Origin of the sequence: Pseudogemmobacter humi, assembly GCF_900609055.1 — a bacterium.
GTDB lineage: Bacteria > Pseudomonadota > Alphaproteobacteria > Rhodobacterales > Rhodobacteraceae > Pseudogemmobacter > Pseudogemmobacter humi.
The window spans coordinates 111,155-166,349 of the sequence record NZ_UXAW01000051.1 but is presented as its reverse complement, the minus strand read 5'-3'; the positions used below and the strand labels follow the sequence as shown (position 1 = coordinate 166,349).

Here is a 55,195-nt window from a genome sequence, read left to right as displayed (position 1 = left end):
CTGAAGCCGCTGTGCAAACTGGGCGACCGGCACAACATCATCCGCAAGGGCGAATGCGTCTGGACCGGAGATTCCGAAGGGCTGGCACAGCCCGAGGGCGAAGCGATGCGGCTGCTCGGCGTCTAGGGGCCGGGCCGCAGCCGGCCGGGCGGAACCCCCGGACGGCACAAAAAGAACCACCGATACGAACCACAACAGGGATAACTGAAATGCGCAAAACACTCACATCGCTCGGGCTTCTGGCCGCGATGTCGGCAGGCTCCGCCATGGCCGACGAGACGGTGGATGTCGGGCTGATCTTCTCGCTCTCGGGCTCGGGCGCGGTGCTCGGGACCGAGATGCAGAAGGGCGCCGATCTGGCGCTGGAAATCTCGGGCGGCAAGCTGGGTGGCCTCGACGCCCGTTTCGTCTACGAGGACGATCAGCGCAAACCCGATGTCGGCAAGACCGCCGCCGAAAAGCTGACCCGTTCCGAGAAGGTCGATTTCATCATCGGCCCCAGCTATTCCAACGTGATGATGGCGGTGCATACGCCGGTGGTGCGCTCGGGCACGATCCTGATCTCGCCGAACCCCGCCCCCGCCGATCTGGCCGGCAAAAGCTGCAACGAGAACTACTTCGCGGTGCCGTTCCAGAACGACCAGCCGTCCGAGGCGCTCGGCCTCTATCTGAACGACAAGGGCATCTCGAAGGTCTTCGTCGTGGTGCCGAACTACCAGGCCGGCAAGGATGTGGTCGACGGATTCAAGCGCACCTTCAAGGGCGAGATCGTGTCCGAGATCTACACCTCGCTGGAGCAGAACGACTTCTCGGCCGAGATGACCGAGATCAAGTCGCGCGCGCCCGAGGCGGTGCTGGCCTTCATGCCCGGCGGTCTGGGCGTGCAGTTCGTCAAGCAATACGACCAGGCCGGGCTGAAATCCCAGGCCGATCTGTATACCATCTTCACCGTGTTCAACGGCGTGTCGCTCGATGCGATCGGCGCGGCGGCGGACGGGGTCTATTCGGTCGATCAGTGGACCTATGACCTCGACAATGCGGCGAACCAGGAATTCGTCACGGCTTACCGCGCGAAATACGGCACCCTGCCGTCGAACTTCGCCGCCATGGCCTATGACGCGGTGCGGCTGGTCGACGGCGCGGTGACCGCCGCCGGCGGGATCGAAGACAAGGACGCGCTGCGCAAGGCGATCAAAGCCGCCAGCTTCCAGTCGGTGCGCGGCGATTTCGCTTTCAACAACAACCAGCATCCGATCCATTCGATGTATCTCGCAAAGGTCTCGCAAGACGACGAGGCCGGCGCGCTGGCGGTGAAGCGCGAGGCGCTGATCGTCGAGAAGATGGTGGATTCCTTCGCGGGCGACTGCGGTCTGGAATGATCCCGACGACCCGTGGCCGGGGGGATATCCCCGGCCACGGGGCTGGATTACCCGGAACAGAGGGACTAGGACTTGCCGGAGGGGCACAAGAAGGAACGGCCGGATATGGGACTTTCCGAACAGGGTGACGGCACGCGCTCGAAGCGGGGCAGGCCGAAGGGCCAGGCCACGCAGGCCGTCTACAGCACCCTGCGCGGCGAGATCCTGACCCTTGCGCTGAAACCCGGCCAGTATCTTGAGGAAACCCTGCTGGAGAAACGCTTCGGCGTCTCGCGCACCCCGATCCGCGAGGCGCTGATCCGGCTTCAGGCCGACCGGCTGGTGAAATTCTCGCCCAATCGCGGCCATTACGTCGAAACGGTCAGCTTCGACGACGTGCCGCTGATCTTCGAGGCGCTCGACCTGCAACAGGCGGCGGTGCTGCAACTCGCCGCCGCGCGGCACAGCCCCGAGGATATCGCCGGGCTGGAAGAGATCAACGAAGCCTATCGCCGCGCGGGCGAGCAGAACGACCACAAGACCATGGCCGAGCTGAACCACGATTTCCACCTGGCCATCGCGCGCGCCGCCCGCAATTCCTTCCTGTCGGAATTCTACGAGACGATGCTGAATTTCAGCATCCGGCTGAGCTATCTGATGTTCCAGAGCGCCAGCCGCAACCGCGAGGATTTCGAGGGCTATTACATGCAGGTCTATAACGAACACGTCGAGATGATCGACCTGATCCACCGCGGCGAAGGCGGCAAGCTGCACGAACTCAGCCGCCGCCATATCAAACTGTTCTCGGACCGGACCGTGCGCTTCCTGACCCAGCGGGCCGAGCTGGAGGCCTTCGTGCAAAACTTCGGCGCGGCCGGGGCGGATCCGGTGTCATGACCGGCATCGCGGGCGAGACCGTCATCGGCCTTGAGGAATACCTGGAAGGCGGGCCGCGCCGCCGGGTGATCGACGCCGCCGCCGCGCTGTTTCGCAAACGCGGCTTCAACGCCGTCTCGATGACCGAGGTCGCCCAGGCCGTGGGCCTGTCGAAACCCGGCCTCTATCACCACTGGCCCGGCAAAGAGGCGCTGCTTCTCGCCATCGTCGGCATCACCAGCGAACTGCTGCTGCGCCAGCTTGAGGACAGCCGCCGCGCCCCGGGCGATCCGGCCGCGCGGATGCGGGCCTTCATGCGCAGCCGGCTTGAGGTGGTGGCGCAGTATCAGGATCTGTTCACCGTCACCTGGCAGGAACGCGCGATCCTCAGTTCGGCAGGCTTCGCCCGCCTCGCCTCGGCGGCCGAGCGTTACCGCGAAGGCGTGCGGCAACTGATCGACGAGGCCAAATCCGCCGGTCTGATCCGTGCCGATATCGACACCCATCTGCTGATGCTCGCGCTGGACGGCATGACCGGCTGGGCCTATTTCTGGTATCGCGAGGAAGGCGCTTTGCGCCCCGGCCAGATCGGCGATGCCTTCTGGGACATGCTGGTCCAGGGCGTGGGCGGCGCGCCCGCCTGAACCATCGCCTCCGGGCCGGGCCCTTTTCGCAAGACGGCAAGAGACGGGCGTCAACCCATCCCGTGCCGGCCCCCCGTCGCCGGACCAGCCGCCGGTGTTCTGCGCGGCGGGGGACATGCCGCATCCCCGCAACATCTCCACGGATCGGCGGAGTCCGGTGACACTGGCACAGACCGACGGGTGACCGGATCAGCGAGCGCCGGATGACGCTGGCCGGAAGACAAGCGCCGAACGCGGCAGGTGCCGGACAGCTACTCGCGGGCAACGGCCGTAAAGCCGGGCGCTGTTATCCGATGCCTCGTTGTCCTTTCCATCTCCCGGGGCATAATGATCGCACGTGACAGGCCCGGCCAGGACAATCCTGCGCCGGGGAGTGACGAAACGCGGATACCCACCGCATTGCAGACGGACAGAGCCATGCCGATGCCCGGGCCTTCTCTCGGGGCCATACTGCTCGCAGCCGGTGCAGCACGCCGGATGGCCCCGAGCGGATACCATAAACTGCTGGCCGAGTTTGATGGCACCCCTCTGGTGCGGCGGGCCGCGCAAACCCTGCTGTCGGCGGATGTCTCGCCGGTTCTGGCCGTAACCGGACACCGGCACCAGGAGATCGGGGCCGCGCTCGGAGGACTGGATATCCGGCTGGTCTTCAATCCCGGCTATGCCTCGGGCATAGGGAGCTCCCTTGCCTGCGGGTTCTCAGATCCCGGCCTCTCGCAGCAGGATGGCGTGCTGGTGATGCTTGCCGATATGCCGGGCATCACCCCGGACCATGTGAAGCAGATGGCAGAGATGTTCCGCCGCCATGACCGCGCCGCTGTGCTGCGTGCCAGCCATGACGGCCAGCCGGGCAATCCCGTCATCATCCCAAGGGCACTCTGCGAAGGAATGCGGCGGCTGACCGGCGACAACGGCGCGCGGGATCTTATCCGGCGCTCGGACCTGCCGGTCCTGGATGTGGAGATCGGCCCGGCGGCGCTTCTCGATGTCGACACGGCGGAGGCCGTGACCCGGGCCGGGGGCGTTCTGAAAGGCTGAGCCCCGAAAGCGGCCCGCCGGGGCAACCGGCCCCAGGACCGTGACGAAGCGGCGCAAGCGCGAGACGCCCGGGGATCCGGGGACCAGGACAGAGGAGACGATGATCTTCGCCCTCCGGCGTCACACGCTGCCTCCGGAGGGCGGCCGTAGCGCCCCGTAACCCCGATCCCGCATCTGACCTGCATCGGCGCCTGCGACGGCACCTGCGGGTTCGCCTTCAACCGGCTGGTCGAAAAGGCCGGGAAAACGGCTGCCGCCCGCATCCGACCGGCTTCAACGCAGCCTGAAACTTTGCCCGCAGACCCGAGACGCCGAATAGCCTCACCCCTTGAGAATATATCTGCAAGCTCTGCACGTCAGAGCCAGACAGATCGTGCTCAATCAGAGGCCGGAAAAACAGCCGCTTTCGATACACCTGGAGACCGGATCCGCATTCGGCCCCTGCCCCGGCAGGCCGGGCCATGCCTTTCCCACGGGCAATTCCTAAGGCATCCGCATCGCGGTCGGTGGTGTCGACCGGAACGGGGCCGCGCGCGAGCGATATCCGAATGCGCGGCATGCAGGCTGGCGCCTTCGCCATTCCGGCGGCCCGCATATGCCGGGAACCGGACCGGCGGACGGGCGGGCGGAACCCGGCAACGCTCTGCCATCGCATCCCGTGCATCCGGCCCCGCCACCCCTGCCCCTCTGCCGCCTGGGCACAAAGATATACTGCCGTGAGATATCACCCGCCGCCGGGGCACCCCGCGCGGCCACGGGTGATCTGCGGCCCGGCCTCTCCGGGTTTGCGCGCGGCGCTTTGCGGCAAAGTGGTGGGGCTGGCGCCGGTCATGCGGCGAAACATCGCGATGAAAGCCGAGGCATCGCCATAGCCCAGCGACCGCGCCACGCTCTGCACTTTCTCGCCCGCGTCGAGCAGGGAAAGCGCGCGCACCAGCTTCAGCCGCAGGCGCCACTCGTTGAACGAAATGCCGAAGGCGCTTTGCCAGCGGCGTGACAGTGTCCGCTCCGTCACCCCCGTGCGGCGCGCCCATTCCGCCAGCGACAGCCGGTTGCCCGGATCGGCCGACAGGCTGTCGACGATCCCCGCCAGCAGCCGGTCGGCGGTGAAGGGCAGATAGCTGTCGAACTGCGGCGCCAGCGCGATCTGATCGACCAGCACCCGCGCCAGCCGCCGGTCGGGCGCGGTTTGCGGCACGGTGATGCCGCGCCCGGCGAAATCCGCCAGAACCGCCTTCAGAAGCGGGCTGAGCGCCAGCGTGCGCACCGAGCGCGGCAGGCTTTCGCACAGTTCGGCCGAGACATAGGTGGTGACATAGAGCATGTCCTCGCGGCTCCAGGCCTCATGCGCGGTGCCGGGCGGGATCCAGATCCCGTAGGACGGCGGCGAGAGGAAGCGCCGCCCCTCGACCTCGATCTCGCAGACCCCGGACAGGGCGTAGAGCAATTCGCCCCAGGGCTGGATCTTGCGCGGAAAGGCGGTGCCGCCGCGATAGACCTCGGTGCGGAACGACAGCGGACGAGGCTCGTCGCCGTCGATTCTGCCCTCGGGCGGGGGGTCGGGCGTCTGTCCTGCCATGTTTCACAACCGATTGTCCGGTTCTCACTATATACGAGTGATCGGACATGGCGATAGGCTGAATCCATCATATCCCTTTTCCGACGGTTCCCCCCGACCCGCGGCACGCCCCCCGTGCCCGCGCAAGCAAGCCTCATATCCATGGAGTCAGCCAGATGCTCGATATGCTTCGCCCCTACTGGTATCCCGTCGCGCCCCTTGGCGCCCTTGGCGACGGGCCGACGCGCCTGAAACTGCTGGGCGAGCAACTCGTCCTGTGGAAAGGCCCCGAGGGCCGGCCGGTCGCGATGAAGGATCTCTGCATCCATCGCGGCGCGGCGCTGTCGGGCGGCACCATCGAGAACGGCGAGATCAAATGCCCCTATCACGGCTGGAAATATTCCGCCTCGGGCGCCTGCACCCATATCCCCGCTTTGCCGCCGGGCGCGCCGATCCCGGCGAAGGCCCGCGCCATCACCTATCCCACCCGCGCGGCTTACGGGATGGTCTGGATCTGCCTCGGCGACGGCAGCACGCCCTTCCCCGATTTCCTCTCGGATTACGAGGACGAGGCGATCTGGCGCCAGGTCTATGTCGATCACTACGACTGGAAGACCTCGGCCGGGCGCGTGGTGGAGAATGCGATGGACTTCTCGCATTTCAACTTCGTCCATATGGGCTACACCGAACTGGCCGACGGGCCGATCATCAAACCCTACGAGGTCGAGCGCAACGAGCGAGGCTTCACCTATGCCTATGACGACGGGCATCTGCTGCGCGAATATGTGGTGGAGTTTCCCTTCATCGTGCACGACCGCAAGCGGGTGACCAATCCCGCAGGCGGGAAAACCTGGTCGGATTCCGGCGAGGGCAGCTCGGGCGACGTGACGCTTTTGTCCTTCTTCGCCACTCCGGTGGACGAGAACGAGACCCGCATCCATGTGATGGTCACCCGCAACCATTCGCTCGACCGCGCCGATTCCGAATTCACCGGCGGATTCGGGGTGGTGATGGGGCAGGATCAGGTCATCGTCGAGACGCAGCGCCCCGAGCAGATCCCGATGGATGTCTCGGAAGAGCTGCACATCCGCCTGCCCGATCAGCATGCGATCCTTTACCGGCGGATGCTGCGCGAGCTGAACCTGCCCGCGGCCTACATGCCGTAAGGGAGCGCGGGAATGGCAGAGCTTCTTTCGCTGACCCTCGCCGCCGTCACCCCGGCGGCGGAAGGGATAAGCCTCTTCGAGTTCCGCGCGGGCCCCGGTCAGGGCCCGCTGCCGCCGTTTGAACCCGGGGCGCATCTGTCGCTCATGCTGCCCTCGGGGATCGAGCGGCAGTATTCGCTCTGCAATAATCCCGACGAGCACGGCCGCTATGTCGTGGCGGTGAAGCGCGAGGCCGAAGGGCGCGGCGGCTCGCGCGAGATGCACGGGCTGGTGCCTGGCCAGGTGCTGCGCTCGCGCCCGCCCGCGAACCATTTCCCGCTGGCCCCCGCGCCCGCGCCGGTGCTGCTGATCGCCGGGGGCATCGGGGTAACGCCGATCGTCGCCATGGCCCACCGGCTGGCCCGGGACCGGCGGCCGTTCCGGCTGGTGTTCCTTGCCCGCAGCCGCAAAGAGGCCGCCTTCCTCGACACCTTGCGCGATCTGGCCGGAGCGGGCCTGGTCCTGCATTTCGACGATGAGGCGGCGGGCTTTTACGATCTGGCCGGGCTCTTGTCCGGGGCCGATCCCGCGGCGCATATCCATTGCTGCGGCCCCGCGCCGCTGATGGAGGCGGTGCGCCGCGCCGCCGCCTCATGGCCCGAAAACCAGTTGCATTTCGAGTTTTTCGCCAATGCGGCCGAAGCCCATGCCGAGGGCGACCAGCCCTTTACCCTGATCCTCGCCCGCAGCCGGCGCGAGGTCGCGGTCGGCGCCGCCGAAACCCCGCTCGAAGCTCTGCTGCGCCAGGGGGTCGATGTCGATTACAGCTGCACCGAAGGCACCTGCGGCACCTGCATCACCCGGGTGATCGAGGGCGAGGTTGATCATCGCGACGCGGTGCTGATGCCGGGCGAGAAGGCATCGAACATCGTGCTGTGCTGCTCGCGCGCCAAAGGAGAGCGGCTGACCGTCGATCTGTGACGCCTCGCGGCCGCGGCGCTCAGGTTGCCGCGGCCTCGGCCAGAACCTCTGCCAGCACCGAAATCGCCAGCATCCGCGGATCGCGGGTCGAGGGGATCAGCCCCATCGGCCCGCGCAGCCGCGCGAGCCCGGCCTCGTCCACCCCCATGGCCCGCAGCCGCCCGAGCCGCTGCGCGGCGGTGCGGCGGCTGCCCTGGGCGCCGATGTAGAACGCCTCGCTTGCCAGCGCGCCCAGCAGGATCCCGGGTTCGTGGTCGTGATCGTGGAAGAACAGCGTCACCGCGGTATGGCGGTCGGCGGGCAGCGCCGCCGGCCCGGCCCCGAAGGGAAACGGCAGCGGCCGGATCCCCTCCTCTCCGGCCAGGGCGAGGGTCTCGTCATCGGGCGAGGACAGGAAGGTCTCATAGCCCGCGCCTGCGGTCATCCGGCTGAAGGCCACCGCTTCGGGCCCCTTGCCGAAGACGATGAAGCGGATGTCAGGCAGGATGCGCAGGCGGAAATCGGCGCCCGGAAAGGGGTCGGTGCCGATCCTCCCGGCCGAGATCCAGAGATCGGCAGGCATGCGCGCCGCGATCCGCTCGCGCAGCGCGGCGACCGGCGCGCGCGCCACCGGCATAATCCGCACATCCAGCCCGCCGCCGCAGGGCAGCACCAGATCGGGAAACGGCGATCCGGCGCCATAGCGCAGCTCACGCGCGGCGCCGCCCCCGATCACCTCGCGCGCATGCAGCGCGATGTCCGCGTCGATACAGCCCGAGGACAGATGCCCCGCCACGCCGCCGTCGCGCCCGAACACCATCGCGGCGCCGACCGGGCGGTAGGACGGCCCCTCGGTCCGGCGGATCAGCGCGATGGCGGCGGGATCGGCGATCTGCGCCAGCGGCAGGTCCGAGGCCCGCAGCACCGCATGGTCGATCCGTTCCGCCATCCCGCGCCTTTCCGTCTGAACCCGGGTCGTCTGCGTCATTCCGGCCTCCGTCGCGCCAGGGAATGAGCCAGCCTCGCCCCTGACGCCAGACAAGGGAAGCGTTTCCTTCAGCGCCTCACGTCGAGGCACAGCTTCGCATGCGGAGACGCCGCCTGACGTTCCCAGGCCGCGGCCACGGCGGAAAGCGGCATGACCTCGGCCGCCTGGCGCAGATCGCCCGCCAGCGCATGGGCGCAAAGCGCGCTGTAGGCGGCGGCGCGGGTGTCGGGCGCGGCGATGGAAGAGGAATAGCCGAGGATCGCCGCCGCGGTGCCGCGCATGAAGGCGGGCGCCAGCGGCACCGAAAGCCCGGCGGAATGGCCAAGCTGCACCAGCCGCCCGCCCCGCGTCGCCGCCATCAGCGCCGCCAGCGCCGGCGTGCCCCAGACCGGATCGACGATCACGTCGAGCCTGCCCTGGCTCGCCTCGCGGAACCGCGCGGCAAGGGTCTGCGGCGTGTCGTCCGCCTGGATCTGCACCGTGGCGTCGGCGCCCTGCGCCTCCAGTTCGGCCAGCCGTCCGGCCGAGCGGGCGGCGGCAACCACCCGCCCCGCGCCCATCAGCCGCGCAAGCTGCACCGCCAGCGCGCCGACCACGCCGCTGGCGCCCAGCACCAGCACCGTCTCGCCTTTTTGCAGTTTCGCGCTGTCGGAAAGCGACAGATACGCCGTCAGCCCGCCGATCCCCAGCGTCACCGCCATCTCGTCCGCCACACCGTCGGGCACCGGATAAAGCCGGTCCGCCTGGGCCAGCGCCTGTTCCGCCATCGAACCGTAGCGCCCGGGCGCCGCGGCAAAGTAATGCCGTGCGCCACTGACCGTCCCCACCCCCTCGGCGCCCGGAACGCGCGGGAAACCGGCGCCGGGCTGGGTGGCAAGGAACAGGTCGATCGGATTGACCCCGGCCAGGCTGACCGCGACCGGCACCCCGGGCTGATCCGCGCCGGGGCGCTCGGTTTCGCCAAAGACCGGCACACCGGCGGCGTTCAGAAGGGCGGCTTTCATCCCGGCGCTCATGCGGCGATCCTTTCGGGCAGGGGGCTGTCGAGTTGCCCGGCGCTGAGAAACAGCGCGAGCAGCGGGTAATAGCCCGCGATGGTGGTGATCTCGGTCGCGGCCTCGCGGCCCAGAGCAGCGACCAGACCGGCCAGCAGATCCTGATCGGCGCGGCGCTCCAGCACGGCGGCGCGGATATAGCGCACGCAAAGCGCCTCGGCCGGCGCAAGGCCGCGGGCGCTGCCGTCGAGCACGGCGCCGCGCTCGTCCGGGGTCATGCCCAGCCTGGCGGCGATGGCGTCGTGATAGGCCCATTCGTAGCCCGAGCCCCAGGCGGCGGCGGCGGCCAGGATGGCGATCTCGCGCAGCCGGTCGTCCAGCACGCCGTGGTAGCGGATCGCCTCGCCCACGCCCTGGATCGCCGCCGCGAACTGCGGCGCGTCGAGCATGGCGAGGAAGGGAAACGGCACCCCGCCGCGCGGCCCCGAGGCGATCTGGTCGTAAGCCGCCCGTTGCGCGGGCCGCATCTTTTCGGGATCGGTTTCGCCGATCAGCATGTCTCGTCCTTTCCTGTCACGCGGGCCGGACCTGCCCGGCCCGCGCAAGATCCGTCAGCGGCGCTCGAAGATCGCTTTCGCGACATTGCCGACCGCCTCGACCTTCTCCTCGATGTCCTCCATCAGGAGGATGCGGCAGGGGCTGGCCTCCAGCCCGTCGTAGCGCCAAGGGTAGGCGCCGATCACGCCGCGCTTGTTCAGGCAAAGCTCGATATCGCCGCCGATGTTCTCGGCATGGATCAGGCCGCGGTCGAACGCATAGCTGTGGAACGGGAAGATGTTCTCCACCACCTCGCGGCCCGATTTGGAATGGGTGAAACTGTAGTCGCCGAAGAACTCGTCGCAGCTCATGCCGATCTTCTCTTCGAACCGTTTCGCCAGATCGGGACGCATGTGGCGGATCGAGGTGTTCATCGCATGGTCGCCCGAGCCGGCGTCGATGCCGAACCATTTGATCTTCTTGTCGAGCATCCATTCCAGGAGTTCGATCTTACCGCCGGGGTGCATACAGAAATAGCGCACCAGATCCTGCTCGGGCTTGCCTTCCCAGTAGCGGTGCCAGCCGGTGTGCAGGATCAGGATGTCGCCGTCTTTCACCTCGACCGGGGCGGATTCGATCATCTCGGGGGTGATCACCGCCCAGTCATGCATATGCTGCGAGATATCGACCACCGCCCCCGGGCCAACGAGGAAATCCATCGCATAAGACGCCATGTCGCCCATGCCGTCGGTGCCGTGCATCGCGCCGTCGATATGAGTGCCCATATGCAGCGCCACGTCGATGCGCTGCGCCACGATCTGCTTGGTTTGCAGATTCTGCGCGTAATACATCTTGTTGCCCGCATAGCCGACCCAGCCCGGCGTATGGGCGTTCATCAGATGGGTCATGTCGGTGATCTTCATCGCTGGTTCCTTCGCTTGGGCCGGATCGGCAGGTCTTTTACTGTAGTTGATGCTTATATTTAATAATATGCAAATTATTTTTCTGTTACGGAAAGATTTTTTACTATGACTGCATCGACTGACGTAAATTCATCGCCTTACCTGACCCTCTCTGCCCAAAATTTTTGTTCTTATGAAAACCCTACACCCCAAGGAAAAGTTCGCGGAAATTCTCGGCGCGCAGCATTTCGGCAGCGGGCTGTTGCAGACGGATGGTGCCGGTCGCCATCACCGCCACCGTGTCCGACAGGCCGATGATCTGCTGCGGGTTCTCCTCCACCACCCAGAGCACGGTCACACCGCTGCGGTTGATCTCGGCGATGCCCTTCGCCACCTCGTCGGTCATGCCCGGCGACAGGCCCGAGACCGGCTCGTCCAGGATCAGCAGCCGCGGCTTCGCCATCAGCGCCGAAGAGATCGCCAGCATCTGCCGCTCGCCTCCCGACAGCGCGCTGGCATGCTGGCGGCGCCGTTCGGTCAGGCGGGGAAACCGGGCGTAAGCCTCCGCGATCGCCGCGGCCTGGCCGGCGTGCGGCAGAAGCGAGGCGCTCATCTCCAGGTTCTCCTGCACCGTCAGCGAGCGGAAGACGTTGCGCATCTGCGGCACATAGCCGATGCCGAGCGCCGCCACCCGATGGGTGGGCATGGCGGTGATGTTCTGGCCCGCAAAGGTGATCCGGCCCGACATCACCGCGCATTGCCGCATGATCGCCCGCGTCAGCGAGGTCTTGCCCGCCCCGTTGGGACCGATCAGCGAGAGCATCTCGCCCTCGCGGATGTCCAGCGAAATCCCGTGCAGCACGGCGAGCTTGCCGTAACCGGCGGTCAGATTTTCGATCTTCAGAAGGGGGGCCATCCTGGTCTCCGCTGTAGGGCGCACGCAAGGCCCCGCCCCCGGAACGGGGGGCGGGGCCCGGGGCTCAGTTCGCCGGGAAGTTCGACGAGTCGATGACCTTGATGGTCTGCCAGCTGCCGTCTTCGGTGATTTGCAGCATCCTGGTGGCCGGGATGGTCACATTGCCGAATTCGTCGAAGTCGAGCGAGCCCGAGGCGCCCTCGTAGTCGATGTCCTCGCCCGCCTTCAGCGCCTCGCGGCCTTCCTCGAAGGAGATGACCTTCTTGCCGTCCGGCCCCGAGACTTTGGTCAGATTGGCATCGACCGCCTCGCCGCTGGCGTCGCCCGCCGCCTCGATCGCCAGGGCGACGGCGATGAAGGCGTCATAGGTCTCGGCCTGGTAGAAGCCGGGTTCGGGCTTCTCGCCGAACCGCGCCTCATAGGCCGCCGAGAACCGCTCCCAGCTTTCGGCATTCTCGACCTGGCTCGATACCGGATTGATCGTGCCCTGGACGATCTCGACCCCGGCGGCATTGACGAAATCGGGGGATTGCAGCTCGGCCGTCACCCAGTATTTCCAGTCGTAGCCGCGCTGATAGGCCTGTTTGACGAAATTCACCCCGGCGGTCTGCCCGACCGCCAGAAAGACCATGTCCGGGTCGGTGTCGGCCACCGCGCGGACCTCGGCCTGATAGCTGGACTGACCGGGCGCCAGCACCACTTCTTTGACGATCTTGCCGCCAAGCCGTTCGTAGGCCTTCCTGAAAGTGTTCGCACCCGACATCGTGCCTTCGAGGTTCTCGACCACGAGGGCGATCTCCTTCTGCCCCATCTCGTCGAGCAGAAGTTTGGCATGGACCACGCCGAGGAAGCTGTCCGAGGCATTGGTGCGGTAGATATAGGTGCCGGTGCCGCCGGCCTTGTCCAGCGCCTCGGTCCCGGCCGAGGTCGAGATCACCGGCACCTTGTTGTCCTTGGCGAAGCTGCGCAGCGCGACGATCGGATCGCTTTCCGGGCCGATGATGGCCGAGACCGCATCGACGCTGACCAGCTTGGTCGCGCCGCGCACCGCGCCGGCCACGGCGGAATTGTTGTCCTCGGTGACCAGTTGCACCTTGCGGCCCAGAATGCCCCCGGCGGCGTTGATCTCTTCCACCGCCAGGATGGCGGCATTGTTCAGGGCCGGTGCCCAGGGCCCCATGTCGCCGGTCAGGCCGATCAGCAGGCCGAGTTTGATGTCGCCCTCCTGCGCGAAGGACGCGGGGGGTGCCGCGCTGCCGAGAGCCAGAGCGGTGGCGCCGCCAAGCAGGGCGCGACGGGAAATCGTTGCGAAACGATTGATCATGGTCTGTTTCCTCTGTTGGACGTCTTGTTTTGTTATTGGTCTTGCAAGGCCCCCGCGCGCGCCACTCGCCGGGCGCGCGCGGGGAAAGAGGTCAGGCCGCCTCCTCCCCGGCGCCGCCGCCGAGATAGAGCCGGATCACATCGGGATTGTTCAGCACATCGCCGGTCGGACCGCTGGCGATCAGCCGCCCGTCGGCCATCGCATAGGCGCGGTCGCAGATGTCGCGGATGAAGCGCAGGTTGTGATCGACCACCAGGAAGGTGACGCCCCGCCGCCGCAGCGCGCCGATATGTTCGATCAGATTGCCCTGGAGCGCCGGATTGACCCCGGCCGCGGGCTCGTCGAGCAAGAGCATTTTGGGGTGCGCCATCATCGCCCGGGCGAATTCCAGCATCTTCAGCTCGGGCGCGGCCAGGTCCTGCACCCAGTCCCCGGCGCGGGCGGCGAGGCCGAAGATGGCAAGGAACTCCATCGCCTCCTCCAGCACCGCGCGGGCGGGCGACGCACCGCGGAAGATCGAGGGCCGGGCCGCCGCATCGGCGCGCGAGAACACCAGCATGTTCTCCATCACCGTCATCTTCGGAAAGCCGACCGGGGTCTGGAAGGTGCGCAGCATCCCCGCCTGCGCGATCCGGGGGCCGCTGTAGCCGGTCACGTCGCGGCCCAGAAAGCGCACGGTGCCGGAACTGGCGCGGGCAAAGCCGGTGATCACGTTGAAGAGCGAGGTCTTGCCCGCCCCGTTGGTGCCGATCAGGCCGACGATCTCGCCCTCGGCCACCTCAAGGCTCATGTCGTTCACCGCGCAGATGCCGCCGTAATACAATGAGACGTTGCGAACTTCGAGCATCAGGCCAGCCCTTTCCGCTTTGCGCCCTCGGCCGCTTTCGCGCGGTCGGGCAGTTTGAAGACGACCCGGGTCTCGGGGAAGATTCCGTTCGGGCGGAAGCGCAGGATCAGGATCAGCAAGAGCCCGATCAGCGCCGTGCGCAGCGAGGTCAGCGTCACCGCCGTCTCGCCCGAAACCTGAAGGAAGCGCAGCGAGTCGTGCAGCAGGATGAAGATGAAGGCGCCGAACAGCGCGCCGCGGCTGGAGCCCACGCCGCCGATGATCAGCGCGGTCCAGACGAAGAAGGTCAGATCCGAGCTGAACTGCCCCGGCACCACCAGGGTGTTATACCAGACGTAGAACACCCCGGCGACGGCGGTGAACGCCCCCGCCAGCACGTAAAGCACCATCGAGGTGCGGCGCGGATCGATCCCGGCGGTGATCGCCAGCGCCTCGTTCTCGCGCAGGGCCTTGCAGGCGCGGCCAAAGGCCGAAAGCGAGATCATCCGCGTCAGGGCCCAGACCGCCAGCAGCCCGCAGATCGCCAGCGCGAACAGCACGTAAGTGTATTGCCGGGCCTCCACCAGGCCGCGCAGCGGCTGTTCCAGCCCGTAGATCCCGGCGACGCCGTTCGTCAGCCAGTCTTCGTTGATGTAAAGCTGGCGCAGCACCTCGGCGAAGGCCAGGGTGACGATCAGGAAATATTCCTTGCGCAGCCTGAGCGAGGGCAGGCCGATGAACCAGGCCGCCACCGCCCCGGCAAGGGCCGCGCCGATCACCCCCAGCCACATCGGCAGACCGAAGCCGTAAAGATAGTGCTGATGCCCTTCGGCGGGGGCGGCGGTCAGGATCACATAGGCATAGGCGCCGATCCCGAAGAACGAGACGATCCCCAGATCCCACAACGGGCCGGTGCCGGTCTCAAGATTCAGCGCCAGCGTCACCATGCCGTAGATCGCGGCGAGGGTTCCGATGCTGATGGCGAAAAGCAGGATGCCTTCCATGGTGCGGGCTCCTTTTAATGGGTGCGCAGCTTGCCCGCGCCCCAGAGGGACTGAAGCCCCTGCGGCCGCACGAACAGGACGACGATGATGATCAGGAAGGCGATGCCCGAGCGATAGGACGGCTCGGCGAACAGAAGGCCGATCTCGATGCCGAAGGCCAGCACGAAGGCCGCCAGCATCACGCCGTAGATGCTGCCGATCCCGCCCAGCACGGTGGTGGCGAGGATGATGATGATCTGCTGCCAGCCCATCCCCAGATGCAGCGAGCCCATGATCCCCATCAGCACCCCCGCCAGCCCGCCAAGCGCCGAGGCGACGAACCACACCAGATAGGACGAGCGCACCGGGTCGATCCCGCGCACCCGCGCCAGATCCTCGTTGTCCGAGACCGCGCGGATCTCTTTGCCCGCCCGGGTGTGGGTCATGAACAGATGCACCGCCAGCGCCAGCACCAGCGCGAGGATCACGGTGGTCAGCTCGTAGCGGGTCATGAAGGGCTCGCCGAAGATGCGGATCGCCCGGGTCGGCGGCAGATCGTAAGCCAGCATCCTCTTGCCCGCGATGGCGCCGACGACGCCGTGGATCACATAGGCCGCGCCGACCGAGGTGAACAGCAGGACCAGCAGCCCCTGCGATTTCACCGGCCGGAACAGCAGGCCATAGCACAACATGCCGATCACCCCGGTCGCGATACTGGCCAGCAGCATCGTCACCGCCAGCGGCAGGCCGTAGCCCGAGAAGAACAGCCCGAGATAGGCGCCCAGCAGCAGCATCTGCCCGTGAGCGATGTTCAGAAAGCCCTCGACTTTCACGATCATCGCGAAGCCGACCGATGAGAGCAGGATGATACTCCCCGAGATCAGGCCGAAAATCAGGATATCCATCGTGTTCCCCTGGTCATCAGGCCGCCGTCCGGTGCGAACGGGTCGCGCCGGCCTTCGGGCCCCTGTTTATTGTTCGTGGCCGCCATGGCGGCTGCGGTTTCAGGCGGTTCTTCGGAAGAGTTTCGAGATCATGTTCTTCAGCGTCAGCCAAAGGATGCGGGTGCCGCTGACCGGCCGGGGTGCGGCGGCGGCGGATGCGGGCGCAGCCGCCGCGCCGGTGGCCGGAGCCGCGGCATCGGGCAGCGCCGCCTCGACGTTGCGCACGAAATCCGCGATCAGCACGCCGGCGATTTCCTGGATGATGCCGGTGCGGCCGAACTGGGCGATGGCGCCCGAAAGCTGCACATCGGCATCGACCGCGACCCTGGTGCTGCCGCCCTCGTCCGAGATCAGGCAGTCCATCACCATCTTGCCGCGCGAGGCGCCCTTCTTGTCGACGCCCTTGCCGGACATGCTGACCTTATGCGCGGCGGCATCGTACAGCACCTCGGCCTCGCCCTCGAAACTGGCCTGGAAGGGGCCGACCTTCATCGACATCCGGCCGGTATGGCTGTTGTCGCCCGAGGGGCCGGTATATTCCGCGCCCGGCAGGCAGCGCGCCACCGCGGGCACGTCGCCGAAAAAGGCCCAGACCCGCTCCCGGGGTCTTGCAAGCACGAATTCCTGTTGGAGCTTCATTTCTTCTTATCCACTTCTCTGGTGGTCAGGTCAGTAGCTGCGTCCGTTCACGCCAAGACTGTATACATCCACCCGGCGGTCCTCGCGGGGCCGGATCCGGTCCGAACGCCGTCGGGCGGCGCGGATCTGATCCAGGTCCAGCACCGCCCGGACGGCGCCCGCTTCATCTTCGCCCATCGGGCCGGCAAGGCAGGCCCCATAAGCATCGGCGATCAGCGACGAGCCGAGGAAACGGATAGCCTGCCCGGTGCCGGATTGCGAAGCACAAACCATCGGCAGCTGGTTGAGATTGGCCTGGACGACGGCGCCGCGCGCCTGGCCGATGAAGCCGCCCTCGTCGCGCGGGGCGCGGTCGAAGCCGCCGGTCCAGGCGGTGGGCACCGCCAGCAGATCGGCCCCCATCAGCGCCAGCCCCCGCGCCACCTCGACAAAGCGCAGATCGTAGCAGACGCAGATCCCCACGGTGCCGACCGGCGTTTCCGCCAGCACGAGGCCGCGGTCGCCGGGGGTGAAAACCTCTTTCTCGCCGTCGAACAGATGCAGCTTGCGGTAAAGCACCTGCTGCCCTTGCGGCGTGACGAGCAGGGCGGAATTGTAAAGCCGCCCGCCCTCGTCTTCGCAAAAGCCGCAGACAATGGTCGCCTCGTGGCGCGCGGCCAGGGCCGCCAGCAGCTCTGCCGTCTCGCCTGCGGCCGGTTCGGCGGTGGCGCGCAACAGAGCCTCATCGAGATGATAGCCGCTGACCGCGAGTTCGGGCAGCACGATCAGCTTCGCACCGGCTTCGGCCTCGGCACGCACGGCCCCGGCGATCAGCCGGCGGTTGGCCGCGGCATCGCCGGGCACCGCGCCGAACTGAACCGCCGAGACCCCGAAGCCGCTCATTCCGGCACCTCGACGCAGAAATTCCCAGGCACCGGCACATCGGGCGGCAGCGCCCCGGCCTTGCGCAGCAAGGGCACATCCGCCGGGGCGGGGCCGCCCACGCTGACGATCCCCTCGCCCAGATCGGCATGGACCGCGTGTTTCACCCCCACCGGCACATGCACGAGGCAGCCGGCATGGAACGGCAGCGACAGGTTGTTGGTGTAATCGACCGCCGTGCCGCGCCCCTTGAGGATATAGATCGTATCCTCGGAAATCTGGTGGACATGCGGCACATTGGCCTCGCCCGGCTCCAGCACGACATAGTTCATGTTGGCGTTCCAGGCCTCGGTCCCGGGCCAGACCACGAACCGCGCATCCTTCGAGATCAGCGGCAGGCGCAGGGACGGATTGTCACGATGAAAAACGCGGATCGCCATGCCTTACCCCAGATAATCTTCGTAGAATTTCGGATCCACCGGCACCGTGCCGCCAATCGCGGTCAGCCCGGATTCGCCGGCCTCGATCCGGTAGCCGTCGCCCGGGCCGATATGCAGCATCGCCCCTTCGGCAAGCTCCTGCGCCTCGTCGGTGGCGAGATCGCGGATCAGCCCCGAGCCGCCCTGGATATACCAGGCGCATTCCTTTTCGTGACGCAGATCAACCGTCTGACCGAGGGCGTCCAGTTCGACCAGATTAAAACTGCGGAACCGGGCGCCATTGCCGGGCCAGAGCACCGCATGGGCCGCTCCGCCCCGGCGGACGATCGACAGAGGCGCCCGATTCAGCGTGGTATCTATCACGCGCACCGTGTTCGGCGATTCTTCGGTCATTCCCGTTTCCTGTTCTGCACCTGCTTTCTTTAGCCTAGTTAAAATTTAATTTTACACAAGTAGTTTTATCAATACTGAAGTCCAAAATCGCTTCGCTCTGGGCTTCCGGCAGATGAACGCATGTTTTTTGAGCATTTGCAGCGCCCATCCGCGGCCGCAGACCGATGCGGACCGCCAGACTCAGGGCCGGATCGAAAATCCTCCTGCGACGAACTAGTTTAATGACATCAACTCTTACGCATGTTAAACGGGAACACCAAAGGATTACGGAACAAAAGATGAGAAAAAACAACAAACTTACGATTGAAGGTGCTGAATTTGAGCAGTTCTGAACAAATGCTCCAGGATGTGCCCGCCAACGCCGCCACGGAAAAGACCCTCGCCATCATCGGCCAGCGGATCCGCGAGCTGCGCAAAGGCCGGGGCATGACCCTCCAGGCGCTGGCCGAGGCGACCGGGCTCAGCTCGTCGATGCTCAGCCTCGTCGAGCGCGGCCTCGCCTCGCCCTCGATCGGCTCGCTGGTGGTGATCAGCGAGGCGCTCGGCAAAAGCATGTCGGCGCTGATCGTCGAGGGCGAAGGCCCGCAGGACAATCTGGTCGTGCGCGCGGCCGAGGCGCGGGTGCTGGAGACCGGCACCGGCGCGGTGCGGCGGGTGATGAAGGAAGATACCCTCAACGGCGTGACGGTGGCGATCAACGAATATCCCGCCCATACCGGATCGAGCGAACAGCCGCTGAGCCATTACGGTTACGAATACGGCTTCCTGCTTGAGGGCTCGCTGATCGTCGAAGTGGATGGCGCGAACCATGTGCTGAAGGCGGGCGATCTGGTGTCCTATTCCTCGCAGCGCCCGCACCGGATCTGGAACCCGGGGCCTGGCACGGCGCGCACATTGTGGTTCAACACCAGCCGGAAATGAGGGGGCGCCGCAGGCGTCCCGCTCAGCCGCGCAGCCAGCCGGCCACCCGTTCGGGGGTAAGGGGCAGACGGTCCACCACCCCGGGCCGGCCAATCGCGTCTTCGACAGCCGAGGCGATGGCGGCGCCGGCGGCGGTGATGCCGCCCTCGCCCGCGCCCTTGACGCCCAGCGGATTGAGCGGGCTGGGCGCATCCTCGCGGATCAGCGTCTCGATCGGCGGAATCTCCATCGCGGTCGGCATCAGGTAATCGGCGAAAGAGGTCACCAGCGGCTGGCCCGCCGCGTCATAGACGAATTCCTCGTAAAGCGCGCCGCCGATTCCCTGCGCCACCGCGCCGGTGATCTGGCCCTCGACCAGCATCGGATTGATCGCGCGGCCCACGTCGAAGGCGACCATGTAACGCTCGATCTGTACCCCGCCGGTGCCGGGATCCAGCTTCACCTGGGCGAAATGGATGCCATAGGGATAGGTCATGTGGTCCGAGCGGAAGATGCCTTCGGCCACCAGCCCGTCCTCGCCGCCGTATTCCGCGGCCAGTTCGCACAGCGTCACGCTGGCGCCGCCCTCGTGCCAGATCCGCCCGGCACGGTAGCGCAATTCTTCGCGCGGCAGACCGAACCTGCCCGCCGCCAGATCCAGCGCCTGATCCAAGAGCGCCTCGGAGGCCAGTTTCACCGCCGAGCCGGTCATCACCGTGACCCTTGTGGCAAAGGCGCCGCGCCCCTCGTCGATCAGCCGGGTCTGGCCGTGCAGGATCGAGATCCCCGCCATCGGCAGGCCGAGCGTGCCGCCGCAGATCTGCGCCATCGCGGTTTCCACCCCCTGGCCGATGTTGGCGACGCCGGTGACGATGCAGATCAGCCCGTCGGGGTAGAAATGCAGCCGCACCTTGTCATCGGGGCCGAGGCCGCTTTTCTCGACGAAATAGCCGATCCCGAGGCCGATCCGCTCGCCTTCGGCCCGCCGCGCGGCGACCCGGGCGGACAGCGCATCCCAGTCCAGCGCCGCGCGCAGCCGCGCCAGCAGGTCGTGATATTTGCCGGAATCGTAGACCACATGGGTTCCGAGCGCGTCGATGCCGCGGTCGAACGGAATCCGGTCCTCGGGGATCAGGTTGCGGGCACGGATCTCGAACGGATCGAGGCCCTTCCTGGCCGCGATGGCGTCGATCAGCCGCTCGCGGGCGAAGCTGCTCTCGTAGCGGCCGGGGGCGCGGTAGGTGCCGCAGGGGGTCTTGTTGGTCAGCCGGATATGGCCCGCGACGCGGTAGGCCGGGATCAGATAGGGGCCGGGCAGCAGCGCCGCCGCCAGATCCGAGACGGTGGCGCCGTGGGTGCGGACATAGGCGCCCTGGTCGGTGAAGAATTCCGCGTCCAGCGCCTGGATCACGCCCCGCTCGTCGATGGCCGCCTTCAGCCGGTAATGCTGGTCGCGCGAGTGGTTGGTGGAAAGGAAATGCTCGCGCCGGTCCTCGATCCATTTCACCGGGCGGCCAAGGCGGCGGCAAGCGTAGCAGACCAACACGTCCTCGGGGTAAAGCTCGCCGCGCGGGCCGAAGCCGCCGCCGACATGGCCCTCGGACAGATGCACCCGCTCCACCGGCAGGCGCAGCATATCGGCGATGGCGCCGCGGTTGTAATGCGGCACCTTGGCGGCGCCATACATGGTGATCGTGTCGCTGTCCCGGTCATAAACGCCAAGCGCGCCGCGCGTCTCCAGGGGGATGCCGCTGTGGCGGCCGACCGAGAGTTCCAGCTCCACCACCTCGGCCGCATGGGCGAAAACCGCCTCCACATCGCCCGAGCCCTTGCGCAGCACCGCCGGTTCCGACAGCACCCCCGGCATGGTTTCGGGCATGTAAGGCGAGGGATCATCCAGCGGATCGAGCTGCGGATCGAGTTCCCCGATCTCGGGAAAGATCAGATCGCAGGCATCCTCGGCGAGGAAGGCGGTCTCGGCGAAGACCACCGCAATCGGATCGCCCACGTAACGGACGTAATCGCGCGCGAGACACCATTGCCGGTAGGGCCCGAGGCCCTGCACCTTCGTCATGCGAAAGTCGATCTGCGGCAGATCGGCGATGTCTTCCGCCGTCCAGACCGCGATCACCCCGGGCAGCGCGCGGGCCTCGGCGGTGTCGATCCCCCCGAGCCGCCCGAAGGCCACCGGAGAGCGCAGGACCCGCATATGGATCTGGCCCGCGCGGTTGAAATCGGCGGCGAAAGTGCCTTTGCCGGTCAGAAGCTCGGGGTCCTCGATACGCGCGACACTCTGACCGATCAGGTTCGGCGCGTTCTCGGTCATCCCTGCGCCCCCTCGGCGCGCATGACATCGGCGGCGGCGCGCACCGCCCTGAGGATGTTCTGATAGCCGGTGCAGCGGCAGAGGTTCGACGACATGACCTCGCGGATCTCCTCGTCGTCCATATCGGGGTTCTCGCGCAGGGCGCCGGCGGCCAGCATCAGCATCCCCGGGGTGCAGAAGCCGCATTGCAGCCCGTGCAACTCCCAGAATTTCTGTTGCAGGGGATGCAGCCGGTCGCCGTCGGCAAGGCCCTCGACCGTCTCGATGGCGGCCCCCTCGGCCTGGCAGGCGAAGGTCAGGCAGGACCGCACCGGCCGGCCGTCCATCAGCACGGTGCAGGCGCCGCAGACGCCGTGTTCGCAACCGACATGGGTGCCGGTCAGCCCCAGATCGTCGCGCAAGGCATCGGCCAGGTTGCGGCGCGGCTCGACGCCAAGCGCATGGCTCCTGCCGTTCACCGTCAGCGTGATGTCGAGCTTTTCGTTCATCGGGCAGGCCCTTTCGCTTCGCGCAGCGCCGCCCGGATGCGGTCGGGCGTGGCGGGGATGGTGTTGATCTCGACGCCGAAGGGCGCAAGCGCGTCCATGATCGCCGAGACGACCGCGGCGGGCGCGCCGATGGTGCCGCCCTCGCCCACGCCCTTGGCGCCGGTGACGGTCTCGGGCGAGAGGGTCTCCATATGGTGGATCTCTATCGGCGGGATCTCGGCGCAGGTCGGCGGCAGGTAATCGGCCAGCGAACTGGTCAGCAGCGTGCCGTATTCGTCGTAGATCAGTTCCTCATACAGCGCATTGGCGATGCCCTGGGCCACGCCGCCCGCGATCTGGCCATCGACGATCATCGGATTGATCAGGAGGCCCGCATCCTCGACCACGAGGAAGCGGTCGATCCTGACGCCGCCGGTCTGGGTATCGACCTCGACCTCGCAGATATGCGCGGCGTTCGAGAAGGTGCCGGGCGGGTCGTAGAAGCCCTGGGTCCTGATCCCGGGCTCCATCTCCGGGAAACGGTGGCTCTGGCTGTGGATCGCGCGCGCAAGATCGCCGATCGGCAGGCTGCGGTTGGTGCCCGCGGCCATGGCGAGGCCGTCGCCAAGGGTGATGGTCTCGGGCGGCACCTCCATGAGCTGCCCGGCGATCCGGCGCAGTTTGTCGGCCACCTTGTCGGCGGCGAACTGGCTGGCGCCGCCCGCGATCACCATCGAGCGGCTGGCGAAGCTGCCCCAGCCGTAGGGGGTGGCATCGGTGTCGCCTGCGATCACCCTGATCTGGTCGGGCGCGATGCCGATCCGGTCGGCCACCAGCTGCGCCAGCGCGGTTTTCAGCCCCTGGCCATGCGGCGAGGCGCCGATCCTCAGCGTGACCTGCCCCGACGGCCCCATCTCGCAATCGACGCTTTCATAGCCCGGCACGATGGCCATCTTGCGCGCGGCAAAGGCAGGCGTGCCATAGCCGGTGCGTTCCGAGAACACCGCGAGCCCGATCCCCAGATAACGCCCCCCCGCCCGCGCCTCGGCCTGGCGGGCGCGGAAGGCGGGGTAGTCGGCGATCTTCACCGCCGCCTCCATCGCCTCCAGATAGGACGCCTCGTCGAAGACAAGGCCGGTGGGCGAGGTATGCGGGAATTTCGTCACCAGATTGCGCCGCCGCATCTCCACCGGGTCGATGCCCAGCTTCGCCCCGGCGCGGTCCATCAGCTGCTCCATGGTCAGGGTCAGCATCGGCCGCGCCACGCCGCGATAGGGCGCCATCATCGCGGTGTTCGAGGTGATCCCGCGCGAGCGCACGCCGTAATGGGCGAAATCGTAAGGCCCCGGCAGTTCGGCGAAGGCCATCAGCGGCTCGACCCCGCAGGTGACGGGATAGCAGGAATAGGCCCCCACGTTCGAGCGCAGATCGCCGTCGATGGCCAGGAGCCGCCCCTCGGCCGAGAAGGCGCCCTTCACGCTGAAGATCTGGTCGCGCGAATGCGACCCCGCAAGGAAATTCTCGCGCCGGTCCTCGATCCAGGCCAGCTTGCGCTTCAGCCGGAAACACGCCCAGACCAGCGCGACATATTCCGGGAACAGCGCCATTTTCGAGCCGAACCCGCCGCCCACATCGGGGGCGACCACCCGCAACAGCCCCTCGTCGATCGCCAGCGCATCGGCAAGCCCGGTGCGCAGCATATGCGGCATCTGCACCGAGGCATAAAGCGTCACCCGGCCGCTGGCCGCATCGTAATCGGCCACGCCGCCGCGCCCCTCCATCGGCATCGCGGTCTGGCGCTGCGAGCGCAGGTTCAGTTCCACCACGCAGGCGGCGTCAGTGAAAGCCTGATCGACGCCCGGGGTGCGCATCGCGCCCTCGACCATGACATTGCCGGGGGTTTCCGGGTGAACCGGCCGCGCGTCTTCGGCCAGCGCATCCCCGATGCTGATGACGGGGTCTTCGGGCTCGATATCGACGAAGACCTGCTCGGCCAGATCCTCGGCCAGCGCCTCGGTTTCGGCCACCACCATCGCCACCGCCTGGCCGGTGAACACCACCCGCGCGCCCGCCAGTGCCGGATGCGGCACCCGGCGGTAATCGGGGCGGTCGAGCACCGCCTGAACCGGCCGCACGCCGCCGGCCTCCAGATCGCGGGCGAGGAAGATATGGCCGCGGATGTCCTCGGGATCGGGCAGGTCGATCCCGGTGATCACCCCCGCCGCCATCGGGCTGCGCACGAATTTCACCGCCTGGGCGCCCCGGGCCAGATCGGCGAAATAGCGCCCGAGACCGCGCAAGAGCGCCGGATCCTCCAGCCGCGGCAGGGTGCGTCCGATCCAGCTCATGCCGCATCCTCCGCCGCCCGGGTCAGCGCCCGCGCGATCACCGTGGCCGCAAGCTCGCGCCGGTATTCGGCCGAGCCGTGAATGTCGCCCGAAGGCGTGACCATGGTCTGCGCGCGCGCACCGATGGCCGCGAAGGTCTGGGGCGTGGCGGGCTGGCCGGTCAGTTCGGCCTCCAGCGCCTCCAGCCGCTGCGGATGGGCGCCGACGGCGCCAAGGCCCAGCCGCGCAGCCCGGATCGTGCCGCCCTCGACCTTCAGCGCCGCCAGCGCCATCGCGAGGGCGAAATCCCCCTTGCGGCGGGAAAATTCGTAAAATCCGGTGCCCCAGCCCTCGGGCAGTTTCGGCAGCCGGATCCGCGCCAGCAACTCGTCGCGCCCGACGGCGGTGGTGAAGGTGCCGCGGAAGAACTGCGCCGCGGGCACCCTGCGCGCGCCGGCGGGGCCGTGGATCTCCATCTCGGCGCCCATGGTGACGGCGACGAGGCACCATTCCGAGGCCGGATCGGCATGGGAAAGCGAGCCGCCGAAGGTGCCGCGCTGGCGGATCGGGTAATGGGCGATATTGGCGACCACCTTCGTCAGCATCCGCCCCAGCGGACAGGGGCTGACCGGGTGGTGAAAGGTGGCGTGGCGGGTCACCGCGCCGATCTCAAGATGATCGCCCTGGTCGCTTACGCCCTGGATTTCCGCGATATGGTTGATGTCGATCAGCGTCTCGGGCCGGGCGAGGCGGAAGTTCATCGACGGCACCAGACTCTGGCCGCCCGCGATGATCTTCCCCTCTTCGCCGAACTGCGCCAGAAGCGCGAGCGCCGCCGAAACCGATCCGGGCTTGTGATAGCTGAAGGAGGCTGGCTTCATTTCAACCCTGTCAAATTTTTAAGGACGATAGCATCGGCTTTGAGCGGATGTCCAATCTATTATGCACCCTGCGTCACAGTTTTTTCCGGCGCGCCAGAGGTGCCACCCCACCCTCGGAAACCCATCAATACATTGCAAAACAAAGATAATATCTCTTTTCGGGAATCTGACCCCGGATGACCCCCCGCTCCGGCCGGCCCGGAAAGGGCCTCTTTTCCGCAAGCGCATAAAATATAACTATGTTCAAAAATTGATCATGTAACCCAGGGTCGAAGGCATATCCGGCGGACCATCACCCCGCCCCGCAGGCCACAAGATCATGCCCGTCGCCGCCGCGGTGGCGCCTGGCCGGTCACGGGCGACTATGACGCGAAAGCCCGTGTCAGCGGCCGGGAAAGGCGCAATCCGCCCCTTGCCCGGCACTGCCCGCCCTTCTGCCTCCATTCTGAAAGCCCCGACAGCAGCGGGCAGCGGCGATTCGGCGCCAGACTTCAACCGGCGAACTTCGCTGTTCGGCACAGAGGGGCGGGCCTGTTCATCCACCCGGGCCAGGCCCCCCGAACATGGAGCCGCGATCCGAGGGGACAGCGGGATAAGGCAGGCCCCATAAGCTGCACTCTCCACGAACGAAGGCGATGGATCGCCAGACCGCTCACGGGTGACGACGGCCATGGTCCTGCCGTGCGATCCCACGGGCGCAGGGGCGCATCCGGCGCTGGCCTGTTCGCCCGGGCAGGTGGTATGGAAAGCTGCACCCGTGAGCGCCCTGAGGCCCCCCCGGGTGCCGCCGCGCTTAAGCCGATCTGACCCCGACGACAGGAGAGCCTTTCCCGCGAACGACTCTGCCGGGCCCTTCCGTTTCCTTCCCCAGCCATTGCCGTGATGCCGCGGCACAGCCAGGATATGACATTGTCTTTCGATCTTTCCGCCGACCGCCTGATGACGGTGCTGACCGGCGTGACGCTGGCGGGCATGGCGCTTGCAGCCTTTGACGCCTTGCTGGTCTCCGGCCCCTGGGGGGCGTTCGGCCTTGTGCTGGTCTGTCTTGCCGGCGGCCTGCCGACGGCGCGGCGCGCGCTCGCGGTGCTCTGGCACGAACGGCGCCCCGACATCGACCTGCTGATGATCATTGCCGCCCTTGCCGCCGCCGCGGTCGGCGCCGCCCTTGAGGGGGCGGTGCTGCTGACGCTCTTCAGTCTTTCGACCACCCTGGAACATCGTGCCATGGCACGGGCGCGGCGCGCGGTCGCGGCGCTGATGGCGCTGCGGCCCGATACCGCGCTGCGGCGCGGCGCCGACGGCAGGGTGACGGAGGTGGCGGCCGCAGATCTTGCCCCCGGCGATGTCGTGGTGCTGCGCCCCGGGGCGCGGGTGCCCGCCGACGGCGTGGTGACCGAGGGCGAGGGCGCGCTGGACGAGGCGACGATCACCGGCGAATCGATGCCGGTGGGCAAGCATCCCGGCGCCAGGGTCTTCGAGGCGACCGTGAACCTCAACGCCGTGCTGGCGGTCAGGATCGACCGTTCGGTCGCCGACAGCACGGTGGCGCGGATGATCGCGCTCGTGACCGAGGCGCAGGCGGCGCGCGCACCCTCGGAACGGTTCAGCGCCTGGTTCGGCCAGCGGTATACGGTGGCGGTTCTGGCCGGTTCGGCACTGGCCCTCGCGGTGTTCCTCTGGCTGGGCTGGCCGATGCGGGACGCGCTTTATCGCGCGGCGACGCTGCTGGTCGCCGCCAGCCCTTGCGCCATCGTGATCTCGGTTCCCGCGGCGATCCTGTCGGCACTGGCGGCGGCGGCGCGTGGCGGCGTGCTGTTCAAGGGCGGCGCGGCTCTGGAAACGCTGGCGGACGCCGGGATCTTCGCCTTTGACAAGACCGGCACCCTGACCACCGGCAAGGCCGGGGTGACACAGGTGATCGCGCCGGAAGGCGAGGATGCGTTCCTGTCGCTGATCGCGGGACTTGAGGCGCAGTCGGAACATCCGATCGCCGATGCGATCCGCCGCCATGCCGAAAGCCGGGGCGTCGGGCGCGCGCAGGTTCATGATGTCGAGACCGTCCCCAGCGAAGGGATTATCGGCCGGGATTCGACAGGCCCGGTCTGGGCCGGCAACCCCCGTATGGCGAGGCGGATGGGGGCCGGTCTCCGGCAGCCGGAATTCGCCGCGCTGGCCGGGACGGCACAGACGGTGGTGTGGCTGGGGCGCGGCGACCGGGTGCTCGGCGCGGTGAGCCTGGCCGACCGCCCGCGCGCGACCTCGGCCGCCGGGCTGGCCGCCTTGCGGGCGGAAGGGGTCGGCACGATCACCATGATGACCGGAGACCACCGTGCCGTGGGTCTGCGGATCGGCGCGGAACTGGGCATCGCCCCGCAGGACGTTCACGCGGATCTGCTGCCCGAAGACAAGGTGCGGCTGGTGGGCGAACTGGCCGGGCGGGGCCGGGTGGCCTTCGTCGGCGACGGGGTGAACGATGCGGCGGCGCTGGCCCGGGCAGATGTCGGCATCGCCATGGGGGCGGCGGGCAGCGAGGTGGCGCTCCAGGCCGCCGACGTGGCGCTGCTGTCGGACGACATGGGCCGTCTGGCCGCGGCGCATCGGCTGGCGCGACGCACGCGCCGGGTGATCCGCCAGAATCTGGCCTTTGCCATCGGAATGATGGTCCTGCTGGTGATCTCGACGCTGCTGATCGCCCTGCCGTTGCCGCTGGCGGTGCTGGGACATGAAGGGGGCACGCTGCTGGTCGTGCTGAACGGGCTCAGGCTGCTCGCCGATCCGATACGAAGCGACAGAACCGGAGCCGGCCGCTGAATATGGGCGATGCCCGCCCAGGCAGGCCAGGGCCAAAGCGCGGGCAGGACCGCCCCCCCACCGCCGAGGAATGCGCCGCGCCTGGCGAGGCGCTGTTCCGGGCGAAAGGCATATTCGGGCCACCGGGCTTTTCGGCGCGCACCGAAAGGCTTCATGATGGAACTGCCCCCTGGCGGAGCCGCCGCGGGCATCCGTGCACCGGGCCGCGGGACCTGACTCAAATCAAGGCGCCGGCGGATCCCTCGGGTGTTTATACGGGCGGAGGAACACGATGGACCTGACCTTTCTTCTCGACCGCTTTTCGGAACCTGCCCTGGCGGCCCTTTTCGGTTTGCTGGTCGGCGCCGTGTTCGGCTTCGCGGCGGAACGCTCGTCCTTCTGCCTGCGCGCGGCGACGGTGGAATTCGCCCGCGGCAGTCTGGGGCCGAAGGTCTCGGTCTGGCTGCTGACCTTTTCCACCGCGATGATCTGGGTGCAGGGGGCGCAAATGACCGGCCTGTTCCGGGCGGACGAGGCGAGGATGATGGCGGTGACCGGCAGCTGGTCGGGCGCGGTGGCCGGCGGGCTGATGTTCGGCGCGGGGATGGTGCTGGCCCGCGGCTGTTCCGGGCGGCTGCTGGTGCTGGCCGCGACGGGGAACCTGCGCTCGCTGGTGTCGGGGCTGATCTTCGCCGTGGTGGCGCAGATGGCACTGCACGGCTGGCTGTCGCCCGCGCGCGAGACGCTGGCGGGGTTATGGACCACTCCGGGCGGGCGGAATCTGAGCCTGCTCTCCGCGCTGTCGCTGCCCGATGCCAGCGGAATCGTCACCGGCCTCGGCTTCGCCGCGCTGGCGCTGTGGCTGGCGCGGCGCAACGGGATCGGCGCGGCGACGCTGGTTTTCGCCTCGGGCGTGGGATTCGCGGTGGCGCTTGGCTGGGTGCTGACCTTCTCGCTGGCGCAGCAGGCGTTCGATCCGGTCAGCGTGACCTCGGCCACCTTCTCGGGGCCTTCCGCCGATACGCTGATGTTCTTCCTGACGGCAAATCCGGTGCTGGATTTCAACATCGGGCTGGTGCCGGGGGTCTTCGCCGGAGCCTTCGTCTCGGCCACGCTGAAACGGCGGCTGCGCTTCCAGGGATTCGAGGGCGAGGGGCAGATGCGCCGCTCGATGCTGGGCGCGGCGCTGATGGGCTTCGGCGCCATGCTGGCCGGAGGCTGCGCCATCGGCGCGGGCGTGACCGGCGGGTCGATCTTCGTCGCCACCGCCTGGCTTGCGCTTCTGTGCATGTGGATCGGCGCGGGGATCACCGACCTGCTGGTGGATCAGGCGGGGGAACGGGCCACCGCCTGAACGCGCATTGCCGCTGCTCCCCGGTCCACCCTCCAGGGCTCCGCATCCGGCGGCGCCCGGTCAGACCCCCGCCGGGTTTTCGATGTCGAGCCCCATCTCCTTCAGATCGGAATAGCGATCCCCGATCCGCGGATGCGGGCGGCCGCGCGTGGCAGCGCCGAACGCGACGACCAGTTCGTCATGCCCCGGCCCATCGGGGATCGAGAACTGCACCGTCAGATAATGCGACCGCCTCCCACTGTCGTGTTTGTCCATCAGCGGGATCTGGATCTGGCTGCCGGCGGGGCCGCGGCCGTTGGTGAAGCCGAGATAAGTCTTCGCCTTCACCGCCTCGCGGTAGAAATTGCCGAACCGCAGCGTGTGGATCAGCGCCGAACCGTGTTCCAGCTCGCAGGCGGTTCCCGCGAGTGAGGCCTTGCCATAGGCCTCGATCGCATCGCCGGACCCCGCCAGCGCGATCAGCCGGTCGGTCAGCAGCCTGCCCAGAACCGGGGCCATGCGGCGGATGTCGGGTTGCAGATCCTCGACGAAGCCCCGCCCCGCCCAGGGGTTCGCCACCACCGCGGCGACACCGATCATCCGCAGGGGCGGCGTGCAGGCGCGGCCTCCGTCGCTGAGGATCTCCTCGTCATAGGTCACGATCTTGCGCAGTTCAGGCAGGGACATGGTTCTCTCCGGTCTTGTTCGTGTTCAGGGGGCCGACCGGGACGTAAGCGCCACGAAAGAACCCCAGCGGATTGCCCGCGGTTTCCGAGAAGGCTTCGACCCGGCCGATCAGGATCAGATGGTCGCCCGCATCGACCAGCCGGTGACGGGCGCAGACGAACCCGGCCAGCGCGCCGTCGATCAGCGGCATCCCGGCATGGCCGGGCCGCCAGTCGCAGCGCGGGAACTTGTCGGGCGCCCGCGAGGCGAAAAGCTCTGCGACGGGCTCTTGCCCTTCTGCCAGGACATTGACGGCGAAATGCGGCGCGGCGGCAAAGGTCGCGCAGGAATGCGCGCTTTTGGCGAGGCAGATCATCACCAGCGGCGGATCGAGCGAGACCGAGGCGAAGCTGTTCGCGGTGAAGCCCCGCGGCGTGCCGTCGGCCTGGCGGGTGGTCAGCACGGTCACGCCGGTCGCAAAGGCACCGAAGGCGCGGCGCAGGGCCTGAGGCGCCAGAGGCTGGGGCGGCCCGGCCGCCGCCGCCAGCGCCTGATGCTCGCCAAGGCGCGGCGGCGGGCGGGGCCCGGGCGCGGGCGCATCCGCGAAGCGCAGCGGATTGGCCGCGACCCGCCAGGGCCGTTTGCCGGGCTCGGGGTGGGCGATGGTCGCGATCATGCCGCGCGCCGCCACATGCGGATCGGCGAAGATCGCCGCGATGTCGTTCACCGGACCGAAGGGGATCAGCCCGCCCAGCTTTTGCGCAAGCTCGTCCCGGGTCAGCCCGGCGGTCCAGGCCGAGACCATCGCATTGATCGCACCCGCATTGGCGCGCCGGGCCGCGCGGGTGGCATGGGCCGGATCAAACGCCAGACCGGGCCGGTCCATCGCCCGGGCGAGGCTTTGCCAGAAGGCGTCGTCGACCACGCCGATCGCCACCATTCCGTCGCGCGCCGGATACAGCCCGAAGGGCGCCAGCAGCGGATGGCCGTTGCCCTCGGGCACGGGGACGATGCCTTCAAAGTCGTGCTGATAGACCAGCCGCTCGCAAAGGCTGAGCATCGCATCATACATGGCGACATCGAGGAACTGGCCCCGCCCGGTTGCCTCGGCGCTGCGCAGCGCCGCCAGAATGCCGAACGCCGCGATCATCCCGGCAAAGACATCGCCGATGCCCGGCCCAACCTTCGTGGGATGCGCGCCATCGGCGCCGGTGACCGAGATCAGCCCGCCCATGGCCTGGGCCACCACATCATAGGCCGGCCAGCCGGCATAGGGGCTCGCCCCGCTGCGCGGATCGCCGAAGCCGCGGATCGCGGCATAGACCAGACGGGGGTTGATCGTGCTGAGGCTTTCATAGGACAGGCCAAGGCGCTCCATCACCCCGGGGCGGAAATTCTCGATCAGGACATCGGCCGAGCGCACCATCCCGCGCAGCGCGGCTTTCCCGGCCTCGGATTTCAGATCCAGCCGCACGCTTTTCTTGGAGCGGTTGAGGCTGACGAAATAGCCCGCCCAGTCCTGATCGGGGTCGTCCTCGCGGAAGGGGCCGTTCTTGCGGCTGGTGTCGCCGCCGGCGTCCTCGATCTTGATCACCTCGGCGCCGTGATCGGCCAGCATCATCGTGGCATAGGGCCCCGACAGCATCCGGCTGAGATCCAGAACCCGCAGGCCCGAAAGGATGCCCCCGCTCATGCCGGCACCCCAGCGAGAAAGTCGAGAAGCGGTCCGCTTACCGCCGCGGGGCGTTCGGCCAGCGCCATATGGCGCAATCCGGGCAGGATCACGAGGCGCGCGCCGGGGATCTCGGCGGCGATGGCGGCGGACATTTCCGGGCCGTTGCCGTGATCCTGATCGGCGGTCAGCACCAGCGCAGGGCAGGCGATGGGGGGCTGCGGCGCCACGATCTCGTCGATGCCCTCGGCCAGGATGCGGTAGAGACCGGGATAAAGCGCCGGATCGTTCGCCAGCACCTGACGGCGCACCTGCGCGGCCAGCGCGGGCGGCGCGGCATCGGTGAACCAGCGCCGCAGCGCGGCCTCGACCGTATCGGCGGGGCCGCCGCGTTCGGCCTGGGCGACCCGGGCGAGGATCGCGGCCTGGGCCTCGGGCGTGCGGCGGTGCGGCGAATGCAGGATCGCCAGCGCCGTGACCCGGGACGGATGATCCTGGGCAAAGCGCCGCGCCACCATGCCGCCCAGCGAAAACCCCGCAAGAGCGGCGCGCCCGATGCCGAGATGATCCAGCAGGCGGGCAAGCTGTTCCGACAGATCGCGCAGCACAGGTTTCGCCGGGGGCGGGGCCGAGTCGCCATGGCCGGACAGATCATAGGCGATCACCCGGAACCGGGCGGCAAGCTGCGGCAGCAGATCCTGCCAGATCTGCCGGGTCAGCCCCAGCCCGTGGATCAGCACCAATACGGGGGCGCCCTCGGGGCCGCTCAGGCTGTAGCTGGTTCCGTCGGGTGTGCGGGTCATCGGCCGGTCTCCTCGGGCTTCCAGGCGATCACTTCGATCTCGATCCGCACATCGACCAGAAAGTCGCTGACCAGGGCCGAGCGCGCGGGCGGCGCCTTGGGGAAATAGTCGCCGTACACCGCATTGAACCCGGGGAAATCGGCGCGGTCCTTCAGCCAGACCATGGTCTTGACCACATCCTCGCGCCCGCAACCGGCCAGGGCCAGGGTGGCGGTGATCGCCTCCAGCACGGCGGCGGTCTGGTCCTCGATGCTGCCCCAGGTCATGACCCGGCCGCCCTGCATCGGCACCTGGCCGGTCAGATAGACCGTCTCTCCGGCCCGCACCGCCCGCGACAGCGACAGCCTGCGGCCGTCGATCACCAGCGGATCCCCAATCACCTGTTTCGCCACGCCAAGCCTCCCTGTCCGGTGACAGGCAGACGGTTGCACCGGCAGGGCGCTGCGGGTTCCGTTTTTTCGCCGGTCGATGGCGAAAAGTCGCATGCCACGCCGCTTTGTCCGTTCAAGAATGGGCGGCCAGCAGGGAGAAAGCCATGAACGACATACGCAACTGCCAGATGCTGATCGACGGCGACTGGACCGATGCTTCGGACGGCGGAACCTTCGACAGCGTGTCGCCGGTCACCGGGCGGGTCTGGGCACGCATCCCCGAGGCCACGGCGGAAGATGTGGACCGCGCCGTACGCGCCGCCGACCGGGCGTTTTCCTCGGGGCCATGGGCGGCGATGACGCCCTCTGATCGCGGCCGGTGCCTCAGACGGCTGGCCGATCTGCTGGCAGAGCGATCCGAGGACCTGGGCCGCTCCGAAACCATCGACACCGGCAAGCTGCTGAAGGAAACCCGCTGGCAGGCCCGATATATCGCCGATTTCTTCCATTTCTACGCCGGCGCCGCCGACAAGATCGCGGGCGAGACGCTGCCGATCGACAAGCCCGACCTCTTTGTCTTCACTCAGCGCGAGCCTCTGGGCGTGGTGGCGGCCATCGTGCCGTGGAACTCGCAGCTTTTCCTGGTGGCGGTGAAGATCGGCCCGGCGCTGGCTGCCGGGAATACGGTGGTGCTGAAGGCGTCGGAACATGCGTCGGTGGCGATGCTGGATTTCGGCAGGCTGATCGCCGAGGCGGGTTTTCCGCCCGGCGTGGTCAATATCGTCACCGGCCACAGCGACCCCTGCGGGCGGGTGCTGACCAGCCATCCGCTGGTTTCGCGTATCTCTTTCACCGGCGGGCCGGTGGCCGCGCGGCATATCGTGCACAATTCCTCCGACAATTTCGCCGAAGTGTCGCTGGAACTGGGCGGCAAATCCCCCTTCATCGTCTTTGACGATGCTGATCTGGACAGCGCGGTGAACGGTTCGGTCGCCGGGATCTTCGGCGCGACCGGGCAGAGCTGCGTCGCGGGCTCGCGGCTTTTGCTGCACGAGAGCATCGCCGATGCCTTCCTGGAGCGGATGGTGGCGCTGGCCCGTTCGATCCGCATCGGCGATCCGCTGGCGGAAGAAACCCAGATGGGGCCGCTTTGCACCCCGGGCCAGCTTGCGCATATCCGCCGACAGGTGGCGCTGGCGCAGAAGGAGGGCGGGCGGCTGCTGACCGGCGGAGACCAGCCGCCGGGGCTGGGCGGCACCTATTACCAGCCGACGATCATCGACTGCCCGCGCCCGGATCTGACCATCGTCGATACGGAATTGTTCGGCCCGGTTCTGTCGGTCCTGCGGTTCCGCACCGAGGCCGAGGCGCTCGCCCTCGCCAATGCCAGCGCGCATGGCCTTGCCGCCGGGATCTTCACCCGCGACGGCGCGCGCCAGATGCGGATGGCGCGGGCGGTGCGGGCGGGGATCGTCTGGGTGAACACCTATCGCGCCGTCTCGCCCATCGCGGCCTTCGGCGGGGTCAAGGCCTCGGGCTATGGGCGCGAAAGCGGCTTTCAGGCGATGTGGGATTACACGCGGCCCAAAACCGTCTGGGTCAATACCTCCACCGAACCTATGGCCAATCCCTTCGTCATGCGCTGAACGCGCGCGCCGTTCTCCGGCGATCCGGGCGGCCCTTCGGGGCCGCCTTTTCATTTCGCCGGGTCCCGCCCGGAAATCACCGCCTTCCGTCGAAATTGCGCAATGAGTGACGAAAATACGACGGCTTCCCGCCCGATTGCCACCAACATCCGGGGCTTGGGAACAACCGGGAGAGACGAGGATGAAGTTCCAGCTGGCAATCAACCTGGAGCGGATGGACCCATCGCTCGACATGCGCGAGGTGGCCCGCCATACCCTTGAGATGGTGCAGATGGCCGAAGAGGGCGGATTTTCGATCGCCTGGGCGGCGGAACATCATGCGCTGGAAATGACCATCGCGCCCAACCCGTTCCAGATCCTGACCTGGTGGGCGGAACATACCTCGACGATCCGGCTGGGAACCGCCTGCGTGGTGGCGCCCTACTGGCATCCGGTCAAAGTGGCGGGCGAGGCGGCCTTCCTCGATCTGATCTCGGGCGGACGGCTGGAGTTCGGCATCGGCTCGGGCGCCTATCAGCGCGAATTCGACCGGATGGCCCCGGGCCTGAAACAGTCCGAGGGCTGGCAATACATGCAGGAGATGCTGCCGGTCGTCCGGGCGCTGTGGAAAGGCGATCACGCGCATGACGGGCAGTTCTGGTCGTTTCCCACCTCGACCTCCTGCCCGAAGCCCCTCCAGCCCGAGGTGCCGGTCTGGGTCGCCGCACGGGCGCCCGTCACCTATGATTATGCGGTGCGCGAAGGCTGCAACATCATGTCCTGGCCGCTGACGCGCGGCATGGACGAGGCGCAGACCTATGTGCAGCGGCTGGAGGACGCGCTGGCGGCCCATCCGGGCAAGAAGCGCCCCACCATGGCGATGATGCGCCACACCGCCGTTTACGACCGCAAGGACGAATGGATGGCGCCGGTGCGGGCGGCGCAGCGGCAGCTCTCGCAGTTCGAGAACCTGTTCAAGAACCTCGGCGACGTGACCGACGGCTTCCCGCGCGAGATCCCGCTCGAATCGGTGGCGAACCGGGCGGAATACGATCCGCAGATGCTGTCGGCCAATCTGATGTTCGGCACCCCCGACGAGGTGATCGCCAAGCTGAAACCCTACCAGGCGCTCGGGGTGGATGCCTTCATCTATTACGCCTCGATGGGCTACGGCCTTGCCGAACAGAAACGCTCGCTTGAGCTGTTCTGCAAACATGTCATCCCCGCATTTAAGTGAGGCCGCCGATGTCTTTCGTTGAAGTCGCCCGGCGCGGCCGGGTTCTGGAAGTGACGCTCAACCGCCCGAAGGTAAATGCCATCGACCGGGCGATGAGCCAGGACATGGGCCGCGCCTTCGCGCTCCTGCGTGACGACCCGGAGCTGCGCTGCGCGATCCTGACCGGCGCGGGGGAGCGGATCTTCTCGGCCGGCTGGGATCTCAAGGCTCTGAACCAGGGCGACATGGCCCTGACCAACTGGTGGGAAGAGGATTACGGCGAGGGCGGCTTCGCCGGCCTGACCGAGAACTGGCGGCTGAACAAGCCGGTGATCTGCGCGCTGAACGGCCTGGCCATCGGCGGCGGTTTCGAGATCGCGATGTCCTGCGATCTGATCCTGGCGGCCGATCATGTGGAATTCGGCCTGCCGGAAATGCCCCTGGGGATCGTGCCCGATGCGGGCGCGCTGCAACGTCTGCCGCGGCTGATCCCGCGCAACATCGCCACCGAGATGTTCCTCATGGGCCGGCGGATGGGCGCGGCCGAGGCGGCGCATTACGGGCTGGTGAACCGCGTGGTCCCGCAAGCGGATCTGATGGATGTGGCGCGGGACTGGGCGGACCGGATCGCGGCCGCGGCGCCGCTTGCGATGCAGAGCGTGAAAGAGGTCGAGCGCGCGATCCAGGGCCTGCCGCTGGAACGCGCCTTCGCCGCGATGCGCAGCGGCGATCTGCCCGTCTATCGCGCCATGCTGTCCTCGGACGACGCGCGCGAGGGCGTGGCGGCCTTCGTCGCGAAACGTCAGCCCGACTTCAGGGGGCGCTGAGATGTATCCCGAACCCGAAAGCGTCACCCGCGTCACCACCCTCGGCGCCGGCCCGATCGGCGGAGGCTGGGCCGCGCATTTCCTGGCGCGCGGCTATGACGTGACCGCCTGGATCCATGACGACAGCGAGCGCGACGCGCTGAACGCCGTGATCGACACCGCCTGGATCAGCCTGACGGCACTCGGCCTTGCGCCCGGCGCCTCGCGCGGCCGGCTGACGGTCACGACCGACCTGGCGGCGGCGGTGCGCGAGGCGCAGTTCATCCAGGAAAGCGCCCCCGAGCGGCTGGAGATCAAGCAGGCGCTTTACGCCAGGCTGTGCCAGCTGGCGCCCCGGGCCTGCGTGATCGCCTCGTCCACCTCGGGGCTGACCATGTCGCAGATCCAGCGCGACTGCATGACCCCGCAGCGCACGGTGATCGGCCATCCGTTCAACCCGCCCTATCTGCTGCCGCTGGTCGAGGTGGTCGGCGGCAAGGGCACCGAAAAGGCTGCGGTGGACTGGGCCGCCGCCTTCTACCGCGTGGCGGGCAAGGTGCCGCTGGTGCTGAAGAAAGAGATCCCCGGCTTCGTCGCCACCCGCCTGCAGGAGGCGCTCTGGCGCGAGGCGCTGCATATGGTCGCCAATGGCGAGGCGACGCCGGACGACATAGACATCGCGCTGATGAACGGCCCGGCGCCGCGGATGGCGGCGCAGGGCCAGTGCATGGCGTTCCACGTCGCCTGCGGCGAGGGAGGGATGGCCACCAATCTCGATCAGTTCGGCCCGGCGCTGAAATGGCCCTGGACCCGGCTGGAGGCGCCGGAACTGACGCAGGAGCTGCGCGACCGCATGGTCGAAGGCTGCAACGCCATTGCGGCGGGGCGGCATTTCACCGATATGGCGGCGCAGCGCGACCGCGAGATCGTTGCGGTTCTGAATGCGATCCGGGCGGCGCGGCAATAGCCGCCGCCATGCCCCGCCCGCCGCCGCCCTTCACCGAACGGGCGGCGGTTCGCGTTTCCAGCGTTTCCAGATATTTCGTCAGCGTGCCCGGCCAGGTCGGGGCGGCGTCTTCCTTGGGCCAGGCCTGCCGGTAGTCCGACGGGCGCCGGCCAAAGCATTTGCGGAAGGCATGGGCGAAATGCGACAGCGTGTTGAACCCCGCCGCCGCAGCGATATCGCGCACCGGCAGCCCGGTCGCCACCAGCAGAACGCGCGCGTGTTGCAGCCGCAAAAGCAGCCCGAACTGCACCACGGTGCAGCCGACCGAGGCCTTGAACTGCCGCTCAAGCTGGCGCTGCGACACCCCCATCTCTTCGGCGATCTGCGGCACGTTCAGCGGTTCCTCGATGTGGTTCTCCATCAGCGTGATCGCATCTCGCACCACGGGGGCCAGATTTTCCAGCCCGTGCCCCATCATCCGCCGCTGCGGCGCGGTCGGCGGCCGCACCGGATGGTAAAGCAACTGATCGGCCACCTCGCTTGCCAGCCCTTCGCCATGCTGATCGGTGATCAGCCGCAGCATCATGTCCACCCCGGCAAAGCCTCCGGCGCAGGTCATGACGTGATCGCCCGGGGTGTAGATCTGATCAACCATATGGGTCTCGGGGAAGCGTTCCTGAAAGCCGGGCGCACAGGACCAGTGGGTCGCGACCTTGCGCCCCTTCAGCAGCCCGGCGCGGGCGACGAGGTAGCAGCCCAGTTCCACCGCGCAGATCCGCGCGCCCTCGCGCGCCTGGCGGCGGATCCAGCTTGTCGCCTCGCGGTTCTCGTAGGTTTCGGCGCCCCAGCTGGCGAAGATGAAGATGATCTCATCGCGGCGGCTGCGCTCTCCCGGCCGGTTCGCGGTGATCGACAGCCCGTTGGAGGCGGTGATTTCCGGCCCGTCGAAGGACAGAATCTCCCATTCGTAAAGCGGGCGGGGCGAGAGATAATTCGCCACCCGCATCGGTTCGATCATGCTTACCATCTCGGCCAGATTGAACCGCGGAACGATCAGGAACGAGACCCGGAAAGGCCCGTCCGAACCGGCGATGCGCCGCTGCGAGGCCGCGCCGGACAAGGAAAGTGAAGTGGTGAGAATTTTCGACATGCGGGCATCATATCAGTCGAAAAAGTGACAGAAAAGCAAATTCCGAACCGCAAGATTGAATGAAACAGGAGAGGACGAACAATGAACTTCGAGGTGGTTCTGACCTGCGCCGTGACCGGCGCGGGCGATACGACGGGCAGATCGAAACATGTTCCCGTGACGCCCGAAGAGATCGCCCGCGATGCGGTCGAGGCGGCCCGCGCCGGCGCCTCGGTGGTGCATCTGCATGTGCGCGATCCGCAGACGGGCAAGGGCTCACGCGATCCCGCGCTGTTTCGCGAAACGGTGGACCGGGTGCGCCAGTCGGGGGTGGATGTGGTCATCAATCTGACGGCCGGGATGGGCGGCGACTGGACGCCCGCGAAGGACGACTGGGCGATGCCCGGGCCGGGCACCGACATGATCGGGCCGGACGAGCGGCTGGCCCATGTCAGGGACTGCCTGCCCGAGATCTGCTCGCTCGATTGCGGCACGCTGAACTTCGGCAATGACGACACGATCTATATCTCGACGCCGCCCATCCTGCGGCGGATGGCGGCGCTGGTGCGGGAATGGGGCGTGAAGCCCGAACTGGAGGTGTTCGACCTCGGCCATATCCGCTTTGCCAAAGCGATGCTGGCCGAGGGGCTCTTGGCCGATCCGCCGATGTTCCAGCTTTGCCTCGGCATTCCCTGGGGCGCGGATCAGACGGTCGAGACCATGGCGGCGATGAAGGCGCAGCTTCCGCCCGGGGCAAGCTGGGCCGGTTTCGGCATCAGCCGGATGCAGATGCCGATGGCCGCCGCCGCCGTCGCGCTTGGCGGAAACGTGCGGGTGGGGCTTGAGGACAACCTGTTCCTCGGCCGCGGGGTCCTGGCAACCAATGCGCAACTGGTGGAACAGGCGCGCGAGATCATCGAGCGGATGGGCGCGCGGGTGCTTTCGCCGCAAGAGGCGCGCAACAGGCTGCATCTGCGCGGGGCCGACGCCTGATGGCCGCGGGCACCGGATCTGGCCCGGGCGGGATTTCGATCCGCGCGCTGGTCAAGCATTACGGCACGTTCGAGGCGGTGGCGGGCATCGACCTCGAAATCCGCCGCGGCGAGTTCCTGACCCTGCTCGGCCCTTCGGGATCGGGCAAGACCACGCTTCTGATGATGATCGCCGGATTCCAGGACGCGACCTCGGGCGACATCCGTCTCGACGACCGCTCGATCGTCGCGATGCCGCCGGAAAAGCGCAATTTCGGCATGGTCTTTCAGGGCTATGCGCTGTTTCCGCATATGACCGTCGCCGACAACATCGGCTATGCGCTGTCGGTCCGTGGCCGGCCCCGGGCGGAGATCGCCGCGCGGGTGGCCGAGATGCTGGAGCTTGCGCAGTTGCAGGGCATGGGCGCGCGGCTGCCGGCGCAGCTTTCGGGCGGCCAGCAGCAGCGCGTGGCGCTGGCCCGCGCGCTGGCCTTCTCGCCGCCGGTGCTGCTTCTGGACGAGCCGCTCGGCGCGCTGGACCGCAAGCTCAGGATCGAGGTGCAGGAGCAGCTCAAGGAGCTGCACCGGCGCCTCGGCACCACCTTCATCTATGTGACCCACGACCAGGAAGAGGCGCTGTCGATGTCGGACCGCATCGTCATCATGCGCGCGGGCCGGGTCGAGCAGGTGGGAACGCCCGAAGAGCTTTACAGCCGCCCGCGCACCGAATTCGCGGCCTCCTTCCTGGGGAAAAGCAATTTCCTGCGCCGCGACGGCAAGGTCTGGGCGCTGCGTCCCGAGAAAATCGACCTGTCGGTGGCGACGGGCCAGGCAACGGGGGGGCGGCTCTCGGGCCGGATCCTGTCGATGGCCTATTTCGGATCGGTCCTGAAATACCAGGTCGAAACCGCGGAACAGGGGCAGATCGAGGTGGATGTCGACGCCTGGCGCGGCGGCGGCGCCCTGCCGGTGGGAACGGCGGTCGGTCTCGACTGGTCCGAACAGGCGGCTGTCCTGCTGGGGTCGTGAATACGGAAAGTCAGGGTCAGCCTGACGGCGAACGGGAGTCACATCCCTCAACAAGGAGGAACAACGATGCACGACAAGCAGTTCATGCGCGAAACCGCCGTCGAGGCCGCTCATGCGTTCCGGGCGGGCAGGCTGGGGCGACGGAGTTTTCTGGCGATCTGCGGGCTGGCGGGGGTGACGCTGCCCTCGGTGCTGGCCGGGCGCGCAGAGGCGGCGGCGGGCGAGATCATCCTGTGGAACTGGGGCGGCCAGTCCGAGGAATGTCACGGCAGCGCGATCGGTGTGCCCTTCACGGCCGAGACCGGGATGCCGCTGAGGTTCGACACGTCGGGCCCCTTGCAGGGCAAGATCAAAGAGATGGTCGACAGCGGCAATGTCACCGCCGATGTCTGCGACGGCGATCTGTTCGACGCGGTGGCACTTGGCGCTTCGGGCCATCTGGAGCCGATCGACTATTCCGTCGTCAGCAAGGAAAAGACGCTGCCGGAATATGCGCTGGAATTCGGCGTCTCGATCATCCTCTACGGCTATGCCTTCATGTATGACACCGAGGCCTGGGGCGAGAACCCGCCGCGAGACTGGGCCGATTTCTTCGATCTGGAGAAATTCCCCGGCCAGCGCTCGCTTTACAAATGGGCGAACGGCGCGCTCGAAGCGGCGCTGATGGCCGATGGCGTGGCGCCCGAGGCGCTCTATCCCCTCGACATCGACCGGGCGCTGACCCGGATCACCGCGATCAGGGACAACACGATCTACTGGGGCTCGGGCTCCGAGGCCCATGACATGATCGTCAACGGCGAGGTCTCGATGGGAATGGTCTGGCAGAACCGCGGCCGCGCCATCGAGGAAAGGACCAACGGCCGTTACAGGATGGTGATGAACCAGGCCATCGCCATGCCCGGAGCCTATATCGTGCCCAAAGGCAATCCGGGCGGACGCGAGGCCGTGATGAAATTCATCGCCGTCTCGCAGTCGGTCGAGGCGCAGCTTGGCCTGTTCTCGTGCCTTGGCATGACGCCGACCAATCCCGAAGCCATCGCGCGGATCACGCCCGGGGATGCGCCCTGGGCGATCACCTCGGCGGAAAACCGGCCGCGGATCGTGCTGAACGATCCGGTCTGGTGGGGCCAGAACGGCGACGCCGCGGTGAACGCTTTCCTCGAAGCGATCAGCTGAGGCCCGATCCCCGCGCGCGGCGGCCGGTTTCCGCCGCGCGCCCCCTCCTACGAACGGATGCGCAGATGGCGGCACTTACGCTCAGGACTTCCGGCTGGCTGCTGGTCCTGCCCCTTCTCGGGCTGGTCGTGGTGATGTTCGCCGGCCCGCTCTTCAACATCTTCTGGCTCAGCTTCACCGACCCCGGGCCCGGCCTGTCGAACTATACCGCCCTTGCCGAACGCGAGAGCCTGAGACGGCTGCTCTGGGTCACATTGCGGATCTGCGCCCTGACGACGCTGTTCTCGGTGGTGCTGGGCTATTGCATCGCTTACGCCATGACCCATGCCGGCGAGGGCGCGCGGCAGAAGATGCTGCTTTTGCTGCTGATTTCGTTCTGGATCTCGGTTCTGGTGCGGACCTTCGCCTGGATCATGATCCTCGGGCGCAACGGGCTTCTGAACAACGGGCTGATGTCGGCCGGGCTGATTTCGGCGCCGCTGCCCTTCGTTCGCAACGAGCTGGGCGTGCTGATCGGCATGGTCCATTACATGATCCCCTATGCGGTGCTGCCGCTTCTTGGCGCGATGCGCGCGATCGACGGCCGGGTGATGGCCGCCTCGCGCAACCTGGGCGCAAGCCCGGCCCAGACCTTCTGGCGCATCTGGCTGCCGCTGACGAAGCCCGGCGTGATTGCCGCCTCGCTTCTGGTCTTCATCCTGAGCCTCGGCTTCTATGTCACGCCTGCGATCCTCGGCGGTGGCAAGGTGCTGATGGTGGCCGAATATATCTCGGTCCAGGTGCTGATCACGCTGAAATGGGGCACGGCAGCGATGCTGGCGGTGCTGATCCTCGTCTCGGTTCTGGCGCTTCTGGCGCTGATGTCGCGCTTCATGAAGCTGTCGGCCGCGCTTGGCGGGAGGGCATGACAATGACCGGGGCAACAAGTCTGGCCGTCCGGGTCAATCGCCGCATCGCCTGGGGGCTGCTGATCTTCCTGGTGGCGCCCGCGCTGGTGGCGGTGCCGGTCTCACTGACCGCGCAGAACTACCTGTCGCTGCCATGGGACGGTCTGTCGCTGCAATATTACCGCAAGATCTTCAGCTCGCCCGAATGGATGTCCTCGTTCCTGCAAAGCGCGGTGATCGGACTGTCCTCGGCCGCCCTTGCGACCACCCTGGGAACGCTGGCCGCGGTCGGGTTGTGGCGTATGTCGGCAGGGGCGGGGCTGCTGCGCGCGTTCCTGCTGCTGCCGCTGGTGGTGCCGCCGATCATCGCCGCGATGGCCTTTTATCGGCTGTTCGTGCCGCTCGGGCTGATCGACACCTATGCGGGGCTGATCCTCGCCCATACGGTGCTGGCCGCGCCCCTGGTGCTGATCACCGTATCGGCCTCACTCGCGGGTTTCGACCGCCGGCTCGAACAGGCCTCGCGCAATCTGGGCGCCAGCCATGCCCAGACCTTCCGGCGGGTGATCCTGCCCGCGATCCGTCCGGGCGTGCTGTCAGGCGCCGTCTTCGCCTTCATCGCCTCATGGGACGAGATCGTCGTGACGCTCTTCCTGTCGAAATTCGCCGTCTACACGCTGCCGCGCCGGATGTGGAACGGTATCCGCGAGAACACCGACCCTTCGGTGGCCGCCGCCGCCGTCGTGCTGCTGAGCGTCACGCTTCTGGCCTTTCTCGTCTGGGTGGTGCTGCAACGGCGCGCCCGCAATCTTTCCTCCAGTCAAAGCGATAACGGATGACCGCCCATTTCGATCCCGACGACGAGACCGGCCTGCTGTTGCAGACCGTCCGCAGCTTCCTGAACGAGGAAGTCTACCCGCATGAAGACCTGGTGGACCGCCAGGGCTTCGTTCCCGAAGAGACCGGCCGCCGGATCGAGGCGCGCGCCAAAGAGATCGGGCTCTATGCTGCGAACCTGCCCGAGCGGGTGGGCGGCGGCGGGCTTTCGATGAAGGCGATGAGCCTGATCGAGCGCGAATACGGCAAGACCAGCCATGCGCTGCATTCCTGGATCGCGCGCCCGACCGAGCTGCTGCTGGCCTGCGAGGGCGATCAGATCGAACGCTATCTCCTGCCCTGCGTGCGCGGCGACAAGCGCGAACTGTTCGCTTTGACCGAACCCGAGGCCGGATCGGACGCCATGGGGATGAAGTCGAACGCGCGGCGCGACGGCGCGGACTGGATCCTGAACGGCTCGAAACATTTCATCTCGGGGCCCTGCATGGCCGATTTCGCCATCGTCTTCGCCGTGACCGGCGTGGACGAGACCCGGCGCGGCCCGCGCAAGCGCGTCACCGCCTTTCTGGTCGATGCCGGAACGCCCGGCTTCGAGCTGCGCGAGGGCAACCGCTCGGTCAGCTACCGGGGCTACAAGACCTTCCAGCTGCATTTCTCGGATGTCCGTCTCGGGCCCGGGCAGATCCTGGGCGAAGAAGGACGCGGGTTCGAACTGGCCGGCCAGTGGCTGACGATGGGCCGGGTCTGGGTGGCGGCCAGTTGCTGCGGCAAGGCCGAGCGGCTTCTTGGGCTGGCCACCGACTGGGCCGCCAGCCGCAAACAGTTCGGCCAGCCGGTCGGCCAGTTCCAGGCGACCGGCTTCAAACTGGCGGATATGGCGGTCGGCCTGCGGGCCGGGGATCTTCTGGTCGCCGATGCGGTGGCGCGGGCCGAGGCAGGGGTGCTGACGGATGCCGATGTGTCGATGGTCAAGCTCTACTGCTCGGAAATGGTGAACCGCGTCGCCGACGATTGCGTGCAGATCTACGGCGGCATGGGGCTGATGGAGGAACTGCCGGTGCAGCGTCTGTGGCGCGATGCGCGGCTGGAACGGATCTGGGACGGCACCTCGGAAATCCAGCGCCACATCATCACCCGCGCGATCCTGAGGCCGCTCGGGGCATGACACCGGCGCAACGCAGCAATCTGGGGCGGCTTCTGAATCCGCGCCACATCGCCTTTGTCGGCGGCCGGGACTGTCTGACCGCCATCGGCGAGGCGCAGCGGCGCGGCTTCCGCGGCGCGATATGGCCGGTCAATCCGGCGCGGTCCGAGATGGCGGGCCATCCCTGTTTCGCCTCGGTCGGGGATCTGCCCGAGCCGCCGGATGCGGTGTTCCTCGCGGTGCCGGCCCCGGCGGCGGTCGGGGTGACAGCCGCCCTCAGCCGGGCCGGCGCGGGCGGCATCGTCTGCTACACCGCGGGGTTCCGCGAGGCCGGGCCGGAAGGCGCGGCGCTTGAGGCCGCGCTGGTCGCTGCGGCGGGGGATCTGGCGCTGATCGGCCCGAATTGCTACGGCGCGATCAGCTACCTGTCGCAGACCGCGCTCTGGCCCTTTGCCCATGGCGGCGACAGCCCCCGGGGCTTCGGCGCCGCCATCGTCACCCAGTCGGGGATGCTGTCTTCCGACATCACCATGACGCGGCGCGGCCTGCCGCTGACGCATATGATCTCTTGCGGCAATCAGTCGGTGCTGTCGCTCGAGGATTTCACCGATTTCCTGATCGACCAGCCCGGGGTGCGCGCGGTCGGGCTGCATATCGAGGGGCTGCGCAGCATCCCCCGCTTTCACGCCGTCGCCCTGCGCGCCGCTGCGAACGGGATCCCCATCGTCGCGCTCAAGACCGGCGCCTCGGCGATCGGCGCGGCGCTGACGGTCAGCCATACCGGCTCGCTTTCCGGCTCGGACGATCTTTACGACGCGCTTTTCGCGCGGACCGGGGTGATCCGGGTCGAAACCCCGCCCGAACTGATCGAGACGCTGAAGTTCCTTGTCGTCGCGGGCGCGCCGAAGGCGAACCGGGTGGCGGGCTTCACCTGTTCGGGCGGCGGGGCGACCATGCTCGCGGACCGGGCCGAGCGGATCGGCCTCTCGTTCCCCGCCGTTCCCGACACGCTGAAACCCGGCCTTGCCGGTTTGCTGCCGCCGATCGCCACGGTGTCGAACCCGCTGGATTACACGACGCCGATCTGGGGCCAGGCCGACAGGACCGGGCCGGTGTTCGACAAGGCGATGGATCTGACCGGCGCGGCGGCGGCGGTTCTGGTGCAGGACTATCCCGCGCCCGGGCTGGATGAAAGCGCGGGTTACTACCACGCCGACGCCGGGGCCTTTCTGCGCGCGGCGCAGGCGCGTGGCCTGCCGGCAGCGGTTCTGGCGACGCTGCATGAAAACATCGACCCCGCCACCCGCGACTGGCTGGCGGCCGAGGGCATCGCGCCGCTTCTCGGCATCGCCGAGGGGCTGGGGGCGATCCGCAACGCGACCCTCTGGGCCGAGCGCCGCGCCGATCTGGCCGCGGCGCCGCCCGCGCCGCTGGCGCCTGCGCGCCCCATGGCCCGTCTGCGCGGCCTTGATGAGGCCGAAAGCAAGGCTCTGCTGGCCGCCGCGGGCCTGCCGGTTCCCGCAGCGCGCCTCTGCGACGGGGCGGGGCTGGCCGCCGCTGCTGCGGGGCTGACCTTTCCGGTGGTGCTCAAGATGATGGGGCCGCGGCTCGCGCATAAATCCGATGCCGGGGCGGTGGCGCTGAACCTGGGTGATTCCGCCGCCGTGCTGGCGGCGGCGCAGGCGATGCCTGCGCGGGTGGCCGCCTATGACCCCGCCGCCGTCACCGACCGTTTCCTGATCGAAGAGATGGCGCCGAAGCCGGTTGCCGAGCTGCTGGTCGGCCTGCGCCGCGATTCCGAGTTCGGGCCGGTGCTGACGCTGGCGGCCGGGGGCGTGCTGGTCGAGATCCTGCAAGACAGCGCAAGCCTGTTGCTGCCCGAGACGCCGGAGCGGATCGGGGCGGCCCTGTCCGCGCTGCGGATCGCGCCGCTGCTCGCGGGCTACCGGGGCGCAACGGCGGCCGACCGGGAGGCGCTGCTCGCGGTGATCTGCCGGTTGCAAAGCCTTTTCCTGTCGCGCCCGGATCTGGCCGAAATCGAGATCAACCCGCTTTTCGCCTGCGCCGACCGGGCGGTGATCGTGGATGCGCTGATCCATGTCCTGGCCTGACAGCGAGCCCAACCCCGATCTCAGCGTCGGGCCCGATCTGCGCCAGGGCTGGAACCGGCCGGAAAACCGCCGCCGCGGGTTTCACAACGCCCATCTGATCTTTCGCCGCACGCTGAGCATCCGCGCCCGGCGCATCCTGCGGCTGGAGGATGCGCCCGACCCGGCGCTGGCCCGGGTGGCGGACGATCTGGGGCTGTCGCGGCTGCCCGGTTTCTCGGCCCTGGTGGTGGCCGAAGAAGGACGGGTGCTTTGCGCCAGAGCCGCCCCGGATTTCAGCCTGACCCGACCCCATTCGATCCAGTCGGTCAGCAAGATGCACATGAATCTGATCGCGGGCCGCCTGATCGCCCGGGGGCTGCTGAACCCGAAGGCCAGCGCCGGAGCCCTGCTGCCCGGCCTCGGCAGCGGTTACCGCGACGCCCTGGTCGGCGACCTGCTGGATATGAACGTCGCCAACGACTTCTCGGAAAACTACGCCGATCCGGCCGCGGATTGCTACCGCGAGGAAGAGGCGCTCGGCTGGCGTCTGCCCGCCGATGGCATGCCCGAGATGACGCTGTCGCAATTCGTGGCGGGGATTTCGGGTGGCGATCCGGTCAACCGCTCGGGCTATGTCGCCTACAAATCGGCCAATACCGATGTGCTGACCCTGATCGCGGCAGGGCTCACCGATCTGCCGGCGGCCCTGGCCGGGATCTGTGACGCTGCGGGGTATGAGGGCGGCTTCCACATCAGCCTCAGCCCCGAGGGCCTGCCCGCCCTTTCCGGCGGCGGGGTGCTTTCGGCGCTCGATCTGGCGCGGTTCGGCCTGTTGTTCGCGCGCGGGGGGCGGGGCATCGGCGGCGAAAATCTGGGCTGCGCCGGGTATATCGGGACCTGCCGGCGCGCGGCAGGTCCGCCCCTGTCGCGGGCGCGGCCCGGCCAGCGCTATGCGGGACATCTGATGACCGACGGCACGCGGATCGGCCATGCGGGCTATGGCGGGCAATATCTGATGATAAACCCCGACAGCGGCCGGGTCGCGGTTTATCTCGGCGTGCTGGAAAATCCGTCAGGTTATGATGAGGCCTTCATGGCAAGGCTGGTGGCAGCACTGACGCGCCTGCTGTCCTGATCGCCCAGAGTATAGCCGGAGCAGTCGTGGCTCGGAACACCGGGGCAGGTTTCCTCATGGCGCGCATCTGTCCCGCTGCCCGCGTCACCATGAATCCGTGAACCGAAGCGGCAGCGCAGCCGGCTCCCACCACTCTCATCGTCAGCACCCTGGCTCGGGAAGGAAACGCGGTTTGGGCGTCAGATCACCCGGGCGTTGTTGCAGAGCACAGGCACCGGCCGGGAAGCCTCTTTCCCTGACGGATCCGGCCCCCGCCGCCCCACATCGGCGGTGCTGAGGGCCTTGGAGTCGTTCAGCGCCCGCCACGGCCGGTCTCTTCTGTGATGCGGTTCGGAAGATTGCCTGAAGATCCCGGCCGCGACCTTCAACGGCACCTCATTTCCCGCATGCTATGGGGCCCGGCTCACCTGCAAAGCGACCCGGACCCCGGCATGACCTACATAACATCAGTAAAGGATGGGGCCGTTCCCGGTGACAACCCCGGGGCAGGCGACCCGCCCTAGCGCCATTGCTTTTCTTCGAGCGTCCATTTCGTGCCCGGCAAAGGTCCGTCCTTGATGAAAGCCTCGACCACATTGGCCAGCACCTTCGCCGCGCTGTTGTCGAACCCGTTCGCGGGCAAAGCCTGGCCGTATCCGATCGCGCCGGTGCAGAACACCGCCCCGTGATTGGGCGCGGTGAAATAGGTCATATCGCCCCGGATCCGGTAATCGAGCGAACCGACCAGCCCGGCATAGGCGTAGAGCAGTTCCTCGGTCACCAGCACGTAATTGTCGGAATGCCCGCCGGTCGCGGCGATGATCTTCGTGTGCGGCGGCGTCCCGAGGCTCAGGTCATAGCGGTCAAGCTCGATCCCCCCGGCGGCGCCATAGGCGAGGCCCTGGTCGCCGATGATCTCGCCCTCGACCCCTTCGGTGATCCAGGACACGGTGCGGTGCCAGGCATCGGGCATCTTACGATAGGGCGAGGCGGTCTCGAAGCCTTCGCCGATGAAGCCCACCCCGGTCAGCTTCTGCGGCGCGCGGCCCCGGTTGCGCCAGAGGCCGCTCTTCTCGCCGGTGGTTTGCAGATAATGCTCGCCCGGTTTCGCGGCCCAGGCCCGCATGCCGGAATCGAGCTTTCTGACCTCCATACAGGCGGGATTGTCGCGCGAGAAACCGACGACCCAGTAATAGCCGTTGCCGCCCATGTAGATCAGCCGCCCGCCGCCCGCGACGAAATCCTCCTGGGCGTCGAGCATCCGCTCGGACACATATTCCGGGTGGGTGCCGGTGATCACGCAGTTATAGGGTTTGATCGCGTCGAGCCCCTCGCGGTCGAGATCCTCGTCGGTGATGAAATCGCAATCATAGCCCTGATGGCGGATCCAGGCCGAGATCGACAGATCCGCCGGGAATTGCCAGGTGATGTTCATGCTCGACATGCGGTATTTCGGCCGCATGTTGATCACCGGACGCAGATAAGAGCTGAAACAGACCCCTGCCCCGTCCTCGAAATGGTCATAGGTCGACAGCCCGTATTCGCGATGCTCATAGGTCTCGACATCCAGTTCGGTCACGACCGGAGGCTGGCCGGTCATCGGCTGGATGATATGGGCATCAAAACTGAGGCTTTCGTTGCCGTAAGCCAGGTAGCTGGCGGTCGGGATCAGATAGCAGAGCTTCGCCGAGGGTTTCGCCGGGCGCACGATGAAGACGATATATTCCTCGGTGATGCCGGTGCCCGGGCCAATGCGCAGCCGCATCGCATAGATGCCGCTTTTCAGATCCTGCGGCACGGTGATGCGCGCGGTTTCCTCCCATCGGCAATCGGTGACGGCATCGGGATGGAATTCGATGCCGCCGTATTGCTCGGGGGCCAGGCGGAAGCAATCGTCGCGCCCGTTCCAGTTGAAGCCGGTCATGGCGCGCACGGGATGGTTCACCCCCTCGGCATCGAGCCCGTGCGGCCCGCTGTCGAACACCGTCTGGCCGACGCCGCGGTCGCTGTAGCCGGCGGTGGTGTCCCACCAGGCCAGGATGGCGGCGGCATTGGGCTTTGCGCCGGTCTTGCAGGCGTCAAGCTCTTCGCGGCTCAGCACCCGGTCGCAGATCGCCGGACGGTCGATCTTGCCGGCGAAGAGGTCGCTGACGAAATCGCCGCGCAGCAGGTGATGGTCGCGCGAGCCGGCGATCAGGAAGGGGGTCGAGGGCGCATTCTTCTGCCGGAAGCGGAAGGTCTGGCGGACATGGCTGGCATAATCATGCGGCACCACCTTGCCCAGAAGCGAGTTGTAGCGGTTCGCCACCCCCTCCTGGTAAAGCGTGGCCTGGCCGGATGCCGGATCGAAGGAGACGCCGACGAAATACCACATCCTGGCCACCAGCGGCAGTTCGGCGGTGACGTAATCCACCTCCTTGCCATCGCCGACCTGGAATTCCAGCCGCCCCTCGGGGTTGATCGCAAGCGCGAAGCCGGTGTTGTTCTTCGTGTCCCAGCGGCCCATCAGGGTCTGGCGTTCGCCCTTTTTCGGGATGGTCGGCCAGATATGGCAGAACATGGTGAAAGCGCCGTCAACCGCAAGCCGGTTGTCGGGATCGGCGACCTGAAGGAAGCTGCCAAGCTGGGTGAACTGCTTCTTCACCTTCCAGGAGCCGTTGGCGGGATGGGCGACCTCTTCCTCCTGAAAGCCGGGACCGGCCTCATGCGCGTCGCCATGGATCAGCCGGACGAGTTGCACCTGCGCCTCGGAGGCGCCGTCGCAGTTGACGTAGAAGGTGATGTCCTCGCCCTGTTTCACCGAGATCCGGTTGGCGTAACCGAAGATTTTCTGCTGAGCCATGTTACTTCCCTGTCAGATCTTTGATGTGGTTGAGAAACGCCGCATGGCGGGCCTCGCGCACGGTCGCGTAGCTTTCGGTGCCGACCGGCGCGGGCGGGACGCGCCGCTTCCCCGACAGCCGGACCACGCGGAAACGCCCGTCCGTCCCGGCCAGAACGGCATATTGCTCGTCCAGCGGGCGGGTCTGGCACCAGTTCAGCAGCCGGGTCAGCGGCTCGCTGTGATGGCCCTCGGGCTTCAGGCGATGCTCTTCGATCAGCGCATCGCTCAGCACCGAAAGCAGATAGGCGCGGGTGAAGCGGTCGAAATTCGCCCGCACATGGATGTCGGCATCTTCGGAGATGATGTCAGGATCGGTCATTTCCGGATCTCTCCTCAGGATTCCATCAGGTCGTGGACCCGGCGCATGAACACGCCGTGATAGCCCTCATCGACGGTGGCGAATTCGCGGTCATCGACCAGGCGGGGCGAGACGCCGCGCGTGCCGGAAAAGGCGATGATCTTGTAAGGCCCTTCTGGCCCTGCGCGGTGGAGGGCGTATTTGTCCTCCATCCTGGCGCGGCGGAAATAGAGCAGCACGCGCTCCAGCGCCTCGCTGTGCTGGCCGAGCGGCTGACGGCGATGCTCTTCGATGATCTCCGGCGTGATCAGCGTCTTGAGGTAATCGCGCTGGATCTTGTCGAAGCGGCGCAGATAGAGCTGGTCCTTGTCATCGACCTCGGTCGCCTCTTCCGGCAGCGCCTCGCCGCCCTTCTCGGTCCGGGCCGAGCGCCATTCGCCGCGCTTCTTCTCGCGCCAGGCGTTGAACTGCTTCTTGATGCCGAAATAGCCGTTGTTGAGGAACAGAACCGCCGCCAGCATCAGCGCGCCGATCATGAAATGGCGCATCGGCCCCCAGTCGAGCAGCACCTTGTCGAGGAAAATCACGACCAGCGTGCCCAGAACCGCGCCTTCGGCCTTGCCGATCCCGCCAATGGCCAGCATCGCAAGCCCCAGCAGAACGGTGTCGAAGCTGAAGATCGAGAAGGCCACGCCGCGATATTGCGCGGCATAGAACCCGCCGATGAAGCCGAGCGCGACCGAGGTGATCAGGAAGATCATGATCCGCGCGCGCTTGTAGTCCACTCCGCAGGCGGCGGCGAAAGCCTCGCGCTTTTCGGGCGCCATGCGCAGGATGCGGCCGAGCCTCTTGCCGTTGATCAGCCGGAACAGCGACAGCGACATCAGCAACAGAAGGAAGGCCGAGTAATAGCCGACATGCGACTGCACCATCGGATCCCAGGATTCGCTGATGAAACTGTCGGCGCCGTAAAGCCCGCCCGAGGCCGAGCCGAATTCGCGCGAGGTGGTGAAAAAGACCCGGCACAGCTCATTCAGGCCAAGCGTCAGCAGTGCGTAATAGAAGCCGTCCAGCCGCAGCGCGGGCAAGGCGATGGCGACGCCGAAGACCAGCCCGATCACCGCTCCGATCACCGGCAGCACATACCAGGGCACGCCGTAGGTGACCGAAAGCCAGGAGGTCAGGAAGGCGGCCGTCCCCACCACCGCATAGCTTGCCAGCGAAAAGATGCTCGCGGTGCCGATGATCAGCGTCCAGCAGACATTGATCGCGGCGAAGATGCCGAAAATGGTGCCCGCCGTCAGCAGGGTATTCTGCATATTGTCGGGAAAAAGCATCGGCGCGATGGCCAGGAAGGCCAGACAGATCAGCCAGTAAAGCGGGCGGCGGTCGAGGATCTTCGTCTCGGCGATCGCGGTCTTGCGGTTGTAGATGCCGGTGACATGCAGCAGGTTGCGCCGCGTCGGCCACCAGCGCCAGCGGCTCCAGAGCTTTTCGCCATGGTTCGGCCAGATGATGTAATGCTTCAGCCGCCCGACCTTATGGGTCTTCACCTTGTAGCCGGTCGCCTTGTCCCAGTCCTCGCGGATATCGGGAACCTCGACCGAGGGCGCGGCGGCATTGCCGACCGCCGTGCCCCAGGCCGCAAGCGGGTTGATCCAGGTGTAGCCGGATTTTTCGTGTTTCTTGCTCATTGTTCGCGCGCCTTGTCGAGAAGCCCCGAGATCCCGCGCGGCCGGACGACCAGCACGGCGATGATGAAGAGGAACTGGGTCATCAGCACATACTGGCCGCCGAGGAATTCATTGGTCAGCGCCTCGACGAGGCCGAGCAATATGGCGGCGATCACCGCGCCCTGGACCGAGCCGAGCCCGCCGCAAAGCGCGATGGACACGCCCTTGATCAGCGGCGTCAGCCCGTTGAAAGGCGCGATGTAATAGGTCTGCGACAAGAGAACCGAGGCCAGCCCCGCCATGGCCCCCGTCACCGCCATCACATAGATCCCGGTGCTGCGGATGCCGATGCCGACAATCGAGGCGGCATGGGGGTTCATCATCATCGCCCGGATCTCCAGCCCGCGGCGGCTGCCCTTCATCCAGCGCACCACCAGAAACAGCATCAGCGCCGAACAGACCACGATGCCGATCTTGTCCGAGGTCAGCGTGACGCCGAAGAGATCCACGCTCCAGAATCCGAACAGATCCGGCAGCGATTTCGGGCGCGGGCCGAAGAACATCAGGAAGCTCTGGCTGCCGATCAGGCTGATCGCGAGGGTGGCGATCATGCCGCGCGTGGTGAAATTCGGCTTGTCATGCAGCGGGATGAACACCACGAGGCAGACCAGCACACCCGCAAGCGCCCCCATGGCGATGCCGGCCGCGGCGATGATCAGCGGGTGCTCTCCGACATGTTGCGACACGAGCCAGGCGCCATAGCCCGCGAAGGTGAAGACGAAACCGTAAGCCAGGTTGATCAGCCCGAGGCTCGACCAGGTGATCGAGACCGCGACCGCGATCAGCCCGTAGATACAGGCGACGGTGATCGCGTTGGTCAGTACGAAAAAGACATCCATCGCGGACCCCTCCCATATGAATTGCGGTGGCGGGAAAGCGGCATGAGACCCCTCATCCGAGACGGGAGGCCGCCGAGGCCTCGCCCTTCAGCTTGCCGGCGTGCATCCCGATGATGCGGTCGACCTTGCCTTCCAGCAGCGCGACATTCTGCTCGGCGATGAACATGGCGCTGCCCTTGAGGTCGATCTTCAGCAGCGCCTCCATCACCGCGAGGCCGATCTTCGGCGCCAGCCCCAGCGAGGGCTCGTCCGCCAGATAAAGCCTTGCATCGGTCATCAGCCCCCGCCCGATCGAGACCATGCGCCGCTCGCCGCCGGAAAGACGGCCGACCGGCATCTTCATCAGCTTTCTGAGCGGCTCGAAGATGTCGAGGACGCGCTCCTTGCGTTCCTTGCGGGTGCGCCAGGCCTCGGGGGTGAAGGCGCCGCTGTCGAGATGTTCCTCGACCGTCAGCCCGTTGAAGATCTCATCGCCCTGCGGCATGATCGCGAGGCCCTGGCGCACGATCTGGTGCGTGTAGCGGCCCGGCCCCTGGCTGCGGGTGCGGCCGATCTGCTTTCCCGCCAGCTCGATCGAGCCGCGCTGCCAGCCGGTCAGCCCGGCGATGGCGTAGAAAAGCGTGGTCTTGCCATGGCCGTTCAGCCCGACGATGCCCACCCTTTCCCCGGCATGGATCACCAGATCAAGGTCGTGCAGGACACGCAAAGGCCCGTAGCCGGCCGAAAGGCCTTCCACTTTCAGTATCTCTGACATGTGTTCCTCTGGAATGGCCGCGTCTGCGGCGGCCGGTCAGTGGTTTTCGAAATAGGCTTCGCGCACGGCGGGGCTGTCGATCACCTCGGCCAGCTCGCCCTGGGCGATCACCACGCCCGCATCCATCACGATCACCCGGTCGGCGATGGATTCGAGCAATTCGATCCGGTGCTCGACGATCAGCACCGCGACATTCATCTCTTTCGAGAGCATCCGCATGATCTGGTCGATCTCGTCGATCTCGGCATTGATGAGCCCCGCCGCCGGTTCGTCCATCAGAAGGACCTTCGGCTCGCGCATCAGCAGGCACGACAACAGCAGCTTGCGCCGCTCGAAGGTCTTGAGCTGGGCGGTCGGCGTGTCATATGGCGTGGTGAAATTCACCAGCTTCGCGCCATATTCCGCGTCGAAACGTGTCAGATAAGGCCGGTAGGCCTGACGCGCGGCCTTGAAGGTCTCTCCGACCGTCAGTTGCTCGGGAACCAGCGGCGTCTGATAGGTCCGCCCGATCCCGAGGCGCGAGCGCTCGAACAGCGGCAGTCTGGTAACATCCCGCCCCTCGTAACGGATCGAGCCGGATTTCGGCTGGTAGCGCCCCGAAAGCATTTCCAGAAGGCTGGTCTTGCCGGCACCATTGGGGCCGATGATGCCCAGAACCTCACCGGCGCGCAGGTCGAAACTGATATCCGACAGAACCTCCCGCCCGCCCAGGTCGAGCGAGAGATTCCGGCAGGAGAACAGCATCTGTTCATCCCATGCTGTCATGTGACCGATGCCCCCTCAGCCCCACCACGGCGCGGGCCGCAGGCTGGATTCGGCAACCTCGTTCGGCCAGATGATCTTGTGCTCGCCGT

Annotated in this window: 52 protein-coding genes (2 of these 52 cut by a window edge); 22 read left to right on the top strand and 30 right to left on the bottom strand. The window is 67.2% G+C overall.

Annotation, left to right across the window (positions count from 1 at the left end):
* The 5 genes from XINFAN_RS07055 to XINFAN_RS07035 all read left to right on the top strand — a co-directional run.
* A protein-coding gene (locus XINFAN_RS07055; protein WP_124085782.1) for an ABC transporter ATP-binding protein crosses the window boundary here: on the top strand, positions 1-126 show its end. 576 nt of this gene lie to the left of the window's left edge; the window shows 126 of its 702 coding nt (coding positions 577-702); its start codon lies off the left edge, out of view; the stop codon is at positions 124-126.
* 83 nt (positions 127-209) lie between these two features.
* Positions 210-1,379 (top strand): ABC transporter substrate-binding protein, encoded by a 1,170-nt coding sequence (locus XINFAN_RS07050; protein WP_124085781.1) that lies wholly within the window; start codon positions 210-212, stop codon positions 1,377-1,379.
* 105 nt (positions 1,380-1,484) lie between these two features.
* Positions 1,485-2,255, top strand: a complete 771-nt coding sequence (locus XINFAN_RS07045; protein ID WP_124085780.1) for a GntR family transcriptional regulator — start codon at positions 1,485-1,487, stop codon at positions 2,253-2,255.
* Positions 2,252-2,878 (top strand): TetR/AcrR family transcriptional regulator, encoded by a 627-nt coding sequence (locus tag XINFAN_RS07040; RefSeq protein WP_124085779.1) that lies wholly within the window; start codon positions 2,252-2,254, stop codon positions 2,876-2,878. Before XINFAN_RS07045 ends, XINFAN_RS07040 begins: the two co-directional genes overlap by 4 nt.
* A gap of 327 nt (positions 2,879-3,205) precedes the next feature.
* Complete coding sequence (locus XINFAN_RS07035; protein ID WP_199286378.1) at positions 3,206-3,916, top strand: nucleotidyltransferase family protein; 711 nt, start codon at positions 3,206-3,208, stop codon at positions 3,914-3,916.
* 724 nt (positions 3,917-4,640) lie between these two features.
* Here the strand turns inward: XINFAN_RS07035 and XINFAN_RS07030 are convergent.
* Complete coding sequence (locus XINFAN_RS07030) at positions 4,641-5,495, bottom strand: AraC family transcriptional regulator (RefSeq protein ID WP_124085778.1); 855 nt, start codon at positions 5,493-5,495, stop codon at positions 4,641-4,643.
* A 155-nt stretch (positions 5,496-5,650) separates the two neighbouring features.
* On the opposite strand from XINFAN_RS07030, the gene XINFAN_RS07025 reads away from it, so the two are divergent.
* Positions 5,651-6,640 (top strand): Rieske 2Fe-2S domain-containing protein, encoded by a 990-nt coding sequence (locus tag XINFAN_RS07025; RefSeq protein WP_124085777.1) that lies wholly within the window; start codon positions 5,651-5,653, stop codon positions 6,638-6,640.
* A gap of 12 nt (positions 6,641-6,652) precedes the next feature.
* A complete protein-coding gene (locus tag XINFAN_RS07020; RefSeq protein WP_124085776.1) occupies positions 6,653-7,600 on the top strand; it encodes a PDR/VanB family oxidoreductase in 948 nt (315 codons plus the stop codon).
* A gap of 19 nt (positions 7,601-7,619) precedes the next feature.
* Here XINFAN_RS07020 and XINFAN_RS07015 read toward each other — a convergent pair whose 3' ends face one another.
* The 13 genes from XINFAN_RS07015 to XINFAN_RS06955 form a co-directional block, all read right to left on the bottom strand.
* Positions 7,620-8,567, bottom strand: a complete 948-nt coding sequence (locus XINFAN_RS07015; RefSeq protein ID WP_124085775.1) for an XdhC family protein — start codon at positions 8,565-8,567, stop codon at positions 7,620-7,622.
* 68 nt (positions 8,568-8,635) lie between these two features.
* A complete protein-coding gene (locus XINFAN_RS07010; RefSeq protein WP_160144555.1) occupies positions 8,636-9,583 on the bottom strand; it encodes a quinone oxidoreductase family protein in 948 nt (315 codons plus the stop codon).
* Complete coding sequence (locus XINFAN_RS07005) at positions 9,580-10,119, bottom strand: carboxymuconolactone decarboxylase family protein (protein WP_124085773.1); 540 nt, start codon at positions 10,117-10,119, stop codon at positions 9,580-9,582. The genes XINFAN_RS07010 and XINFAN_RS07005 overlap by 4 nt, the downstream gene beginning before the upstream one ends.
* A gap of 54 nt (positions 10,120-10,173) precedes the next feature.
* Complete coding sequence (locus XINFAN_RS07000; protein WP_124085772.1) at positions 10,174-11,022, bottom strand: cyclase family protein; 849 nt, start codon at positions 11,020-11,022, stop codon at positions 10,174-10,176.
* Between the two features lie 181 nt (positions 11,023-11,203).
* On the bottom strand, positions 11,204-11,917 hold the full coding sequence (locus XINFAN_RS06995) for an ABC transporter ATP-binding protein (RefSeq protein ID WP_124085771.1): 714 nt from the start codon (positions 11,915-11,917) through the stop codon (positions 11,204-11,206).
* A 64-nt stretch (positions 11,918-11,981) separates the two neighbouring features.
* Positions 11,982-13,241 (bottom strand): ABC transporter substrate-binding protein, encoded by a 1,260-nt coding sequence (locus XINFAN_RS06990; RefSeq protein ID WP_124085770.1) that lies wholly within the window; start codon positions 13,239-13,241, stop codon positions 11,982-11,984.
* 91 nt (positions 13,242-13,332) lie between these two features.
* Positions 13,333-14,088: an ABC transporter ATP-binding protein gene (locus XINFAN_RS06985; protein WP_124085769.1), complete on the bottom strand. Its 756-nt coding sequence runs from the start codon at positions 14,086-14,088 to the stop codon at positions 13,333-13,335.
* Positions 14,088-15,071 (bottom strand): branched-chain amino acid ABC transporter permease, encoded by a 984-nt coding sequence (locus XINFAN_RS06980; protein ID WP_124085768.1) that lies wholly within the window; start codon positions 15,069-15,071, stop codon positions 14,088-14,090. The genes XINFAN_RS06985 and XINFAN_RS06980 overlap by 1 nt, the downstream gene beginning before the upstream one ends.
* Positions 15,072-15,085: 14 nt before the next feature.
* Entirely contained in the window at positions 15,086-15,955 is an 870-nt protein-coding gene (locus tag XINFAN_RS06975; RefSeq protein ID WP_124085767.1) for a branched-chain amino acid ABC transporter permease, read from the bottom strand.
* Positions 15,956-16,054: 99 nt separating this feature from the next.
* Positions 16,055-16,633, bottom strand: a complete 579-nt coding sequence (locus XINFAN_RS06970) for an SRPBCC family protein (RefSeq protein ID WP_124085766.1) — start codon at positions 16,631-16,633, stop codon at positions 16,055-16,057.
* 30 nt (positions 16,634-16,663) lie between these two features.
* Positions 16,664-17,515, bottom strand: a complete 852-nt coding sequence (locus tag XINFAN_RS06965) for a nitrilase-related carbon-nitrogen hydrolase (protein ID WP_124085765.1) — start codon at positions 17,513-17,515, stop codon at positions 16,664-16,666.
* Positions 17,512-17,934 (bottom strand): cupin domain-containing protein, encoded by a 423-nt coding sequence (locus XINFAN_RS06960; protein ID WP_124085764.1) that lies wholly within the window; start codon positions 17,932-17,934, stop codon positions 17,512-17,514. Before XINFAN_RS06960 ends, XINFAN_RS06965 begins: the two co-directional genes overlap by 4 nt.
* Positions 17,935-17,937: 3 nt before the next feature.
* Positions 17,938-18,327: a hypothetical protein gene (locus tag XINFAN_RS06955; protein ID WP_124085763.1), complete on the bottom strand. Its 390-nt coding sequence runs from the start codon at positions 18,325-18,327 to the stop codon at positions 17,938-17,940.
* Positions 18,328-18,645: 318 nt separating this feature from the next.
* Between XINFAN_RS06955 and XINFAN_RS06950 the strand changes: the two genes are divergently transcribed.
* Entirely contained in the window at positions 18,646-19,248 is a 603-nt protein-coding gene (locus tag XINFAN_RS06950) for a cupin domain-containing protein (protein WP_124085762.1), read from the top strand.
* 22 nt (positions 19,249-19,270) lie between these two features.
* Here the strand turns inward: XINFAN_RS06950 and XINFAN_RS06945 are convergent, their stop codons facing one another.
* From XINFAN_RS06945 to XINFAN_RS06930, 4 genes are read right to left on the bottom strand one after another with little or no spacing between them, the layout of a single operon-like run.
* The gene (locus tag XINFAN_RS06945; protein ID WP_124085761.1) at positions 19,271-21,553 is read right to left on the bottom strand and encodes a xanthine dehydrogenase family protein molybdopterin-binding subunit; all 2,283 of its coding nucleotides are present in this window, start codon (positions 21,551-21,553) and stop codon (positions 19,271-19,273) included.
* Positions 21,550-22,041, bottom strand: a complete 492-nt coding sequence (locus tag XINFAN_RS06940) for a (2Fe-2S)-binding protein (RefSeq protein ID WP_124085760.1) — start codon at positions 22,039-22,041, stop codon at positions 21,550-21,552. The genes XINFAN_RS06945 and XINFAN_RS06940 overlap by 4 nt, the downstream gene beginning before the upstream one ends.
* On the bottom strand, positions 22,038-24,368 hold the full coding sequence (locus tag XINFAN_RS06935; RefSeq protein WP_124085759.1) for a xanthine dehydrogenase family protein molybdopterin-binding subunit: 2,331 nt from the start codon (positions 24,366-24,368) through the stop codon (positions 22,038-22,040). The genes XINFAN_RS06940 and XINFAN_RS06935 overlap by 4 nt, the downstream gene beginning before the upstream one ends.
* Complete coding sequence (locus XINFAN_RS06930; protein ID WP_124085758.1) at positions 24,365-25,228, bottom strand: FAD binding domain-containing protein; 864 nt, start codon at positions 25,226-25,228, stop codon at positions 24,365-24,367. Before XINFAN_RS06930 ends, XINFAN_RS06935 begins: the two co-directional genes overlap by 4 nt.
* A 939-nt stretch (positions 25,229-26,167) precedes the next feature.
* On the opposite strand from XINFAN_RS06930, the gene XINFAN_RS06925 reads away from it, so the two are divergent.
* Entirely contained in the window at positions 26,168-28,039 is a 1,872-nt protein-coding gene (locus XINFAN_RS06925) for a heavy metal translocating P-type ATPase (protein ID WP_435530859.1), read from the top strand.
* Positions 28,040-28,310: 271 nt separating this feature from the next.
* Positions 28,311-29,372 (top strand): YeeE/YedE family protein, encoded by a 1,062-nt coding sequence (locus tag XINFAN_RS06920; RefSeq protein WP_124085756.1) that lies wholly within the window; start codon positions 28,311-28,313, stop codon positions 29,370-29,372.
* Between the two features lie 60 nt (positions 29,373-29,432).
* Here the strand turns inward: XINFAN_RS06920 and XINFAN_RS06915 are convergent, their stop codons facing one another.
* The 4 genes from XINFAN_RS06915 to XINFAN_RS06900 are packed head-to-tail and all read right to left on the bottom strand — an operon-like array spanning position 29,433 to position 32,884.
* A complete protein-coding gene (locus XINFAN_RS06915) occupies positions 29,433-30,038 on the bottom strand; it encodes an amino acid synthesis family protein (RefSeq protein WP_124085755.1) in 606 nt (201 codons plus the stop codon).
* On the bottom strand, positions 30,025-31,710 hold the full coding sequence (locus XINFAN_RS06910) for a CoA transferase (RefSeq protein WP_124085754.1): 1,686 nt from the start codon (positions 31,708-31,710) through the stop codon (positions 30,025-30,027). The genes XINFAN_RS06915 and XINFAN_RS06910 overlap by 14 nt, the downstream gene beginning before the upstream one ends.
* A complete protein-coding gene (locus XINFAN_RS06905) occupies positions 31,707-32,492 on the bottom strand; it encodes an alpha/beta fold hydrolase (RefSeq protein ID WP_124085753.1) in 786 nt (261 codons plus the stop codon). Before XINFAN_RS06905 ends, XINFAN_RS06910 begins: the two co-directional genes overlap by 4 nt.
* Positions 32,489-32,884 carry a RidA family protein gene (locus XINFAN_RS06900; protein WP_233352153.1) on the bottom strand — a complete coding sequence of 132 codons (396 nt, stop codon included), beginning with the start codon at positions 32,882-32,884 and terminating at the stop codon, positions 32,489-32,491. The genes XINFAN_RS06905 and XINFAN_RS06900 overlap by 4 nt, the downstream gene beginning before the upstream one ends.
* 143 nt (positions 32,885-33,027) lie before the next feature.
* Here XINFAN_RS06900 and XINFAN_RS06895 point away from each other — a divergent pair, with 143 nt between their 5' ends.
* From XINFAN_RS06895 to XINFAN_RS06880, 4 genes are all read left to right on the top strand, one after another.
* The gene (locus XINFAN_RS06895) at positions 33,028-34,509 is read left to right on the top strand and encodes an aldehyde dehydrogenase (protein ID WP_124085751.1); all 1,482 of its coding nucleotides are present in this window, start codon (positions 33,028-33,030) and stop codon (positions 34,507-34,509) included.
* A 181-nt stretch (positions 34,510-34,690) separates the two neighbouring features.
* Positions 34,691-35,725 carry an LLM class flavin-dependent oxidoreductase gene (locus XINFAN_RS06890; protein WP_124085750.1) on the top strand — a complete coding sequence of 345 codons (1,035 nt, stop codon included), beginning with the start codon at positions 34,691-34,693 and terminating at the stop codon, positions 35,723-35,725.
* Positions 35,726-35,733: 8 nt separating this feature from the next.
* Positions 35,734-36,531 carry an enoyl-CoA hydratase-related protein gene (locus tag XINFAN_RS06885; protein ID WP_124085749.1) on the top strand — a complete coding sequence of 266 codons (798 nt, stop codon included), beginning with the start codon at positions 35,734-35,736 and terminating at the stop codon, positions 36,529-36,531.
* Position 36,532: 1 nt separating this feature from the next.
* On the top strand, positions 36,533-37,477 hold the full coding sequence (locus XINFAN_RS06880) for a 3-hydroxyacyl-CoA dehydrogenase NAD-binding domain-containing protein (protein ID WP_124085748.1): 945 nt from the start codon (positions 36,533-36,535) through the stop codon (positions 37,475-37,477).
* Here XINFAN_RS06880 and XINFAN_RS06875 read toward each other — a convergent pair.
* Positions 37,404-38,606: a GlxA family transcriptional regulator gene (locus XINFAN_RS06875; protein WP_124085747.1), complete on the bottom strand. Its 1,203-nt coding sequence runs from the start codon at positions 38,604-38,606 to the stop codon at positions 37,404-37,406. The two genes, XINFAN_RS06880 and XINFAN_RS06875, sit on opposite strands and share 74 nt — an antisense overlap.
* A gap of 81 nt (positions 38,607-38,687) precedes the next feature.
* Here XINFAN_RS06875 and XINFAN_RS06870 point away from each other — a divergent pair, with 81 nt between their 5' ends.
* The 8 genes from XINFAN_RS06870 (at position 38,688) to XINFAN_RS06835 (ending at position 47,854) form a co-directional block, all read left to right on the top strand.
* A complete protein-coding gene (locus XINFAN_RS06870; protein ID WP_124085746.1) occupies positions 38,688-39,578 on the top strand; it encodes a beta-keto acid cleavage family enzyme in 891 nt (296 codons plus the stop codon).
* Positions 39,578-40,585 (top strand): ABC transporter ATP-binding protein, encoded by a 1,008-nt coding sequence (locus tag XINFAN_RS06865; protein ID WP_124085745.1) that lies wholly within the window; start codon positions 39,578-39,580, stop codon positions 40,583-40,585. Before XINFAN_RS06870 ends, XINFAN_RS06865 begins: the two co-directional genes overlap by 1 nt.
* A 66-nt stretch (positions 40,586-40,651) precedes the next feature.
* The gene (locus XINFAN_RS06860; RefSeq protein WP_124085744.1) at positions 40,652-41,761 is read left to right on the top strand and encodes an extracellular solute-binding protein; all 1,110 of its coding nucleotides are present in this window, start codon (positions 40,652-40,654) and stop codon (positions 41,759-41,761) included.
* A 65-nt stretch (positions 41,762-41,826) separates the two neighbouring features.
* Positions 41,827-42,669 (top strand): ABC transporter permease, encoded by an 843-nt coding sequence (locus XINFAN_RS06855; protein ID WP_124085743.1) that lies wholly within the window; start codon positions 41,827-41,829, stop codon positions 42,667-42,669.
* A gap of 2 nt (positions 42,670-42,671) precedes the next feature.
* The gene (locus tag XINFAN_RS06850; protein ID WP_124085742.1) at positions 42,672-43,487 is read left to right on the top strand and encodes an ABC transporter permease; all 816 of its coding nucleotides are present in this window, start codon (positions 42,672-42,674) and stop codon (positions 43,485-43,487) included.
* Complete coding sequence (locus tag XINFAN_RS06845) at positions 43,484-44,650, top strand: acyl-CoA dehydrogenase family protein (RefSeq protein WP_124085741.1); 1,167 nt, start codon at positions 43,484-43,486, stop codon at positions 44,648-44,650. Before XINFAN_RS06850 ends, XINFAN_RS06845 begins: the two co-directional genes overlap by 4 nt.
* On the top strand, positions 44,647-46,740 hold the full coding sequence (locus tag XINFAN_RS06840) for an acetate--CoA ligase family protein (protein WP_124085740.1): 2,094 nt from the start codon (positions 44,647-44,649) through the stop codon (positions 46,738-46,740). Before XINFAN_RS06845 ends, XINFAN_RS06840 begins: the two co-directional genes overlap by 4 nt.
* Complete coding sequence (locus tag XINFAN_RS06835) at positions 46,727-47,854, top strand: serine hydrolase (RefSeq protein WP_124085739.1); 1,128 nt, start codon at positions 46,727-46,729, stop codon at positions 47,852-47,854. Before XINFAN_RS06840 ends, XINFAN_RS06835 begins: the two co-directional genes overlap by 14 nt.
* A gap of 499 nt (positions 47,855-48,353) precedes the next feature.
* On the opposite strand, the gene XINFAN_RS06830 is transcribed toward XINFAN_RS06835, so the two are convergent.
* The 7 genes in view from XINFAN_RS06830 to XINFAN_RS06800 are tightly spaced (at most 52 nt apart) and all read right to left on the bottom strand, a layout consistent with a single transcriptional unit that may run on beyond the window.
* Complete coding sequence (locus XINFAN_RS06830; protein ID WP_124085738.1) at positions 48,354-50,675, bottom strand: N,N-dimethylformamidase beta subunit family domain-containing protein; 2,322 nt, start codon at positions 50,673-50,675, stop codon at positions 48,354-48,356.
* Position 50,676: 1 nt separating this feature from the next.
* Complete coding sequence (locus tag XINFAN_RS06825; RefSeq protein WP_124085737.1) at positions 50,677-51,036, bottom strand: N,N-dimethylformamidase alpha subunit family protein; 360 nt, start codon at positions 51,034-51,036, stop codon at positions 50,677-50,679.
* A 14-nt stretch (positions 51,037-51,050) separates the two neighbouring features.
* Positions 51,051-52,709 (bottom strand): branched-chain amino acid ABC transporter permease, encoded by a 1,659-nt coding sequence (locus XINFAN_RS06820; protein ID WP_124085736.1) that lies wholly within the window; start codon positions 52,707-52,709, stop codon positions 51,051-51,053.
* Positions 52,706-53,587, bottom strand: a complete 882-nt coding sequence (locus tag XINFAN_RS06815) for a branched-chain amino acid ABC transporter permease (protein ID WP_124085735.1) — start codon at positions 53,585-53,587, stop codon at positions 52,706-52,708. The genes XINFAN_RS06820 and XINFAN_RS06815 overlap by 4 nt, the downstream gene beginning before the upstream one ends.
* Before the next feature lie 52 nt (positions 53,588-53,639).
* Positions 53,640-54,341, bottom strand: a complete 702-nt coding sequence (locus XINFAN_RS06810; RefSeq protein ID WP_124085734.1) for an ABC transporter ATP-binding protein — start codon at positions 54,339-54,341, stop codon at positions 53,640-53,642.
* Between the two features lie 36 nt (positions 54,342-54,377).
* Positions 54,378-55,106 carry an ABC transporter ATP-binding protein gene (locus XINFAN_RS06805; protein WP_124085733.1) on the bottom strand — a complete coding sequence of 243 codons (729 nt, stop codon included), beginning with the start codon at positions 55,104-55,106 and terminating at the stop codon, positions 54,378-54,380.
* 15 nt (positions 55,107-55,121) lie between these two features.
* Positions 55,122-55,195 carry the 3' end of an ABC transporter substrate-binding protein gene (locus XINFAN_RS06800; protein ID WP_233352152.1) on the bottom strand. The gene runs 1,249 nt beyond the window's last position, so 74 of the gene's 1,323 nt are visible here — the last part of the coding sequence; the start codon falls outside the window, past its right edge — the gene reads right to left on this strand; it ends in the stop codon at positions 55,122-55,124.

What these genes read in the sequence shown, in the direction of transcription:
- XINFAN_RS06925 (WP_435530859.1), top strand. Translation starts at nt 26,168, where the DNA reads ATGACGGTGCTGACCGGCGTGACGCTGGCGGGCATGGCGCTTGCAGCC.
- XINFAN_RS06810 (WP_124085734.1), bottom strand. Translation starts at nt 54,341, where the DNA reads ATGTCAGAGATACTGAAAGTGGAAGGCCTTTCGGCCGGCTACGGGCCT.
- XINFAN_RS06860 (WP_124085744.1), top strand. Translation starts at nt 40,652, where the DNA reads ATGCACGACAAGCAGTTCATGCGCGAAACCGCCGTCGAGGCCGCTCAT.
- XINFAN_RS06960 (WP_124085764.1), bottom strand. Translation starts at nt 17,934, where the DNA reads ATGGCGATCCGCGTTTTTCATCGTGACAATCCGTCCCTGCGCCTGCCG.
- XINFAN_RS06970 (WP_124085766.1), bottom strand. Translation starts at nt 16,633, where the DNA reads ATGAAGCTCCAACAGGAATTCGTGCTTGCAAGACCCCGGGAGCGGGTC.
- XINFAN_RS06825 (WP_124085737.1), bottom strand. Translation starts at nt 51,036, where the DNA reads ATGACCGATCCTGACATCATCTCCGAAGATGCCGACATCCATGTGCGG.
- XINFAN_RS07015 (WP_124085775.1), bottom strand. Translation starts at nt 8,567, where the DNA reads ATGACGCAGACGACCCGGGTTCAGACGGAAAGGCGCGGGATGGCGGAA.
- XINFAN_RS07035 (WP_199286378.1), top strand. Translation starts at nt 3,206, where the DNA reads ATGATCGCACGTGACAGGCCCGGCCAGGACAATCCTGCGCCGGGGAGT.
- XINFAN_RS06940 (WP_124085760.1), bottom strand. Translation starts at nt 22,041, where the DNA reads ATGAACGAAAAGCTCGACATCACGCTGACGGTGAACGGCAGGAGCCAT.
- XINFAN_RS06945 (WP_124085761.1), bottom strand. Translation starts at nt 21,553, where the DNA reads ATGACCGAGAACGCGCCGAACCTGATCGGTCAGAGTGTCGCGCGTATC.
- XINFAN_RS06880 (WP_124085748.1), top strand. Translation starts at nt 36,533, where the DNA reads ATGTATCCCGAACCCGAAAGCGTCACCCGCGTCACCACCCTCGGCGCC.
- XINFAN_RS06930 (WP_124085758.1), bottom strand. Translation starts at nt 25,228, where the DNA reads ATGAAGCCAGCCTCCTTCAGCTATCACAAGCCCGGATCGGTTTCGGCG.
- XINFAN_RS06920 (WP_124085756.1), top strand. Translation starts at nt 28,311, where the DNA reads ATGGACCTGACCTTTCTTCTCGACCGCTTTTCGGAACCTGCCCTGGCG.
- XINFAN_RS07025 (WP_124085777.1), top strand. Translation starts at nt 5,651, where the DNA reads ATGCTCGATATGCTTCGCCCCTACTGGTATCCCGTCGCGCCCCTTGGC.
- XINFAN_RS06990 (WP_124085770.1), bottom strand. Translation starts at nt 13,241, where the DNA reads ATGATCAATCGTTTCGCAACGATTTCCCGTCGCGCCCTGCTTGGCGGC.
- XINFAN_RS06915 (WP_124085755.1), bottom strand. Translation starts at nt 30,038, where the DNA reads ATGTCCCTGCCTGAACTGCGCAAGATCGTGACCTATGACGAGGAGATC.
- XINFAN_RS06975 (WP_124085767.1), bottom strand. Translation starts at nt 15,955, where the DNA reads ATGGATATCCTGATTTTCGGCCTGATCTCGGGGAGTATCATCCTGCTC.
- XINFAN_RS06835 (WP_124085739.1), top strand. Translation starts at nt 46,727, where the DNA reads ATGTCCTGGCCTGACAGCGAGCCCAACCCCGATCTCAGCGTCGGGCCC.
- XINFAN_RS06830 (WP_124085738.1), bottom strand. Translation starts at nt 50,675, where the DNA reads ATGGCTCAGCAGAAAATCTTCGGTTACGCCAACCGGATCTCGGTGAAA.
- XINFAN_RS07010 (WP_160144555.1), bottom strand. Translation starts at nt 9,583, where the DNA reads ATGAGCGCCGGGATGAAAGCCGCCCTTCTGAACGCCGCCGGTGTGCCG.
- XINFAN_RS06935 (WP_124085759.1), bottom strand. Translation starts at nt 24,368, where the DNA reads ATGAGCTGGATCGGACGCACCCTGCCGCGGCTGGAGGATCCGGCGCTC.
- XINFAN_RS06850 (WP_124085742.1), top strand. Translation starts at nt 42,672, where the DNA reads ATGACCGGGGCAACAAGTCTGGCCGTCCGGGTCAATCGCCGCATCGCC.
- XINFAN_RS07050 (WP_124085781.1), top strand. Translation starts at nt 210, where the DNA reads ATGCGCAAAACACTCACATCGCTCGGGCTTCTGGCCGCGATGTCGGCA.
- XINFAN_RS07040 (WP_124085779.1), top strand. Translation starts at nt 2,252, where the DNA reads ATGACCGGCATCGCGGGCGAGACCGTCATCGGCCTTGAGGAATACCTG.
- XINFAN_RS06820 (WP_124085736.1), bottom strand. Translation starts at nt 52,709, where the DNA reads ATGAGCAAGAAACACGAAAAATCCGGCTACACCTGGATCAACCCGCTT.
- XINFAN_RS07020 (WP_124085776.1), top strand. Translation starts at nt 6,653, where the DNA reads ATGGCAGAGCTTCTTTCGCTGACCCTCGCCGCCGTCACCCCGGCGGCG.
- XINFAN_RS06815 (WP_124085735.1), bottom strand. Translation starts at nt 53,587, where the DNA reads ATGGATGTCTTTTTCGTACTGACCAACGCGATCACCGTCGCCTGTATC.
- XINFAN_RS06855 (WP_124085743.1), top strand. Translation starts at nt 41,827, where the DNA reads ATGGCGGCACTTACGCTCAGGACTTCCGGCTGGCTGCTGGTCCTGCCC.
- XINFAN_RS06995 (WP_124085771.1), bottom strand. Translation starts at nt 11,917, where the DNA reads ATGGCCCCCCTTCTGAAGATCGAAAATCTGACCGCCGGTTACGGCAAG.
- XINFAN_RS07005 (WP_124085773.1), bottom strand. Translation starts at nt 10,119, where the DNA reads ATGCTGATCGGCGAAACCGATCCCGAAAAGATGCGGCCCGCGCAACGG.
- XINFAN_RS07030 (WP_124085778.1), bottom strand. Translation starts at nt 5,495, where the DNA reads ATGGCAGGACAGACGCCCGACCCCCCGCCCGAGGGCAGAATCGACGGC.
- XINFAN_RS06890 (WP_124085750.1), top strand. Translation starts at nt 34,691, where the DNA reads ATGAAGTTCCAGCTGGCAATCAACCTGGAGCGGATGGACCCATCGCTC.
- XINFAN_RS06980 (WP_124085768.1), bottom strand. Translation starts at nt 15,071, where the DNA reads ATGGAAGGCATCCTGCTTTTCGCCATCAGCATCGGAACCCTCGCCGCG.
- XINFAN_RS06905 (WP_124085753.1), bottom strand. Translation starts at nt 32,492, where the DNA reads ATGACCCGCACACCCGACGGAACCAGCTACAGCCTGAGCGGCCCCGAG.
- XINFAN_RS06965 (WP_124085765.1), bottom strand. Translation starts at nt 17,515, where the DNA reads ATGAGCGGCTTCGGGGTCTCGGCGGTTCAGTTCGGCGCGGTGCCCGGC.
- XINFAN_RS06985 (WP_124085769.1), bottom strand. Translation starts at nt 14,088, where the DNA reads ATGCTCGAAGTTCGCAACGTCTCATTGTATTACGGCGGCATCTGCGCG.
- XINFAN_RS06885 (WP_124085749.1), top strand. Translation starts at nt 35,734, where the DNA reads ATGTCTTTCGTTGAAGTCGCCCGGCGCGGCCGGGTTCTGGAAGTGACG.
- XINFAN_RS06805 (WP_124085733.1), bottom strand. Translation starts at nt 55,106, where the DNA reads ATGACAGCATGGGATGAACAGATGCTGTTCTCCTGCCGGAATCTCTCG.
- XINFAN_RS06865 (WP_124085745.1), top strand. Translation starts at nt 39,578, where the DNA reads ATGGCCGCGGGCACCGGATCTGGCCCGGGCGGGATTTCGATCCGCGCG.
- XINFAN_RS06840 (WP_124085740.1), top strand. Translation starts at nt 44,647, where the DNA reads ATGACACCGGCGCAACGCAGCAATCTGGGGCGGCTTCTGAATCCGCGC.
- XINFAN_RS06895 (WP_124085751.1), top strand. Translation starts at nt 33,028, where the DNA reads ATGAACGACATACGCAACTGCCAGATGCTGATCGACGGCGACTGGACC.
- XINFAN_RS06910 (WP_124085754.1), bottom strand. Translation starts at nt 31,710, where the DNA reads ATGAGCGGGGGCATCCTTTCGGGCCTGCGGGTTCTGGATCTCAGCCGG.
- XINFAN_RS06845 (WP_124085741.1), top strand. Translation starts at nt 43,484, where the DNA reads ATGACCGCCCATTTCGATCCCGACGACGAGACCGGCCTGCTGTTGCAG.
- XINFAN_RS06875 (WP_124085747.1), bottom strand. Translation starts at nt 38,606, where the DNA reads ATGTCGAAAATTCTCACCACTTCACTTTCCTTGTCCGGCGCGGCCTCG.
- XINFAN_RS06870 (WP_124085746.1), top strand. Translation starts at nt 38,688, where the DNA reads ATGAACTTCGAGGTGGTTCTGACCTGCGCCGTGACCGGCGCGGGCGAT.
- XINFAN_RS07000 (WP_124085772.1), bottom strand. Translation starts at nt 11,022, where the DNA reads ATGAAGATCACCGACATGACCCATCTGATGAACGCCCATACGCCGGGC.
- XINFAN_RS06955 (WP_124085763.1), bottom strand. Translation starts at nt 18,327, where the DNA reads ATGACCGAAGAATCGCCGAACACGGTGCGCGTGATAGATACCACGCTG.
- XINFAN_RS07045 (WP_124085780.1), top strand. Translation starts at nt 1,485, where the DNA reads ATGGGACTTTCCGAACAGGGTGACGGCACGCGCTCGAAGCGGGGCAGG.